Source organism: Cobetia sp. QF-1 (assembly GCF_002213105.1).
Taxonomy (GTDB): Bacteria; Pseudomonadota; Gammaproteobacteria; order Pseudomonadales; family Halomonadaceae; genus Cobetia; species Cobetia crustatorum.
This window is the reverse complement of record NZ_NBVS01000001.1, coordinates 286,913-344,353: the sequence shown is the minus strand read 5'-3', so window position 1 is coordinate 344,353 and position 57,441 is coordinate 286,913. Positions and strand designations below refer to the sequence as shown.

Annotated in this window: 54 protein-coding genes (2 of these 54 only partly in view); 38 read left to right on the top strand and 16 right to left on the bottom strand. The window is 57.5% G+C overall.

All coding sequences use genetic code 11. The annotated features are described in order from the left end of the window. The 3 genes from CFN46_RS01540 to CFN46_RS01530 form a co-directional block, all read left to right on the top strand. Window positions 1-516, top strand: partial view of a GGDEF domain-containing protein gene (locus tag CFN46_RS01540; RefSeq protein ID WP_176426393.1) — the end only. 756 nt of this gene lie to the left of the window's left edge; only the last 516 of its 1,272 coding nucleotides appear in the window; its start codon lies off the left edge, out of view; it ends in the stop codon at window positions 514-516. Window positions 517-760: 244 nt separating this feature from the next. Next, window positions 761-1,237: a hypothetical protein gene (locus CFN46_RS01535; protein WP_141103615.1), complete on the top strand. Its 477-nt coding sequence runs from the start codon at window positions 761-763 to the stop codon at window positions 1,235-1,237. Window positions 1,238-1,514: 277 nt separating this feature from the next. Continuing rightward, window positions 1,515-2,054 carry a glycine zipper 2TM domain-containing protein gene (locus CFN46_RS01530; protein ID WP_024950509.1) on the top strand — a complete coding sequence of 180 codons (540 nt, stop codon included), beginning with the start codon at window positions 1,515-1,517 and terminating at the stop codon, window positions 2,052-2,054. A gap of 225 nt (window positions 2,055-2,279) precedes the next feature. Here the strand turns inward: CFN46_RS01530 and CFN46_RS01525 are convergent, their stop codons facing one another. From CFN46_RS01525 to CFN46_RS01485, 9 genes are all read right to left on the bottom strand, one after another. Next, on the bottom strand, window positions 2,280-3,029 hold the full coding sequence (locus CFN46_RS01525; RefSeq protein ID WP_024950510.1) for an SDR family oxidoreductase: 750 nt from the start codon (window positions 3,027-3,029) through the stop codon (window positions 2,280-2,282). A gap of 127 nt (window positions 3,030-3,156) precedes the next feature. Next, entirely contained in the window at window positions 3,157-3,816 is a 660-nt protein-coding gene (locus tag CFN46_RS01520; protein WP_024950511.1) for a membrane integrity-associated transporter subunit PqiC, read from the bottom strand. Between the two features lie 41 nt (window positions 3,817-3,857). Continuing rightward, window positions 3,858-5,492, bottom strand: coding sequence for an intermembrane transport protein PqiB (gene pqiB / locus CFN46_RS01515; protein ID WP_024950512.1), 1,635 nt, complete (start codon window positions 5,490-5,492; stop codon window positions 3,858-3,860). Then, the gene (locus CFN46_RS01510; RefSeq protein ID WP_084487880.1) at window positions 5,489-6,961 is read right to left on the bottom strand and encodes a paraquat-inducible protein A; all 1,473 of its coding nucleotides are present in this window, start codon (window positions 6,959-6,961) and stop codon (window positions 5,489-5,491) included. The genes pqiB and CFN46_RS01510 overlap by 4 nt, the downstream gene beginning before the upstream one ends. 288 nt (window positions 6,962-7,249) lie before the next feature. Continuing rightward, window positions 7,250-10,381: an efflux RND transporter permease subunit gene (locus CFN46_RS01505; protein ID WP_088742518.1), complete on the bottom strand. Its 3,132-nt coding sequence runs from the start codon at window positions 10,379-10,381 to the stop codon at window positions 7,250-7,252. A gap of 105 nt (window positions 10,382-10,486) precedes the next feature. Then, window positions 10,487-11,773 carry an efflux RND transporter periplasmic adaptor subunit gene (locus CFN46_RS01500; RefSeq protein ID WP_024950514.1) on the bottom strand — a complete coding sequence of 429 codons (1,287 nt, stop codon included), beginning with the start codon at window positions 11,771-11,773 and terminating at the stop codon, window positions 10,487-10,489. Between the two features lie 344 nt (window positions 11,774-12,117). Next, window positions 12,118-13,293, bottom strand: a complete 1,176-nt coding sequence (locus CFN46_RS01495; RefSeq protein WP_088742517.1) for a TRC40/GET3/ArsA family transport-energizing ATPase — start codon at window positions 13,291-13,293, stop codon at window positions 12,118-12,120. After that, window positions 13,284-13,595 (bottom strand): cory-CC-star protein, encoded by a 312-nt coding sequence (locus CFN46_RS01490; protein ID WP_051510619.1) that lies wholly within the window; start codon window positions 13,593-13,595, stop codon window positions 13,284-13,286. Before CFN46_RS01490 ends, CFN46_RS01495 begins: the two co-directional genes overlap by 10 nt. After that, window positions 13,585-15,333: a carbon starvation protein A gene (locus CFN46_RS01485; protein WP_024950517.1), complete on the bottom strand. Its 1,749-nt coding sequence runs from the start codon at window positions 15,331-15,333 to the stop codon at window positions 13,585-13,587. The genes CFN46_RS01490 and CFN46_RS01485 overlap by 11 nt, the downstream gene beginning before the upstream one ends. Before the next feature lie 431 nt (window positions 15,334-15,764). Between CFN46_RS01485 and coxB the strand changes: the two genes are divergently transcribed. The 4 genes from coxB to CFN46_RS01465 all read left to right on the top strand — a co-directional run bounded on the left by coxB (window position 15,765) and on the right by CFN46_RS01465 (window position 20,206). Beyond that, window positions 15,765-16,856, top strand: a complete 1,092-nt coding sequence (gene coxB, locus CFN46_RS01480; RefSeq protein WP_088742686.1) for a cytochrome c oxidase subunit II — start codon at window positions 15,765-15,767, stop codon at window positions 16,854-16,856. A gap of 233 nt (window positions 16,857-17,089) precedes the next feature. Continuing rightward, on the top strand, window positions 17,090-18,634 hold the full coding sequence (gene ctaD / locus CFN46_RS01475) for a cytochrome c oxidase subunit I (RefSeq protein ID WP_176426401.1): 1,545 nt from the start codon (window positions 17,090-17,092) through the stop codon (window positions 18,632-18,634). Between the two features lie 57 nt (window positions 18,635-18,691). After that, window positions 18,692-19,276, top strand: coding sequence for a cytochrome c oxidase assembly protein (locus tag CFN46_RS01470; protein ID WP_088742515.1), 585 nt, complete (start codon window positions 18,692-18,694; stop codon window positions 19,274-19,276). A 69-nt stretch (window positions 19,277-19,345) separates the two neighbouring features. Continuing rightward, window positions 19,346-20,206 (top strand): cytochrome c oxidase subunit 3, encoded by an 861-nt coding sequence (locus CFN46_RS01465; RefSeq protein WP_024950520.1) that lies wholly within the window; start codon window positions 19,346-19,348, stop codon window positions 20,204-20,206. A 30-nt stretch (window positions 20,207-20,236) separates the two neighbouring features. On the opposite strand, the gene CFN46_RS01460 is transcribed toward CFN46_RS01465, so the two are convergent. Next, on the bottom strand, window positions 20,237-20,428 hold the full coding sequence (locus tag CFN46_RS01460) for a DUF2909 domain-containing protein (protein WP_024950521.1): 192 nt from the start codon (window positions 20,426-20,428) through the stop codon (window positions 20,237-20,239). Between CFN46_RS01460 and CFN46_RS01455 the strand changes: the two genes are divergently transcribed. The 3 genes from CFN46_RS01455 to CFN46_RS01445 all read left to right on the top strand — a co-directional run bounded on the left by CFN46_RS01455 (window position 20,427) and on the right by CFN46_RS01445 (window position 23,429). After that, complete coding sequence (locus CFN46_RS01455; RefSeq protein ID WP_088742514.1) at window positions 20,427-21,317, top strand: SURF1 family protein; 891 nt, start codon at window positions 20,427-20,429, stop codon at window positions 21,315-21,317. The two genes, CFN46_RS01460 and CFN46_RS01455, sit on opposite strands and share 2 nt — an antisense overlap. 110 nt (window positions 21,318-21,427) lie before the next feature. Beyond that, window positions 21,428-22,042, top strand: a complete 615-nt coding sequence (locus CFN46_RS01450; RefSeq protein ID WP_088742513.1) for a hypothetical protein — start codon at window positions 21,428-21,430, stop codon at window positions 22,040-22,042. Between the two features lie 76 nt (window positions 22,043-22,118). After that, on the top strand, window positions 22,119-23,429 hold the full coding sequence (locus tag CFN46_RS01445; RefSeq protein WP_339378972.1) for a COX15/CtaA family protein: 1,311 nt from the start codon (window positions 22,119-22,121) through the stop codon (window positions 23,427-23,429). A gap of 98 nt (window positions 23,430-23,527) precedes the next feature. On the opposite strand, the gene CFN46_RS01440 is transcribed toward CFN46_RS01445, so the two are convergent. Both CFN46_RS01440 and CFN46_RS01435 read right to left on the bottom strand, forming a co-directional pair. After that, a complete protein-coding gene (locus CFN46_RS01440; RefSeq protein WP_024950526.1) occupies window positions 23,528-23,923 on the bottom strand; it encodes a glutathione S-transferase N-terminal domain-containing protein in 396 nt (131 codons plus the stop codon). Between the two features lie 46 nt (window positions 23,924-23,969). After that, window positions 23,970-24,989 (bottom strand): LysR family transcriptional regulator, encoded by a 1,020-nt coding sequence (locus CFN46_RS01435; protein ID WP_088742512.1) that lies wholly within the window; start codon window positions 24,987-24,989, stop codon window positions 23,970-23,972. A 154-nt stretch (window positions 24,990-25,143) separates the two neighbouring features. Between CFN46_RS01435 and CFN46_RS01430 the strand changes: the two genes are divergently transcribed. The 6 genes from CFN46_RS01430 (at window position 25,144) to CFN46_RS01405 (ending at window position 30,427) form a co-directional block, all read left to right on the top strand. After that, on the top strand, window positions 25,144-26,358 hold the full coding sequence (locus tag CFN46_RS01430) for a multidrug effflux MFS transporter (RefSeq protein ID WP_248623579.1): 1,215 nt from the start codon (window positions 25,144-25,146) through the stop codon (window positions 26,356-26,358). A 118-nt stretch (window positions 26,359-26,476) separates the two neighbouring features. Further along, window positions 26,477-27,394, top strand: a complete 918-nt coding sequence (gene yegS, locus CFN46_RS01425) for a lipid kinase YegS (RefSeq protein ID WP_024950529.1) — start codon at window positions 26,477-26,479, stop codon at window positions 27,392-27,394. Window positions 27,395-27,543: 149 nt separating this feature from the next. Continuing rightward, window positions 27,544-27,990, top strand: coding sequence for an NfeD family protein (locus tag CFN46_RS01420; RefSeq protein ID WP_088742511.1), 447 nt, complete (start codon window positions 27,544-27,546; stop codon window positions 27,988-27,990). A gap of 71 nt (window positions 27,991-28,061) precedes the next feature. Next, on the top strand, window positions 28,062-29,087 hold the full coding sequence (locus tag CFN46_RS01415; RefSeq protein ID WP_024950531.1) for an SPFH domain-containing protein: 1,026 nt from the start codon (window positions 28,062-28,064) through the stop codon (window positions 29,085-29,087). 121 nt (window positions 29,088-29,208) lie between these two features. Beyond that, window positions 29,209-29,667: a nucleoside deaminase gene (locus CFN46_RS01410; RefSeq protein ID WP_024950532.1), complete on the top strand. Its 459-nt coding sequence runs from the start codon at window positions 29,209-29,211 to the stop codon at window positions 29,665-29,667. Between the two features lie 193 nt (window positions 29,668-29,860). Further along, entirely contained in the window at window positions 29,861-30,427 is a 567-nt protein-coding gene (locus CFN46_RS01405; RefSeq protein WP_088742510.1) for a hypothetical protein, read from the top strand. Between the two features lie 243 nt (window positions 30,428-30,670). On the opposite strand, the gene CFN46_RS01400 is transcribed toward CFN46_RS01405, so the two are convergent. Next, on the bottom strand, window positions 30,671-30,874 hold the full coding sequence (locus CFN46_RS01400) for a cold-shock protein (protein ID WP_024950534.1): 204 nt from the start codon (window positions 30,872-30,874) through the stop codon (window positions 30,671-30,673). Window positions 30,875-31,122: 248 nt separating this feature from the next. Between CFN46_RS01400 and CFN46_RS01395 the strand changes: the two genes are divergently transcribed. The 8 genes from CFN46_RS01395 (at window position 31,123) to CFN46_RS01360 (ending at window position 37,004) form a co-directional block, all read left to right on the top strand. Next, a complete protein-coding gene (locus CFN46_RS01395) occupies window positions 31,123-31,962 on the top strand; it encodes an isopenicillin N synthase family oxygenase (RefSeq protein WP_024950535.1) in 840 nt (279 codons plus the stop codon). Window positions 31,963-32,134: 172 nt separating this feature from the next. Beyond that, entirely contained in the window at window positions 32,135-32,539 is a 405-nt protein-coding gene (locus CFN46_RS01390; protein WP_088742509.1) for an NINE protein, read from the top strand. Window positions 32,540-32,658: 119 nt separating this feature from the next. Then, window positions 32,659-33,084 carry a hypothetical protein gene (locus tag CFN46_RS01385; protein WP_024950537.1) on the top strand — a complete coding sequence of 142 codons (426 nt, stop codon included), beginning with the start codon at window positions 32,659-32,661 and terminating at the stop codon, window positions 33,082-33,084. Then, a complete protein-coding gene (locus CFN46_RS01380; RefSeq protein ID WP_246116405.1) occupies window positions 33,081-33,797 on the top strand; it encodes a ZIP family metal transporter in 717 nt (238 codons plus the stop codon). The genes CFN46_RS01385 and CFN46_RS01380 overlap by 4 nt, the downstream gene beginning before the upstream one ends. A gap of 81 nt (window positions 33,798-33,878) precedes the next feature. Continuing rightward, window positions 33,879-34,463, top strand: a complete 585-nt coding sequence (locus CFN46_RS01375; protein ID WP_088742508.1) for an exopolysaccharide biosynthesis protein — start codon at window positions 33,879-33,881, stop codon at window positions 34,461-34,463. Window positions 34,464-34,669: 206 nt separating this feature from the next. Next, window positions 34,670-35,314 carry a LysE family translocator gene (locus tag CFN46_RS01370; RefSeq protein ID WP_088742507.1) on the top strand — a complete coding sequence of 215 codons (645 nt, stop codon included), beginning with the start codon at window positions 34,670-34,672 and terminating at the stop codon, window positions 35,312-35,314. A 66-nt stretch (window positions 35,315-35,380) separates the two neighbouring features. Next, on the top strand, window positions 35,381-35,917 hold the full coding sequence (locus CFN46_RS01365; RefSeq protein ID WP_024950541.1) for a hypothetical protein: 537 nt from the start codon (window positions 35,381-35,383) through the stop codon (window positions 35,915-35,917). A gap of 121 nt (window positions 35,918-36,038) precedes the next feature. Continuing rightward, the gene (locus CFN46_RS01360) at window positions 36,039-37,004 is read left to right on the top strand and encodes a hypothetical protein (protein ID WP_088742506.1); all 966 of its coding nucleotides are present in this window, start codon (window positions 36,039-36,041) and stop codon (window positions 37,002-37,004) included. Window positions 37,005-37,136: 132 nt separating this feature from the next. Here the strand turns inward: CFN46_RS01360 and CFN46_RS01355 are convergent, their stop codons facing one another. Then, window positions 37,137-39,119 carry a transglycosylase SLT domain-containing protein gene (locus CFN46_RS01355; protein ID WP_084487895.1) on the bottom strand — a complete coding sequence of 661 codons (1,983 nt, stop codon included), beginning with the start codon at window positions 39,117-39,119 and terminating at the stop codon, window positions 37,137-37,139. Between the two features lie 198 nt (window positions 39,120-39,317). On the opposite strand from CFN46_RS01355, the gene CFN46_RS01350 reads away from it, so the two are divergent. The 12 genes from CFN46_RS01350 (at window position 39,318) to sixA (ending at window position 54,051) form a co-directional block, all read left to right on the top strand. Then, window positions 39,318-39,665: a YkvA family protein gene (locus CFN46_RS01350; RefSeq protein WP_246116404.1), complete on the top strand. Its 348-nt coding sequence runs from the start codon at window positions 39,318-39,320 to the stop codon at window positions 39,663-39,665. Between the two features lie 170 nt (window positions 39,666-39,835). Beyond that, window positions 39,836-40,222, top strand: coding sequence for an MAPEG family protein (locus CFN46_RS01345; RefSeq protein WP_024950545.1), 387 nt, complete (start codon window positions 39,836-39,838; stop codon window positions 40,220-40,222). Continuing rightward, window positions 40,213-41,385: a PaaI family thioesterase gene (locus CFN46_RS17690; RefSeq protein WP_254918372.1), complete on the top strand. Its 1,173-nt coding sequence runs from the start codon at window positions 40,213-40,215 to the stop codon at window positions 41,383-41,385. Before CFN46_RS01345 ends, CFN46_RS17690 begins: the two co-directional genes overlap by 10 nt. A gap of 286 nt (window positions 41,386-41,671) precedes the next feature. Further along, on the top strand, window positions 41,672-43,555 hold the full coding sequence (gene htpG / locus CFN46_RS01330) for a molecular chaperone HtpG (RefSeq protein WP_024950546.1): 1,884 nt from the start codon (window positions 41,672-41,674) through the stop codon (window positions 43,553-43,555). A 297-nt stretch (window positions 43,556-43,852) separates the two neighbouring features. Further along, a complete protein-coding gene (locus CFN46_RS01325) occupies window positions 43,853-44,761 on the top strand; it encodes a glucosaminidase domain-containing protein (RefSeq protein WP_088742505.1) in 909 nt (302 codons plus the stop codon). A 120-nt stretch (window positions 44,762-44,881) separates the two neighbouring features. Next, window positions 44,882-46,924, top strand: a complete 2,043-nt coding sequence (locus CFN46_RS01320) for an ATP-dependent helicase (protein ID WP_088742504.1) — start codon at window positions 44,882-44,884, stop codon at window positions 46,922-46,924. Next, window positions 46,917-48,590 carry a YdiU family protein gene (locus CFN46_RS01315; RefSeq protein WP_176426392.1) on the top strand — a complete coding sequence of 558 codons (1,674 nt, stop codon included), beginning with the start codon at window positions 46,917-46,919 and terminating at the stop codon, window positions 48,588-48,590. Before CFN46_RS01320 ends, CFN46_RS01315 begins: the two co-directional genes overlap by 8 nt. A gap of 482 nt (window positions 48,591-49,072) precedes the next feature. Next, on the top strand, window positions 49,073-50,272 hold the full coding sequence (locus tag CFN46_RS01310) for an NAD(P) transhydrogenase subunit alpha (RefSeq protein WP_211242361.1): 1,200 nt from the start codon (window positions 49,073-49,075) through the stop codon (window positions 50,270-50,272). Beyond that, window positions 50,269-50,601 (top strand): NAD(P) transhydrogenase subunit alpha, encoded by a 333-nt coding sequence (locus tag CFN46_RS01305; RefSeq protein ID WP_024950552.1) that lies wholly within the window; start codon window positions 50,269-50,271, stop codon window positions 50,599-50,601. The genes CFN46_RS01310 and CFN46_RS01305 overlap by 4 nt, the downstream gene beginning before the upstream one ends. Beyond that, entirely contained in the window at window positions 50,601-51,989 is a 1,389-nt protein-coding gene (locus CFN46_RS01300; RefSeq protein WP_088742502.1) for an NAD(P)(+) transhydrogenase (Re/Si-specific) subunit beta, read from the top strand. Before CFN46_RS01305 ends, CFN46_RS01300 begins: the two co-directional genes overlap by 1 nt. A 213-nt stretch (window positions 51,990-52,202) precedes the next feature. Next, entirely contained in the window at window positions 52,203-53,330 is a 1,128-nt protein-coding gene (locus CFN46_RS01295) for an NAD(P)H-dependent glycerol-3-phosphate dehydrogenase (protein WP_024950554.1), read from the top strand. A gap of 211 nt (window positions 53,331-53,541) precedes the next feature. Continuing rightward, window positions 53,542-54,051, top strand: coding sequence for a phosphohistidine phosphatase SixA (gene sixA, locus CFN46_RS01290; RefSeq protein ID WP_088742501.1), 510 nt, complete (start codon window positions 53,542-53,544; stop codon window positions 54,049-54,051). Between the two features lie 133 nt (window positions 54,052-54,184). On the opposite strand, the gene CFN46_RS01285 is transcribed toward sixA, so the two are convergent. Beyond that, a complete protein-coding gene (locus CFN46_RS01285; RefSeq protein WP_088742500.1) occupies window positions 54,185-55,135 on the bottom strand; it encodes an AEC family transporter in 951 nt (316 codons plus the stop codon). A gap of 13 nt (window positions 55,136-55,148) precedes the next feature. Further along, complete coding sequence (locus CFN46_RS01280) at window positions 55,149-55,358, bottom strand: hypothetical protein (RefSeq protein WP_088742499.1); 210 nt, start codon at window positions 55,356-55,358, stop codon at window positions 55,149-55,151. A 284-nt stretch (window positions 55,359-55,642) separates the two neighbouring features. Here CFN46_RS01280 and CFN46_RS01275 point away from each other — a divergent pair, with 284 nt between their 5' ends. Together CFN46_RS01275 and CFN46_RS01270 are read left to right on the top strand one after the other, a co-directional pair. Further along, window positions 55,643-56,839 (top strand): ABC transporter ATP-binding protein, encoded by a 1,197-nt coding sequence (locus CFN46_RS01275; protein WP_176426391.1) that lies wholly within the window; start codon window positions 55,643-55,645, stop codon window positions 56,837-56,839. After that, window positions 56,836-57,441, top strand: partial view of a GldG family protein gene (locus CFN46_RS01270; protein WP_088742497.1) — the start only. It continues 2,085 nt past the right edge of the window; 606 of the gene's 2,691 nt are visible here — the first part of the coding sequence; its start codon is at window positions 56,836-56,838; its stop codon lies beyond the right edge, outside the window. The genes CFN46_RS01275 and CFN46_RS01270 overlap by 4 nt, the downstream gene beginning before the upstream one ends.

The window sequence follows — 57,441 nt, the reverse complement described above, 5'->3', positions numbered from 1 at the left end:
CATGCTATCGGTGATGAGGTGCTGGTGGAGTTGACGCAGCGCTTACGTCATCACCTGCGCGGCAGCGATCAGCTCTGTCGACAAGGCGGTGAGGAGTTTGTGGCGCTATGCCCTAGTCATGATAGAGGAGGGCTGCGTCATGCAGCGGAGCGCCTACTGCTTTCCATCAATAGTCGAGCCTTTACGCTGAGTAATGGGCAGTTATTGCGCGTTACCATCAGTATTGGTGTCGCCCAGGGAGGGCCTGCGTCTTCTGCGGCGTCGTTGTTGCCGGACCTCCTGCATCGCGCAGATCAGGCAATGTATAGTGCCAAGCGCCAGGGGCGTAATCGTGTTGTGTCTGCTTGGAATGCAGGGACTTCTGCAGTATCCAGTACTATTGTCCCCAGCGCTTCATCGTCGAACACTTCTGAGTCGGATATGACAGGGCCAGGTGCCTCGGCATTACAGCTTGCGCCACGCAATAGTACTGATGAGCAGCGAAGTGCCAGGGAGATTTATCTGTTGAAGCGGTAGGGCGGCCTTACTGGCCCCCTGCATTTCATGCCCGTTTTGGGTCGCGGCTTGCGTGATGTAACACGTAGCCATTATGTGGAGGTTCATGTCGATGATGGATTCTTGCGGGGATTTTTCACGGCGCTTGCCACGCGTGCTTCTGCTGAGTGCGAGCCTGGTGATCACTAGTGTCATGAGCGCATCTCTCGTGATGGCTGAGGGGAGTGTGAGCAGGCAGGAAGTTGTTACGAGCGCAGCACCCTCCGTGAAACTTTCATCTTCCCCATCAGCACCTAAGCTACCGCCGGCCGCCAAGGCTGACAATAGTATCTATCGTTGTGTGCAGAATGGCGTGCAGACCTGGCAGCAACAGCCCTGCCATCAGGGGGATGCGCCGGTCACGTTGGATGACTCACTGACAGTCGTGCCCGCAAGAGACAGCGATGCATCGGTAGGTGAGGAGGATCCGACAGCACAGCGATTGGAGCGTGAAAAGCAGCGTGCATTGGCTGCACGGGAGGAGAGTCAACGCCAATATCGTATTCGCTCTGCTATCGATGACGGTTATCTGGTGCAGGGTATGAGCGAGTCACAGGCTGTGTCGCTATTGGGTAATCCTAGCGATGTCAGTGAAACGATCGCCGACAATACGTCTTGCCGTTTGTTGAGCTGGTGGGAAGATGTTCGTGTGCAGTTCTGCAATGATGAAGCTGTCTCGATCACGGCGACCCGGCTGGACTAGCATTTCTCCTTCCACGTTCCAATCTCGGTACTGTAATCTAGCCATGCTTAGTAAATGCTAATTTATGACATGATCTATCGCCATGATGCCTGTATTGAGCGATATGTAGCTATATCGAGACAGGAGGGTGGTGAAGATGCTACATTACTCAACTTATCGAACAGTGTTATATTACTCCTGAAACGTAGCAGGAAGTGTTGATAGGCCTACGCCATCTATACTTTACTCATCGGCCAACGAGCCGAGCTGCGACACCAGTTTGGTAAGGAGAACGCACATGAATAAGTCTGTCCTGATTGGCGCTATCGTCGCCGCGCTTGGCATTGGTGGTGGCGTGGCAATCGGTAGCTACAGCGCCAGCAATTCTGGCCCTGATTATGCTGATATCGTTGCTGTCGATGCAGCCACTGAAACGGTGACTACCCCGCGCCAGGTCTGTCACAACGAGACTGTGACCCACCAGGCCCCTAGCAAGGATTCCAACAATATTGTCGGCACAGCAGTTGGTGCTATTGTCGGAGGTGTGGTCGGCAATCAATTTGGTGGTGGCAATGGCAAGAAAGTACTGACAGCGGCAGGTGCTGTGGGTGGTGGTTACGCCGGTAACCAGATTCAGGGTCAGATGAAAAAAGGTGACACCTATACCACCACTGAGCAGCGCTGTGAGACGGTTCAGGAAGCGAGTGACAAGGTAATCGGATATGACGTCAAGGTTGATATGGGCGGAGAAACTCGCACTGTACGTCTTGAGCAGAAGCCTGACGTGAAGCGTTTCGAGATCCGCGAAGGTGAGCTGGTGCTACCGGGCCAGGGTTAAGTCTGAAGTGCTGAGTTGAAGCGCCATCACGATAGATACACTGTCACATGAAAAAGCCTCGACGGGTTACCGTCGGGGCTTTTTGTATTTGGATCATGTAAATTGAGTTCAGGGCATTTTTCTACCCTTATTCTAGCGTTGCTATCGCCAGTCAAGGGAAGCAGTTCAATCATCTTCTGGGTGAAATAATACTCTATATTTGCAATGGCAGGCTGTCTTGACGGCTCATCGACCACCACCTACATCAATGAACCCTGCAGTTGTGTAGCTGGATTTATCACTGACTAACCATAATATCGCTTGAGCCACCTCTTCTGGCTGGCCGCCACGTTTGAGCGGGAGATTTGGACCAAGGCGATCTACACGTCTAGCTTCACCACCCTCTGCGTGCATCTTTGTATAGATCAATCCAGGACGAACCGCATTCACACGAATACCGTCTCCTGCCACTTCAAGAGCAAAGCCTTTTGTAAACGAGTCGATGGCGCCTTTGCTGGCGGCATAATCCACATATTCGTTCGGTGAGCCATATATTGAAGCCAAAGAGGATAGATTCACAATAGTACCGCCGCTACCGCCTTGGCTAATGGCCATGTGCTTGAAGGCTTCTTGACAGCAGTGCATGGTGCCAAAAACATTCGTCTGAAAAATCTTCTTCCAGCGCTCTGGTTCGGTATCAATGAAGCGTGATTGAGTACTCAAGATGCCTGCACTATTCACTAAGGCGCTAATCGCACCACACTTCGTTTGGATTTTCTTGAACAGGTCGACAACTTGTTTTGGCTGGCTGATATCGGCTTGAATACAGTGTGCTATGCCGCCCTTCTTTCGAATATCTTTTTCGACGTCTAGGGCAGCTTTGGCATTGGTCCGATAATTGATAATGACAATAAAGCCTTCTTCAGCGACTAATTTTGCTGTCGCAGCACCAATTCCTTGGCTGGCGCCTGTGATAAGAATGATAGGTTGATTCATGGAATCTCTCAGCCGACATCAAATATAGACAAGATAAAGATAAACGCTGGAAAATCGCCCTTTAGCCCAGTGCACACGGGATTAAAGGGCGATTGTGGACACTCTTGATATAGCAGCGTGATCATCATCAGCGAGCAGGTAATGCCTCTGCGATCTCACGGGCTAGCTGGTCACCCACGACATTCCAGCCTTCTCCCAGACTTTTGACCAGAGCCGGATAGCCATCATCGGCCAGTGGTGTCAGCGTTTGGATATCGCCCTCGTCCAGCACACTACCGTCCGAATCACGCAGACGCCAGCGGCCAGTAATCACGGATTGGCCATCATGACGGCCGATGAAGCGATCAAGACTGACGCTCAAGCGTGCTCCCTCCAATCCACTTAAGCGCGTGTCTGCGATGCGATAACTGCTAAGTGGTATTGCCGGGCTGGCCTTGAGTTGTTCCAGTAGCTGGCGTGTCAGCATGGCTTGAAGGTCATCCGCCCAGTGGTTCTGACTTGCCTGCACGAGGGTGATGTCATCTGTTTGATAGACCAGACTCCCGCCTTCCAGGTAGCTGGCAAGTTTGACTGGCATTACTTCCAGGAGTGGCGCATCACGCGGCACGCTACGGCTGGCAGTATCACTTGTCTGAGGCAGTAGATATGCGCCCCCCGTCGGCGCTGTCGCACAGCCGGCGAGGGTGGTCATGGCGAGTAGGCCAATCAGCAGATTGCTTGCGCGACTCTTGCTGCGAGCGAGTGAGGGTACCAGCGCCGAAGAGGTGGCTGTGCGGCGGCGAGTCATTAACATTGCCCCTATTACTGTCTTCATTGCAGTCCCCATGATTACTGAGCCCTCGGTATCGGATCACGCGTCGTCGGCTTGTCGAAGATCAGGCTGGAAGGGTTCTTCTCCAGCGTATCGAGCAGCGGCTCGGCCTTCTTGAGTACGCGATCAAGTCTGTCCAGGTCACCTTCCAGCTTGCGATACGCTGAGGAGTCAGGTGTTAGCCCGTTAAGCGTACGATTCAGATTGTCGATGCTGGCGCTGATGTCGCCAGGCAATTTCTGTATCGCATCGGATCCCAGCAGGCTATCGACATGGCCCGCGGTCTTGTCGAGGCGTTTCACCAGGCTCTCGGAGGCAGAAAGCGTCTTGTTGAGGTTGTTCAACACGGGCTCTACATCCAGTGCATTGAGCTTGTCGAGCAAGGCGTTCAACTTGGCTTCCATTTGTGCCAGACCCCCAGACACGCTCGGCATGACTTCGATATCGTCGAAGTCATCTGGCTTGTAGGGCGGTGGGTTATCGTAGAAGTCGAGATCCACGAACAGAGCGCCGGTCAGAAGATTGCCGGACTTCAATGTCGCGCGCATGCCACGTTTGAACAGACGCTCCAGACGTTTCTTCCATTGTGCGACACCCTCATCATCCACCTGACCTTCGAGGCGTTCAGGCTCGATGCGGATCAGCACCGGAATCTCGAAGCTCGAGAGGGTGCGTACGCGCTGGTGTGTCAGACGATAGGGCACGCTGACCACGGTGCCGAGACGCACACCGCGGAATTCCACTGGTGCGCCACGCGACAGGCCCCGCACGGTGTCATCGACCATGATCACGTAGTCGATAGCTTGATGGAAGCTACCTTCGCGTGCTTCTTCCTGGTCGGAATAGAGCATGAATGAGGTGTTTTCAACCACTGGGCGACCGCGCGGCAGATCTTCAGGGATGCCAAAGGCGACGCCGCCACTCAGTATGCTTTCCAGCGAGCCGATATCGACTTGCAGGCCCTGTGAATCCAGACGCAAGCTGACGCCACTGGTCGACCAGAAACGCGTGGTAGAGGTCACTAGCTCGTCATAGGGCGAATCGATGTAGAGGGTGTAGTGCATTTCCTTTTCACTGGTACGGAATTCACTCGCTTCCACCCGGCCGACCACGACCCCTTCATAGGTCACCGGATCACCATCCGAGAGCACGCTGCCATCGTTACTGGTCAGGTCGATGCGCAAGCCTTTGGCATCTTGTGTCGTTACCGGGGGTTGTTCGAGTGCAACGAAATGGTTTTCTTCCGTGCGGCTACCTCCGGGTTGCAACTGGATGTAGGCGCCCGAGAGCACGGTATTCAGGCCGCTGATTCCCTCACGGCCGATACGTGGCTTGACCACCCACACGCGAGAATCTTCGTTGAGCATACGCTCGCTGTCCTTGGACATGCGGGCGGTCACGATAGTCTTGTCGAGGTCGTCTGACAGGCGGACAGATTCCACCTTGCCGACCTCGACATTCCGCGTCTTGATCAATGTCTTGCCGGCCTCGATACCTTCAGCCGTCTCCATCTCAATGGTGATTTGCGGGCCACGGCTAGCAATGTTGTGCCAGACCATCCAGGCCCCTATCAATAGCGCCACTATCGGCACTATCCAGATCGGGGAAAGGCGGCGCCGACTTTCACGACGTGCACGAGAGTCATCACTCATAAGTCATCCTGTGACGGAGAAACGGTAGGGGAAGAAGCAGTAGAGCCAGAAGATACTGGACCTGGCATGGCTGGCGACTCGTGGGAGGCTGATGTTTGAGCCGGCGCCTGAAAGAGAGGCTTTGAAGCCAGCTGTGCCTCTTCAGGCGTGTCCCATACCAGACGTGGATCAAAGCTCTGCGCTGACAGCATGGTCAGTACGACTACCACGGCAAAAGACAGCGCTGCTGGTCCGGGATGTACTGACATCAATGCGCCCAGCTGAATCAGTGCGGCTAACAAGGCCACCACGAACACGTCGACCATCGACCAACGACCGATATATTCCGTGATGCGATACAGCGCCACGCGTGCGCGAGCATGCTGTACATCAGGGCGCTGCGCACTGATACATAGCCATGCGATGGCGATCATCTTTGAGGCGGGTACCAGAATGCTGGCAACGAAGATGACAAGCGCAATCGGCCAGTCACCATGCGACCACAACAGCACGATACCGCCTGCGATGGTTTGCGGGTCGCTCTCGCCGAGGCTCACGGTACTCATGATCGGGAAGACATTGGCGGGCACGTAGAGTATCAGTGCAGCCACTAGCCAAGCCCAGGTGCGCTGTAGGCTGGCCGTCTTGCGCTGATGCACCGGATCGCCACAACGACGACAGGCAACATGAGCCTCATGTGCAGTGCAGGCATTGATCAACCCGCAGCTATGGCAGCTGCCAAGGCCCTGCAATGCGGCGCCCATGCCGGGTAACGTCCCTGTTGGCGCAGATGGCTCGCCAGCCAGGGCAAACCACATCCTGTCGACATCAATACTGGCGAGTGTCTTCGTCATTAGCAGGGCAAAGGCACAGAACGCCCAGAACGATGGCCCAAAACTGATATCGGCCATGCCAGCGATCTTGACCAGACTCACCATTACGCCAACCAGAAAAACATCTGCCATCATCCACGGTCGCAAGTGACTCAGAGTACGAGCAATGCCGCGCATGCCGGGCAGTGGCAGTTTCAGGCCAATGGCAGCATGGGTGTAGATCACGCCAATGAGATATAGCGCAGGTAGCAGCACGATGGTCAGAATCAGCAGAACTGCCAGCGAAGGATAAGACTCTGCTGTCAGTGCTGTCGGAGCATCGACCAGACTCAAGCTGGCCGAGATGCCATGCGTAGCAAAGGCGATGAACTCGAAAGGCAGCGTCAGCACCAGCATCATCAGGCAAGCGGTGGCCAGTGCCAAGGTACGTTGCACGGCATGCGCATGGCGCTGAGCAAAGACATGATCGCAACGCGGGCAGCGTGCACGTTCGCCCGGCCTGAGTGCGGGCAGCGCCACCACAAGATCACAGCACTCGCAGGCTCGCAGTCGTCTGCGCGAGACACTAGCAGTCACTGGCGCAAACATGCGGGGCGGGTCTCGGGTTTCAAAGGTACGCCGAGTAAAACGACGTAGTGCGTCAAAGGGACGAGGCATATCACTCCAGAGTGATCGGGGGATGCGATGCACTGCCGAGGGTAATGGGCTGAGACAGCAGGCGGGAAATGGTGCGTTAGCCTGCCCCGGCGGTAGTGTGTCAGCGCGATGTCGTGTGTCTTCGATATCAGGCAAACAGTGTTCGATCATAGCATGATGCCGCAAAAGCCTCGTGGCACTCAATGCTTGAGCGCATGGGCAGGTGGTCATTCATGCCAAGGTTTCTTATCTGCAAACAAACACGCCGCCCCAAGAGGACGGCGTGGAGAACGGTGCATAGAACGCTAGTTAGACCAAGTCATCCTCACTGTTGGCTGCTTCGTGAGCATGCTTCAAGTCCTTGGGTTCACCGAACAGGCGACGGACCACTACATAGCAGACCGGCACCAGGAAGATCGCCAGTACCGTGGCCGAGATCATCCCGCCGATCACGCCGTTACCGATGGCATGACGGCTGGCGGCACCGGCGCCTGAGGAAATGGCCAGCGGTACGGCACCTAGGGTGAAGGCTAGTGAGGTCATCAGGATAGGACGCAAACGCATGCGCACCGCTTCCATGGTGGCATCGATCAGCGAGCGTCCCTGCACCTCAAGGTCCTTGGCGAATTCGACGATCAAGATGGCGTTCTTGGCCGAGAGTCCGATGGTCGTCACCAGACCTACCTGGAAGTAGACATCGTTATCCAGTCCGCGCAGCCAGGTTGCCAATAGTGCACCCAGTACCCCTAGTGGCACGACGAGCATCACGGAGAATGGAATACTCCAGCTCTCGTAAAGGGCGGCGAGACACAGGAAGACGAACACCAAGGAGATGGCGTAAAGATAGGGTGCCATACCGCCGCTCTGGGATTCCTGCAGTGAAATCCCGGTCCATTCCAGTGCGACACCGTTATCGAGTTGATTGACCATCTCTTCCATCGCCTGCATGGCCTGCCCCGTAGAGTAGCCCGGAGCTGCCTGGCCCAGTAGCTCCATCGAGGAAACGCCGTTGTAACGCTCCAGCTGTGGTGAGCCGTAGGTCCACTCGCCGTGGATGAAGGCGCTCAGCGGTACCATTTCGCCACTACTGTTACGCACATACCACTTCTTCAAGTCTTCTGGCTGCATACGCGCACTGGCGACTGCCTGCACATAAACCTTCTTGGTACGACCATTATCGAGGAAGTCATTGACATAGCTTGACCCCCACGCAGTAGACAGTGTCGAGTATACCTCTGATAGCGAGACGCCCATGGCAGTTGCCTTGAGTTCATCAATATTCAACGTGAACTGAGGGCTATCTTCCAGGCCATTGGGGCGCAGGCCAGTCACTGCAGGGTTCTGAGCGGCCATGCCCAACAGCTGATTCCGAGTGTCGGTAAGTGATTTATGGCCTATGCCACCGCGATCGACCAGCATCATGTCGAAGCCACTGGCATTACCTAGCTCCATGATCGGTGGCGGATTGATGGCGAAGACTACCGCTTCCTTGATGCTATTGAAGTAGTTCTGTGCCTTGCCGACCACATCGAAAGAGTCACGCTCGCGCTCATCCCAAGGCTTCAGGTTGATGAAGGCCAGTCCCATGTTTTGACCGCGACCAGCGAAGCTGAAGCCGGCAACGTCGAACATTTCCTGGACGGCATCCCCTTGGTCGACGAGGAAGTGATGCTCGACCTTGGCGAGGGTTTCGAGGGTCTGCTCTTGGGTGGAGCCCACTGGCAGAATGACCTGGTTGAACAGGTAGCCCTGATCTTCGTCCGGCAGGAAACCGGTCGGAATGCGAGTAAATAGCACACCGCAACCCACGATGATCAGTGCATAGACCAGCATGGAGCGGCCGGTGCGCTTGAGCATGCCACTCACGCCTTTCTGATAGTTGGCATTGGAGCGGTCAAAGGTACGGTTGAACAGGCCAAAGAAGCCGGTGGTCTTCTCCTTGGTGGGCTTGAGCAGCGTCGCACACAGCGCTGGCGTCAGGATCAGAGCGACCAGTACAGAGAGTGTCATGGCTGACACTATCGTGACCGAGAATTGTCGGAAAATCGCGCCAGTAGTGCCGGGGAAGAAGGCCATCGGAATGAAGACCGACGATAGCACCAGACCGATACCGACCAGGGCGCCGGTAATCTGCCCCATCGATTTGCGTGTCGCTTCCAGCGGGGTGAGCTTGTCCTCATGCATGACACGCTCGACGTTTTCCACTACCACGATGGCGTCATCTACCAGCAGTCCGATCGCTAGTACCATGGCAAACATGGTCAGGGTGTTGATCGAGTAACCGAGGACTTCCAATACGCCGAACGTGCCCAGCAAGACTACCGGTACCGCGATGGTCGGGATAAGCGTGGCGCGGAAGTTCTGCAGGAACAGCAGCATGACAAGGAAAACCAAGCCCACGGCTTCCAGCAGCGTTATTACCACTTCTTCGATGGAAATCTTGACGAAGGGTGAGGTGTCGTAAGGCACCTTGTAGCTCATACCTTGCGGGAAGTAGGCCGACAGCTCATCAAGACGGTCCTTGGCGGCCTGAACGGTATCCAGCGCATTGGCTCCGGATGCTAGCTTGATGCCCAGGCCGGCAGCCGGCTTGCCGTTATAGCGGCTGACGGTGCTGTAGGTTTCAGCGCCTTTCTCGACGTGGCCTACATCGCGCAGGTAAACTTGGGAGCCGTCTTCTTGGGTCTTGAGCAGGATATTGCCGAATTGCTCAGGCGTCTCGAAGAGCGTCTGGGCAACGATGGTGGCATTGAGTTGCTGCCCTTTTTCGGCCGGTAGATTGCCCAACTGACCAGAGGCGATCTGATTGTTCTGGGTGCTGATAGCACTGGTGACGTCACTGGTAGTCAGTTTGAAGTTGTTGAGCTTCTGTGGATCCAACCACACACGCATGGCACCCGGCGCACCGAATAACTGAGTCTCGCCGATACCCTGTACGCGGGCCACTTCATCCTGAATGTCCGAGGCCACATAGTCAGTCAGCTGCTGTTTTGTCATGCTGCCGTCGTCAGAGACGAAGGCAGCGACCATCAAGAAACTACCAGAAGATTTGGTGACGGATACTCCTTGCTGCTGAACCGTCTGAGGCAGCCGCGGTGTCGCCAATTGCAGCTTGTTCTGTACCTGAACCTGAGCGATATCAGGGTCCGTGCCGGTGTCAAAGCTCAGCTCGATGCTGGCATTGCCCTCAGAGTCTGAAGAAGAGCTCATGTACAGCAGATTGTCGATGCCGTTCATCTGCTGCTCAATGACCTGGGTCACCGTATCTTCTACTGTCTGGGCAGAGGCACCGGAATAAGTTGCTTGAATGGTAATGCTGGTAGGTGCCAGCGAGGGATATTGTTCAATGGGTAGCTTGAGGATGCTGAAGATACCCCCCAGCATCACGATGATGGCGAGCACCCAGGCGAAAATAGGGCGATCGATAAAGTATCTGGCCATGACGTTTAATGCTCCTGGAACGTCGTTCGGGACGTGCTACCAGTGTGAGTAGAGGCTTGTACCTCCACTGGCCTGGTGGCAGTGGTGCGGAAAGGGGCGTCAGGCTTACTGGTTATTGCCAGCCTTGGCTTGATCATTCTCCGAGGAGTCATCTTCAGTCGCTGACGGCTGAGCGGATGTATTTTGCTCGACAGACTCTTCGCTGTTGGCGATCTGAACGGCAGCTCCCGGCTTGATCTTCTGAAGCCCACTGACGATGACCTTGTCGCCGCTATTGAGGCCACTGGTCACCAGCCACTGATTGTCGATGGCTTGACCGATCACCACTTGCTTGGCTTCCACCTTGCTTTCAGCATTGACTACCATCACGTTGGCATTACCCTGATTATCACGGCTCACGGCTTTCTGCGGGACTAGGATGGCATCTTTCGCTACTGCTTCTGTCAGACGTGCGCGTACGAACATGCCAGGCAGTAACAGCTCGTCTTCGTTGGGGAACAGGGCGCGCAGGGTCACCATTCCGGTACCTTCATCGACGCTAACATCGGCAAACTGAAGCTTGCCTTTGGCGGCGTAGACACTGCCATCTTCCATTACCAGCTCTACTGGTGCTTGCTCCGGCGCCGCGGAAGCATCACGATTTTCGGCCAGCTCACGCTTAAGACGCAACACCTCGCTAGCGGACTGGGTCACGTCGATATAGATAGGGTCCAGCTGCTGTACAGTAGCCAAGCTCGTATCCTGACTGGCCGTGACCAGCGCGCCTTTGGTGACGCTTGATTTACCTATACGTCCACTGATTGGCGACGTCACCACACTGTAATCCAGATTGATCTGTGCGCTGGTCAGAGAGGCCTTGGCTGAAGCGACGTCAGCACGACCTTCACCGACAGTGGCGACGGCATCATCGTAGTTCTGCTGGCTGACCATCTTGCGAGCGACCAACTGTTTGAAGCGCTTGGCCTGCAGGTTGGAAGTGTGCAGGCTTGCTTCAGCGCGGGCGAGACTGGCCTTGGCACTTGCAACATCCGCACGATAGGTGCGGGCATCAATGTGATACAGCGCCTGACCTTCCTCGACGTCACTGCCTTCCTTGAAATCACGCGACTCGATGATGCCGCCGACCTGCGGGCGCACTTCAGCGATCTGATAGGCACGCGTACGGCCGGGAAGCTCAGTGGTAAGCGGCACGTCACTAGCGGTGACTGTGACTACTTCGACTTGAGGTGCCTGGCTGGCTCCTGCAGGACTCTGGCCTGCAGCTTCCTTGTCGTCGCTACAACCGGCCAGTAGAGCGCCGAGCAACAACAGGCCTGCTGGGAAGCGGCCGATGCTGGTGGTTCTGGTCTGTCTCGCCGAGCGACGGGGGTGACCTGGGGAAGTCGGGGCCATTGGGGAGTCCTTGCAGTGGTCAGAAAGCTGAGCAGCAAACCGTTGCTTCATGGGGCAGCGGGAGGCTAACGAATATATTTAGCCGGCTATTCTATCGGAATGATGTGATGACTGTATGCATTGTTTGTGCAACCTGGCGGGCCCGCGTGGACATGCTCGAGTGAACGAACAGAGGTGCGGGCCCGCCTATCGTGACAGTCTATCGAATATGGCCGCCGGATTGTCAGCACTGATTGCCGTTTCGGGTCGTCAGCGCCAGATCATCAGCACTGCTCGTCCAGGCTCATCTCACAGACAATGCCGGTGGCCACGATAGCGATGCTGTCGCGTGGCCACTCAAAGGGTCAGGCGGGGGAAGTATGGCAGGTGTCGCTGTCATGAAGATGACAGCGAGGGGAGGCTTGGCAGGTATCACGAGGTTGCCAAGGGGCAAAGCCCGTCAGCGCCGTGATCAAAGGGGTGAGACTTGCACGGTCTTCCGGTAACTGCGGCTGGCGAAGCAAGCGAAGGCAAGGGCGGTCATGGAAGGCCTTGTATAGCTCGGCAGTCCAGTGTTGCTGCTGCTCATGCCAACGCGCGATCCAGTCTTGACGGCCCTCAAGCGCATCATCAGGCAGGCACTGATTGATGATCAAACCACCGACGGTCATGCCATGTGCTTCCAATGCTTCACGCGTACGCGTTGTTTCGAGGCAAGGCAACTTCTCGGGTGTGCTGACCAATATTACTCGTGCGTACTGGCCCTCTGTCAGCCGAGTACGCAATGCTGCGTAACGGGCTCTCCGTTGCTCCAGCGCTTCACTGATAGGGTCATCTGCTGCTGAGGGGCTCTTCGTGGATGAAGTCGTAGCGGCATCCTGACTATCTAGCCACAGGCTGCGTTCGGCGACAGCGCGCTTGCGCTGCCCGAGCATGCCCTCCAGCCATCCTCCAAGCACCTCCGGCAGGCTCAACAGGCGAATGGTGTGCCCGCTGGGGGCGGTATCGAAGATGATATGTCGATATTGTCGACTGTCTGTGGCCAGCGGCGCAGGCGGTGTCAGGATGATCTCCACCAGCGCATCAAAGAGCGCCGCCTCACTGGTGCCGGGTGCATGACGCGCCAATGCCAGCTGACGCATCACGGTCGCGCTGCGCTCGCCGCTGACGAGTGGGGCGATTCGCTGACGCACGGCTGCTAGATAACGCTCACATTCCTGTTCGGGGTCCAGCTCCATCACCTCAAGCTGGGGAGCGATGGTGCGTGGATGGCCGTCCAATGGCCCGAACAGATCACCCAGATTGTGTGCGGGGTCAGTGGAGACCAACAGCGTCGCTTCACCGGCCTCAGCGAGTGCCAATGCCTGAGCGGCGGCGCAGCTGGTCTTGCCGACACCGCCCTTGCCGCCAAAGAACCACACTTCAGGCGGCGGCTCATGAACCTCCTTTCGTGAGGTATCGCCTGACGTTGATGCCATCGCGACAGAGGCTGTCTGCGTCTTGCTGGCTCGCCGGCCCTTCCACCACCCCCTCAGCAGCACTTGATGCCCTCCAGCGGCGAGTGCTCAAGCCCTTGGCGGAGATGCCAGTCATGCATGCGCTCCAGCATCAGTGGCAGCATCTCCAATGACACGGCAGGTGCCGGGTTCGGTATTCCCATCATCTCGGCGAAGCTCAGCATCATGAAGATATCTTCCTCCTCACGTGCCAGCTGGGCGAGGTCACGCTGCTGGTTGACGCGCAGCATGGCCTCCCAGCCTTCACGTAACTGTCCTGCACGCGTTATCAGTGCGCGTAGGGCGGAGTGTGGCAATGCCAGTCTCTGCCCGCCGTCAGCCTTCATGTGCAGTGACCGGCATCGGTGCTTTCAAGCTGCGTGTTGCCTCGAGCAGAATCCACAGTGCGAAAACCATGATCAGACTGCCAAAGGTGAACAACAGCCATTGCGGGTCATTGTTGCCCATGCCAGACCAGTCCAGCACGACCTGCTGCACCATTGCCCACAGCGTCATGATCATCAGGAAGACCATCGGCGCCAATGTGTAGATGACAGGACGCCCCTGGCGCTTGAGCCAGACTGAAATCAGCATCAGCGAAATGCCGGCCAGCAGCTGATTGCTGGTGCCGAACAGCGGCCACAGCAGATAGCCACCGGAGCCAAAGCCTTTCGGACCTTGCGGGAGAATGACCAATGCCGCGCTGGCGACCACCGCAATGCTGGTGGCGACGTGCTTGTGGCTGAGCGCCGGCATACCGTATTCGCTGCCCAGCTCCGCAATGATGTAGCGCATCAGGCGTACGGCAGAGTCCAGTGTGGTGGCCGCAAAGCTGACCACGATGACGGCGACCAGCGTGCTACCGACACTGGCGGGCAGGCCAAGATGCGAGATCAGCTGACCCGCCCCTTGCACAAAGCTTGAGAGACCATTGGCGCCCGCCGCTGCGAAGCTTGAATAGGTGGCACTGAAATCGGCCTGACTGCCGAATAGCGTCGCCACGGCGATGATGGAAATCAGCGCTAGCATGCCTTCACCCAGCGCCCCGGAGTAGCCAATCATGCGGGCATCTGGCTCATACGCTAGTTGCTTGGAGGTAGTGCCGGAAGCGACCAGCCCGTGGAAACCGGAGATTGCACCACAAGCTATGGTGATGAATAGCAACGGATAGAAGGACATCTCGGCATCGGCGTTGTAAGCCGGTGCTGTCAGGTGCGGCCCCCCCACGGCCAGGCCCAGATACAGCAGTACTAGCCCCACCACTAATTGATGGGAATTGATGGTGTCGCGCGGCTGGAGCAACTTCCAGACGGGCAGTACCGAGGCCACATAGACATACACCATCAATGCGATGATCCAGACCAGGAAGGCGCTGGAGATGGGGGAGAGACCAAACAGTAGCGTGCCGTTTTCACCGCCGGCCATGGCTGTAAAGGTGCCTGCCAAATCAATCTGCAAGAATTCGAACTGTCCCGCCAGCAGAGCGGTGGCATACATCACGATCAGCGCCAGAATCGAGGGGATCAACATCTTGCCACCGCGTCGATAAACACGATGACCGATCCATACCGCTAACGGGATCTGGATCACTACCGACAGCACACTGGCAGGGAAGTTGATGAATAGATTGGCGATCACCCACGCGAATACCGCGTTAAGCATCAGTACTAGAATCAGAATGATGAAAAGAAACAGTAACTTGGCCCGCTTGCCAATCAGCTTGTCAGCCAGAGTGCCGATAGACTGTCCGCGATGACGCGCAGATAACGTCAAGGTGCCAAAGTCGTGCACACCCGCCGCAAATAGACTGCCTAGTACTACCCACAGTACGGCCGGTAGCCAGCCCCAATAGACCGCAATCGCAGGCCCGACGATCGGTGCAGCACCCGCTACCGACGTGAAATGATGTCCCCACAGTACCCAGCGATTCGTCGGCAGATAATCTGTGTCATCGCGCAATGCATGCGCCGGTGTCACGAAATCAGGGTCCAGACGGAAGATACGCTCGGCCAGAAAGCGTGAGTAGAAGCGGTAGCCGAAGGCGAAGGCGAGGCAGCCGAACAAGGCAAGCCAGATGGCGTTCATGGAAAGCTCCGAAGGGCATGATGTGGGGAAGGAAAAGAGCCTTGCGAAGATAACATCCGAATGTATGCACATAACTTGGCCATTGGTCGTCCCATCTGGTATGTCCTCGAGCCTCAATACCCCCCTTGATTGGATGTGCGCTAGCAGATAGATCCCTGACGATAGGCGCTGTCATGCGGCGCGTAGCCGTTATTGCTCATCTTTGCCTTGCGACCAAGGAGACACAGTGGGTTGATCTACGCGACCTTGCGTTCCGCAGGGCTCTTCTATACTCGGAGGAAGTCGTGGTGCGAGGGCGTCGTTGATTCACTCTCGATAACAATGACAAGGAGGGGCCGATGTTATGGATCGCGGAAAGACTTTCTCGCCTCACTGGGTCTGTGCGCGGATATCGGCGCCTTCTGTCCCTGTCTCTGTTCCTGCCGCGAGGAATGCTGTTCCTCGCGGGTGGTGTCGCGACTCCTGCGCTGGCGATTGAATACAACATGCCGGTCGGAGTCACGGCGGTCAGCCGTGATATTCACTCGCTGCACATGACCATCTTCTGGATCTGCGTGATCATCGGTGTCGTGGTGTTCGGCATCATGGGTTACTCCATGATTCGTCACCGCAAATCGCGTGGTGCTATTCCGGCCACTTTCCACGAGAACACGCGCATTGAAATCCTGTGGACAATCATTCCGCTCGTCATTCTATTCGTGATGGCCGTGCCGGCGACCGCCACTCTCAAGGACATGTACGACGCCTCCGAATCGGCACTCGATATCAAGGTCACGGGTCATCAATGGCGTTGGCAGTACGAATACCTGGGCGAGAATGTTGCCTTCACTTCAAGCCTCGCGACCCCGCGCGAGCAGATCAACAACACCTCCGAGAAGGGGGAACACTATTTGTTGGAAGTGGATAATCCACTGGTGCTGCCCATCAATCGCAAGGTGCGCTTTCTGACCACCTCAACCGATGTCATCCATTCCTGGTGGGTGCCGGACTTTGGCGTCAAGAAAGATGCCATTCCAGGCTTCATCAATGAAGCATGGACGCGCATCGACACTCCCGGGACCTATCGTGGCCAGTGCGCTGAGCTATGCGGCAAGGACCACGGTTTCATGCCAGTCGTGGTACAGGCGTTGCCGGAAGCCGAGTTCGATGAGTGGCTGGTCGCTCGCAAGGCAGAGGCAGAGGCTTCGCTGAACGATGCTGGTCGCGATTGGGGTCTTGAAGAATTGATGGAGAAGGGCGAGAAGACCTACGCCACCATCTGTGCTGCCTGCCACCAACCGAATGGCCAGGGGATGCCCCCGGCCTTCCCGTCACTGGTGGGTAGCGCCATCGTTACCGGTGATATGCAGGCGCATATCGACATCGTGATAAACGGCAAGGCAGGTACACCGATGGCGGCCTTTGCCGATGTGCTCAGTCCGGTGGAACTGGCAGCGGTGATTACCTACGAACGCAATGCCTGGGGCAATGACACGGGCGAGCTGGTGCAGCCTGCGGTGATCAAAGAGCAGCTGTCGCAATGACGCATCGCTATCTAAGAGGTGGCGCTCGAGGTTGAGGGAATCAGATAGACATCAGGATATTCGCATCCGGCTCCGGTACCGGTTCCGGCAAGGGATGCTCACTCAGGAGAGGCATCATGGCCAGTGACAAGTCACACAAGGCAGTGCTCCAGGCCAGCGAAGGCGGTACGTCAGGCGGCGGATACTCCTCTGCCAGCCAGCATGCAGGTCATGGCGCCGCTCCGCGCGGCATGATGCGCTGGTTACTGACCACCAATCATAAGGATATCGGCACGCTTTATCTGATCTTCTCACTGACGATGCTGTTCATCGGCGGCATCATGGCGTTGGTGATTCGTACGGAATTGTTCCAGCCGGGTCTGCAGATGGTGCAGCCCGAGTTCTTCAATCAGATGACCACCATGCACGGCCTGATCATGGTATTCGGCGCCATCATGCCGGCCTTCACGGGGTTGGCAAACTGGATGATTCCACTCCAGATCGGTGCGCCGGACATGGCGCTGCCTCGCCTCAACAACTTCAGCTTCTGGCTGCTGCCGGTCGCCTTCCTGCTGCTGCTGTCCACGCTATTGATGGAAGGCGGCGGTCCTAACTTTGGTTGGACGTTCTACGCCCCGCTCTCCACTACCTATGCACCACCTTCCACCAGCTTCTTCATCTTCTCGCTGCATATTGCCGGTATCAGTTCGATTCTTGGCGCGATCAACATCATCGCGACCATACTCAATCTGCGTGCGCCGGGCATGCGCATGATGGATATGCCGCTGTTCGTGTGGACCTGGCTGATCACCGCTTTCCTGTTGATTGCCGTCATGCCGGTATTGGCGGGTGCCATCACCATGATGCTGTTCGATATCAATTTCGGCACCAGCTACTTCAATGCCGCCGGTGGCGGTGATCCAGTGTTGTTCCAACATCTGTTCTGGTTCTTCGGCCACCCTGAGGTTTACATCATGATTCTGCCGGCGTTCGGGATCGTGTCCGCCATCGTGCCGACTTTCTCGCGTAAGCGGCTATTCGGCTACGCCTCGATGGTCTACGCCACGGGATCGATTGCGATCATGTCGTTTCTGGTCTGGGCACATCACATGTTTGCCGTTGGCCTGCCGCTGGTGGCGGAGTTGTTCTTCATGTACACGACAATGCTGATCGCCGTGCCGACGGGCGTGAAGGTCTTCAACTGGATCGCCACCATGTTTCGCGGCTCCATCAGCTTCGAACCGCCGATGCTGTTTGCCATCGCCTTTATCGTCCAGTTCACCATTGGTGGCTTCTCGGGACTGATGCTGGCTATCGCGCCAGCTGATTTCCAGTATCACGATACCTACTTCGTGGTCGCACACTTCCACTATGTACTGGTGCCGGGTGCGTTGTTCGCGATTCTGGCAGGCGTCTATTACTGGCTGCCGAAGTGGACCGGTTTTTACCCCCATGAGGGGCTGTCGAAGTGGCATTTCTGGTTGTCGGTGGTGGGCGTGAACCTGACCTTCTTCCCGATGCACTTCTCGGGGCTGGCCGGCATGCCGCGCCGTATTCCGGACTACGCCCTGCAGTTCGCTGATTTCAACATGCTCTCCAGCCTCGGTGCCTTCCTGTTCGGATTCTCACAGCTGTTGTTTCTGGTCGTGATCATCAAGTGTGTACGGGGTGGCGTCAGGGCTCCTGCGTGCGCCTGGGAGGGTGCGGTGGACCTGGAGTGGAGCGTGCCAAGCCCGGCGCCATTACATACCTTCGAGGTACCGCCGCAAACTCGTGATGGACAGATTGTCAGGCCTTGAATGATAGGTGGTAGGCAAGAGCAAACAGGAACTCGTGGGCCAGAGAAGGAGGGGCGCATGATATCGGATGAGTATGCCAGTGCCAGAAGAGTTGATCAGCAGGCAGGGGTCATGCGCACTGTGCGGCGCACGCTACTGGCGCTCGCGGGCATGCTGGGTTTTGCCTTCGCGCTGGTGCCGCTCTACGACGTTTTCTGCAATCTAACGGGGCTGAATGGCAAGGCGGCCAGTCAGGCGAAGGCTGCCGTCGCCATGGAAATTGATGAGAGTCGCTGGATATCAGTGCGCTTCATCGTTCAGCAAGGGCAGGGTTTGCCGTGGACGCTTGAAGCGCTTGATGAGAGTTTTCGCATTCATCCTGGCGGGCAGTACAGCGCGCGCTTCGTCTTCATCAATCACGCGGACAGAGCGGTGCGCGGTCGAGCAGTTCCCAGTGTCAGCCCGTCAGAGGGTTCGCTACATCTGAGGAAGATCACATGCTTCTGCTTTCAGGAACAAACGCTAGCTGCTGGCGAGCGACGTGAGCTGCCACTGGTATTCCAGGTCGACCCTGACCTCCCCGAAGACATTCGTGATCTGACACTGGCATATACCCTCTACCCGGTGGCTTTGGCAGCAAGTGATAACGACGATGATGTGTAACGCTTAGAGGCGCTGGTCGGTCTTCGCGTCATGGCGGTGCGGCAGGATAATGCACGTAGGAGGTGATGCATGAGCAGTGGCAGCTATTACGTACCGGCGCATAGTGCTTGGCCCATCCTTGGGGTGCTGGCGGTCGGCAGCATGATGGTCGGCACTGGTATCTGGATGGTGCATGGCAGTGCAGCATGGCTATCGGGTATTGGACTGTTGGCGGTCATGCTGGTGATGGCCGGTTGGTTTCGTGATGTCATTCATGAATCGATGAGTGGTCTTTATGATGACCAGATGGACCGCTCCTTCCGATGGGGGATGGGCTGGTTCATTTTCTCGGAGCTGATGTTCTTTGCTGCCTTCTTCGGTGCATTGTTTTATGTGCGTACCTTCGCACTGCCGTGGTTGGACGGCGAAGGTGCCAAGGGTGTTACCGCACTGCTATGGCCAGATTTCACGGCCAGTTGGCCGCTGATGAATCCACCGGATGCGTCTATCTCGGGGCCGAAAGAGGTGCTGTCGCCCTGGCAGTTACCACTGGCCAATACATTGCTGCTGGTCAGCTCCAGCATCACCCTGACGGTGGCGCACGAAGGATTGAAAATGGGCTATCGGCGCACAGCGCGTAACTGGCTAGCGGGTACGGTCGGGCTGGGCGTGTGCTTCCTGACGCTGCAGGGCATCGAGTACTACGAAGCGTGGCATCACCTTGGTTTGACGCTTCAGGCCGGCGTCTATGGCGGTACTTTCTTCCTGCTGACGGGGTTTCATGGCCTGCACGTCACGATTGGCACATTGATTCTCGCCGTCATGCTGGTGCGCGTGATCCGCGGCCACTTTTCCACCGAGCACCACTTTGCCTTCGAGGCGGCGGCCTGGTACTGGCACTTTGTCGACGCCGTGTGGATTGGCCTGTTCTTGTTCGTCTATGTGTTTTGATGCGTGTTCTGACGTCGTGTATCGCCAGTGCTAATCAAGCATTCCGGTGGAGAAGCCCATGACTAGCAGGATTACCAGACAGACAGCGAGACCCACTCGCCACTTGAGAGAAGTCAGCAGACGTCGACTGCGGCTGCCATCACGAAGTAGAAAACCAGCACCGGCGACAAGGCTGGCCAGCATACCGATGAAGACCAGTGCAATAAGCGACTTGAGCAACATGACAACTCCTTTGCCTGGGGATGAGTCTCAGGTGGCGGCAGGGCACTTTTCAGAGGGCTATAAAGAACGTAACACGCTACCGCTTAGTCGAGACCACGTAGAGCCTGAGCGCAAGTCGTCTCTGTCGTCTGCTCATACATTGTCTGTTCAAGAATCGTCAGCGACTGGCAATGCGTTATCGTCAGCCGCCATTGGTGAGCGACGCGTCGGGCGTGGCTGGTGGCTATTCTGGAGTGCGCTGATCGTACTGGGCCTGTGTCTATGTACCTGGCAGATCAATCGCGGTCAGGCACGCGCCCAGCATCTTGAAGATGCTGCCAGCGCTCCTGAGCTGGTAATGCCTGATGCACCGCCAGCCAGTGCCAGCCTGATCGAATTGCGGGGGGAATGGTTACCTCAGCACAGCCTGTTACTGGATAACCGCACGCTTGACCAGCGCCACGGTGTCGCTGTGCTAACGCCTTTCAAAGCAGAGGATGGCCGTTGGTGGCTGGTTGAGCGTGGATTCGTTCCCACGCCAGCACCGCGCGTCGATCCGGATGTTGTCACGCCGCTGGAGCCAGGTGCGATCCGGGGACGTTGGCAGTGGCTAGATAGTCGTGGCACTAGTGGCGGACCGTTATTTGGCCCTAATCGAGAAGGGCAGCGCCTGCAGCAGATAGACCTGAGCGCGTGGCAAGCATTGGGTCCACCGGCCTATGCCGGCGTGCTGCATCAGGTCAGTGGCATTGGGCAGTTTGCGCCGTGGTGGCAGCCCGGCAACATGACGCCGGAACGTCACTACGCTTATGCCCTGCAGTGGTTGGGGCTGAGTCTGGGAGCGGCTGTCGTCATGGTGCTGGGTGCACGCCGCCAACGTTCATCATCACTGCACCAGCATCATGTCTGAGAGGCTTGGTCATAAATGCTCGGTCATGCCTTGAATACCCCGTCATGCTTGAGCGTAGTAGTGGTGTTTAACATGGTAGTAGTGGCATTTAACACGAAGGAGGTGTGTGAATGACATATGTGATGCGCCAGCGTCTCAAGCTAGTCGCTCTGCTAGGGCTATTATTTGCACCTCTGCCCCTTGCGTGGGCAATGCTCAACGCACAAGTCGGCATTCCTGATGGACGAGTGGCCAATGGTGCGTTGCTGCCAGCGGTCGCGCCGCTGCCTGAGTGGTCGCTGCGTTATATCGGCGAAGAGCAAGATGCGTCGCTTGTAGAGACCGGTATGCCACCACAGATAGCGCGCGGTGCTGATGAAGAGCGTTTTTGGCTGAGCTGGCCGGAGTCAGAAGATTCTCGGCAGGCTGAGGTCCAGGCGGAGCGTTGGTGGCGATTGCATCGCGCGTTAGGCAAGGAGGCGCCGCGACTCGGTCGATTGGTCGTTGCTGCCCAGAAGTTCCAGCATGCCCAAGTGCCGGGTGAGCAACGGGCGCTAGGAGAGTGGCCAGTGGCTGATCTTCATTCTGCCGCGACACCCGAGAGTGATGCGACGTTGCCAGAGAGCCTGCGTTTGATCGATCCGCAGGGGCGAGTGGTGTTGGCGTATGGAGCAGACGTAACGCCCAAGGCAGTACTGACGGATGTGCGTCGTCTGCTCAAGCGTAATCCAGCGGCGCCGCGCTGATTGAGTCATGCTGATCGCGCCATACTGGTTATGTCCTACTGTTGAAGACATTGTCTTGTGAGTAAGGAGATGTGCCATGCCCTCTCTCTCTTCTCTCTCCTCCGCACGCTCCGGACAGCGTGGTACAGCGTTATTGCCTCCTCCGCCTTTCATCCTGGACGATAAGCGCTCCCGCTTGTCAGTGTCTCCCTCACTCCATTTTGATACGCAATCTGTCCAGCGGCAGTTGTATCGCACGTGGCGTGCAAGTCTGATGTTGACTAGCGTCATGCTGGTGTTGGTTGTCTGTGTCATTGCGCTAGGCGCATGGACGCGGCTGGTGGATGCCGGTCTAGGCTGCCCTGATTGGCCAGGCTGTTATGGGGCATTGGTGGTGCCGGATGCGCAGACGGCCAATCTGCATAGCCCACATCATCCTCTTGAGCGCTATAAAGCCTGGGCTGAGATGATTCACCGCTATGCGGCAAGTTTGCTGGGGTTGGCGGCAATGGCGCTGGTTGTCATCGGATGGCGCGTGAAGCGTCTTGTGTCGATATCATCGCAATTTTCGAACGAAGTGAACTACAACTCCCGAGCACGCTTTCCGGTCACTCTCAGCTTGGCATTGCTAGGTATGCTGATGCTGCAGGGCGCCTTCGGTGCTTTTACGGTGACGCTCAAGCTGTGGCCGCAGGTCGTGACACTTCATTTGCTCGGCGGTTTGGCGGTCATGAGTCTACTGGGCGTATTGTGGTTGGTCTTGCGACGGCGATTACACGACCTGGTGTCTACCGCCTCAGCCGAGCTGGCGCTGCCACGCACTCGTCTGCATCAGCCCTGGTTGGTGGCAGCAGCGGTGGTGGCGCTAATCGTGCAGCTGGCACTGGGCGGTTGGACCTCCAGCAACTATGCAGGCCTCGCCTGCACGGGCTTCCCCAGCTGCAATGACAGCCTATGGCCGACCATGGATTGGGGGGAAGGTTTTCACCTGACACAGGATGTTGGCCCCAGTTATTTACATGGCCAACTGCATGGTGAGGCGCGCACTGCGATTCACATGGCGCATCGCGGTGGTGCCTTGCTGCTGGGGGGCGTACTGATGGGGCTTTATTGGCGTCAGCGTCGCTATGGACGACGAGAGTGGCAAGTGTCAGCGCGTAGAGAAGCTGAGTATCTCAATGGTGCTTTGCGGCACTCTCCAGCGCGACCACACAATCCGTGGCGTTGGGCGCTTGTGTGCTGGGGGTTACAGGCAGGACTAGGTATTGCCAATGTACTGTGGTGGCTGCCACTGGATCTGGCATTGGCGCACACAATGGGCGCCGTGGCACTGACCGGTGCGGTGGTATTGGGGGTGTATGAGTCTCGAAAGTCCTGGATAGAGGCATCGTCCGATGTAGCACGATAACCGTCAGAGAGATAATGACTCAGACAAAAAACAGCACAGCGCCGCTCCCATAAGCGGCGCTGTGCTGTTTTTTGTTAGCTTGAGGCTTAAAAGTCAGCTCAGACTGAGCTGCCAAAGTGCTGCTGGAGATAGGCATTGATGGTGTCGGATTCGTACATCCACTCCTCACGGCCATCGTCGTGCGTGATCAACAGGCACGGCACCTTGACGCGACCGCCGCCCTGTTCGAGCGCCTGACGATGTGTTGCATTGTGCTGGGTGTCACGTTGTTCGATATTCAAGCTCAGCTGATGAATACGCTTGCGAACCTTGATGCAGAATGGGCAGGTCGAGAATTGATACAGTGCCAGGTTGGCCGTTTCTGCATCAACCTTGGCCTGCTCGGCAGGGCTACGTTCAAGAGCGCTGCCCCGCGTCATTTTCTCGCTGATCAGCATAAAAGGAGCCAGCACCAGACGTAGAGTGCGGAAGAACAGGCGGATGATGGAGCGCATCGGTAAATCCTCGCGGGCATACGGACGTAAAAGACGTGCGGCCATTCTAGTGATCAGCGACGGCGGCGTCTGCCCCATGTGTGTTGCGGATGTGTGTTATCAGCGATTGGCGCAGCCAGCGATGCCCCGGATCCTGCTCATGACTGGCGTGCCAGATGAGCCGATAGCTGAGGGCTGGCAGGCGAACGGGTAGTTCGCAGATGGCTAGTCCGTGCAGCACGCTGCTGGCGTTGGCAAAGCTACGGGGGGCGCAGAATACCAGTTCACTGTGGGCCACAATGCTGAGGGCATCACGAAAATCGGGCACCAGCACACTGATGCGACGTGGCGTGCCATGGTGCTCGAGGCGTTCATCGAGCGACCAGCGGGAGCGACCCTCACAGGTCGCCTGCACATGATCGAGTGCGGCAAACTCGTCAAGCGTCAGCGGCGTTGTGCGGTTCAACACGGGATGGCCACGCCGAACCAGCATCACATGGTCATCGCGCCATAGAATCTGAGAGTGGAAACCTTCCGGCAGGGTGGGCGGCTCGCCAGGCGTGTCGGCGGAGTGATCATGACCCGCCAAGCCAATATCCAATTGCCCCTTTTCCATCAAACTCAGGCAGTCGGCTTGCCAGCGACTGATTTCAAAGCTGCCGTGAGGTAGTGCGCTGGTCAGCGCGTGCGTACAAGAGGGCATTAGAGTGGACCAGGCACTTTCCAGCACTGCCATCTGAAAGCGTCGTTGGCTGGTGGCGGGTGCAAAGGTGGGCGGCGCACTCAGAGATTCCAGTCGTGACAGTAGCTCGGCCAGCTCGCCACGCAGTGCTTGTGCACGTGGAGTAGGGCGGAGTCCGTGGCGCTCACGAATGAAGAGGGGATCATCAAACATCGCGCGCAAGCGAGACAGACTCTTGCTGACGGCGGATTGTGAGAGATGCAGTCGGCTTGCCGCGCGTGTCACGCTGCATTCTTCCAACAGTATCTGCAGTACCTGCAATAGATTGAGGTCGATACGTGTGCCCATCGGCATTGTAGGCTTGAGAGGCTGTCGGCCTGTGATGGGAGAGTGCGTTGGGGACATGATTTTCGCCAGTGGAATATCTTGCCTGAAATATTATCATTTTGCTGCATAAGTCGCAGGCGCTAATCTCTTCGCCTTGTGACTGGTGCTTTGCCATCACTCCCAGTCTCTCCCCTGACGCTTACGCTCCGATTCCTGACCCACGAGATTGCTCATGTCTGTGTCCTCTGCCGCGGCTTCGCGGCCCATGCCTGGTGCTCGCCAGCTACTTCTATTGTTGGTCGGCTGTGTAATGTTCTCGCCCTTGGCGATCGATATTTATTTGCCTTCCTTGCCAGCGATGGCACGCGAGTTCGCGCAGCCGAGTGATGTGATGCAGATGACGGTGACGCTATTTTTAGGTGCCGTCGGCGTTGGTCAGATTCTCGTGGGGCCGTTGACCGATCTCTATGGAAGGCGTCCGGCACTGCTGGGCGGCGCAACCGTCTATCTGGTGGGGGCGCTGGTCGGTGCGTTGGCACAGGACATCAGCATGCTCTATTTCGGCCGCATTCTTCAGGGGCTGGGTGCCTGTGCCACCGTCACCGTCGCCTTCGCGGCGGTACGCGACTGCTATACCCCGGAGCAAGGCGCCAAGATGTACAGCTATCTGAATGGTGCCTTGTGCATCATTCCTGCGCTTGCACCGGTGATCGGTGGGCTGCTGGCGGTGCAGTTCGGCTGGCGCTCCAATTTCTTGTTCATGGGTGGCTTCGCGCTGTGTGTCGGGCTGGCTGCATGGCGCTTGTTCGCGGAAACCCGTCCGCAGAGTACTGTCGTGGTGCGGCCGCTCTACAACTGGGCACGTTACCGTCCAGTGTTGACCAGCTGGCGCTTTGTGTATCAGGCGTTGGTTGCGATGGCGGCCATGAGCGCCATTCTGTTGTACGTATCTTCTTCATCTGAGCTGCTGGTCGAGCAACTTGGCCACAGTGAGCTTGAGTTCAGCGCACTGTTTGGCGGTAATGCCGTCATCAATATCATTACCTTCTTCTTTGCCCCCCGCGTTATCAGCCGTCTTGGCCGTCAGCCGACGGTGCGCCTGGGGCTGGCAATCATTCTGCTATCTGGACTGATGCAGGGCGCTGCACTGGCTTGGCTACCGCTTTCGGCGGCCGCCTTCATGGTGCCGGTGGGTGTGCTGTCGGTCGGCTTCTCACTTGCCCTTGGTGCAGCCTCCAGCCTGGCACTTGAAGCCTTTGGCGAGCGCGCCGGTACGGCGGCTGCGTTATTGGGCAGCATCCAGCTGGGTGGCTCGGCCATCGTGACCACCGTGCTTTTGAGTACGCCACTGGCGCCTCAGGAAGGACTATTCCTGATCAGTGTGGTAATGGTTCTGCCGCTCTTGTTGCTGGGTGCTCGTCATCAGCCGGGCGTGCCGCGTACGTGAGTCAGGTCTGATGTCGAGTTGATACAGGTCGAGTAATAAAGCATGACGAGATGGTTCATTGAACTGGCATGACAAGCGTATGCTGTTGGCTCGATCTGCATGTCGCCAAGGAGACATCATGGAATCAGCGGCACGTGTGCGGGTGATACTTAATGGCGAGAAGGCCCAGCAGCCGGAGCTGCGCGAGGCCATCTTCGCTCAGCGTGAGCGCATGGCGGGGCTGGAGGTTCGTCTGACCTTCGAAGGGGAGGACGTGGCTCGACTGGTGAAAGAGGCCGTTGCCGAGCAGGTCACTCGGCTTGTCATCGGCGGGGGAGATGGCACGCTCAACCTGGTCACCAATGCATTGATGCAGCATCCTGTGGCACAGCGCCCCGAGTTTGCGATATTGCCGCTGGGAACGGCCAATGATCTCGCCACGTCGCTCAGCGTTCCTCTGACGATACCCGAGGCATTGGCGCTTGCCTGCGAGGGCTCGGCGCATGAGATAGATATCGTGAGCGTCGATGATGCCTATTTCATCAACGTGGCATCCGCCGGCTTTGGTGCTGAAGTGACCCGTTCTACGCCTGGTGGGCTCAAGAAGCTGTTCGGTGGCGGTGCCTATTCCCTGATGGGAGTGCTTAAGGCGTGGGACTTCCGGCCTTATCGCGGACGTCTCACGTTACAAGGTAGTGAAGAGGAGGCGGCGCTGTTCGTGTTGGCAATAGGCAATGGGCGACAGGCTGGTGGCGGGCAGGAGTTGGCACCGCGCGCACTGCTGAATGATGGCTACTTTGATGTGCTGGTGATTCGTGACTTTCCTATCGCGCGCGTCGGTGAAGTCGTCGAAGAGCTGGAAACTCTGCCGGATAACGGCGACTTCGTTCGCTATGTACGCACAGACTCACTGCACTATCGCGGCGAGCCTTTACCGGTGAATCTGGATGGTGAGAGCTACCTGATCGAGGATAGCGAATTTCGCCTCGTCCCCAACGCACTTCGCCTGGTCGCGCCGGACAATACAGCACTGTTAGGCAATGCAGTGACGCGCTGATCGAGCGTGCAGCCCCGCCTTCCATAGGCCGTACCACTGGTACACGAGCGCAGTCTGAGGTTTACTCGACTGCGCTCGTGCTGTTTATGGCAGCATATTGTTGCCTACTCTCGACATCTTGTTTCTGATTATTTCAGGGAGGCCATTGCATGGAATATCTGGCCGGCTGGCATGTCTGGGTCATCCTCGCATTGATACTGGCGGGACTTGAATTACTTGGTGCCCAATTCATCTTGTTGGCACTGGGTGTCAGTGCACTCGGCGGCGCAGTAGCGGCAGCATTGGGTGCCGATCTCAATCTGCAGCTCCTCAGTGCTGCCGCGACGGCACTGGTGCTTGTGCCAGTGTTCGTACGCAAGATTCACCCTAAGCTCTTGCCCAACAAGCGTTACGGCACGTTGGGTAGTGGGGCAGAAGCGGGACAGCTGGCGCAGGTCATCTCTGGTGTGTCAGGCAAGCCTGCCGTGCGTCTATCGGGCAATGAATTTCCGCTACGCTGGGAAGGAGAGGTAGCGCCGACGATCGGCGAGACGGTCAGAATCATAGGGATTGAAGGGATTACGGTGCGGGTCGAGCGTATCGTGCCTACGGCCTGAGACGACGTCCTTTCACGTGATCGATACCAATGAAGGTCGCGGTAGCGGCCCATTCAAGGGAGTGAAGCACCATGATCATCAGTCCGGGACTTGTCATAATTCTTATCATCGTTGCACTGGTCATCATCCTGTTAGCCAAGGGGTTGATGATAGTGCAGCAGTCGGAGGCCGTCGTGATCGAGCGCCTCGGCAGCTATAACCGTACGCTGGAATCCGGCATCAATCTGGTGGTGCCCTTCATCGACAAGCCACGCTCCATCACCATTCGTCGCTATCGCCAGGTCAAGGGTGACAACCTGCCACTCGTCGTCGAAGAGACGCGTATTGATCGCCGTGAAACCGTCATGGATTTCCCGGGCCAGAGTGTGGTGACCACGGATAACGTCACCGTCACTGTCAATGGCGCACTCTATTTCCAGATCGTTGACCCCAAACGCGCCGTCTATGAAGTCGAGAACTTCACCCAGGCCATCGAGGTGTTGGCCAAGACCAGTCTGCGTTCCGAAATTGGCCGCATGGAGCTGGACAAATTGTTTGAGAGCCGCAAGGAGGTCAACGACGCTTTGCAGGTAACGATGGATGAGGTCGGCGACAAGTGGGGCGTCAAGGTCACGCGAGTCGAGATCCAGGACATCAGCATGCCGTCAGAGGTGGAGGACGCCATGCGTTTGCAGATGGCCGCAGAGCGTAAGCGCCGTGCCACCGTCACCGAAGCCAATGGCCAGCGTGAGGCTGCGATTGCGACAGCGGAAGGGGAAAAGCGCTCATCAATATTACGTGCAGAAGGTGACAAGCAAGCGTCCGTCCTGCGTGCTGAAGGTGAGCGTCAGGCGATCTATCAGCTGCGTGATGCCATTGGTGCAGATGACCCACAGCTGGTGATTGGTTATATGCTGGGCCAGAAGTATCTGCAGATGCTGCCGGACATGGCGCGTGAAGGCGATCGCGTCTTCATCCCTTACGAGGCGTCAGCCCTACTGGGTGCGATGGGCAGCTTCCGTGAGCTTGCCAGTGAAGTTGGCGAGCCCACCAATGCCAGCAATGAAGGTCTGCGACGCGCTCGTCAGATGATGACGGGCGAAGCCGGTCTCGGCTGAGTCGCGTGTTGTACCTCGCATTATTTCTTAGTACGACATATCTGATCTGATGATGCGAATTGCAGGGAGGTAGCACGAAATCTCCTCGCCGTATTTTCTCAATCTTTACCGGAGCAAGACGATGACTGAACCGAACGCTGATCATGCCCGCTTCCTGCAGGCAGCCATTGAAGAGGCCGAGAAGGGCCATGCGGCAGGTGGTGTGCCGATCGGCTCTGTGCTGGTTCATGATGGCAAGATCATTGGGCGTGGCCACAACCAGCGTCAACAGAAAGGCAGTGCGGTACTGCATGGCGAGATGGATGCACTGGAGAATGCTGGCCGTCTGCCCGCTCGTGTCTATCGTGAATCTGTACTCTATACCACGCTATCCCCGTGCCCGATGTGCAGTGGCGCGATCCAGTTATATGGTATTCCGCATGTCGTGGTCGGTGAGAATCACACCTTCATGGGCGCGGAAGAGCATCTGCGCAGTTTAGGGGTCAATGTCGAGGTCATGGATAGCCCGCGCTGTCGTGAGCTGATGGAGACTTTTATTCGTGAGCAGCCAGAAGTATGGAACGAAGATATCGGAGAGTGATCAGAAATGGTGTTCGATAACATTTTCATGCTGTTAATTTGCCGTATTACTTGAAAAGCTGCCAATCGAGCACCATGTTTTTGTCATCCAAGCGTTTGATCACGCTTTCGCTTGCATGAATACTCGACCTTTGTTGCAATGCCTCTTGCAGGAAATAGGGGTTGGCGACTCCCCACCTATCATGGAGAAGACGATGAAACTCAAGCAATGGATGATTCCCGCTCTGGCCGCTGGCCTGTCTCTGGCCATCGCAGGCTGCGATAACGGCGATGCTGACAAGTCCGCTCAGAAAGCAGAAAGCTCCGCAGAGCAAGCTCAGCAGAGTGCTGAGAAGGCAACTGACGCTGCTGGCAAAGAAATGGATCAAGCCGCTGATAAAGCTTCTGAATCCATGGATGACGCATCTGACAAGGTCGATAACATGGCCGACGATGCTTCTGACAAGGCGGACAGCATGTCTGACGACGCTGCCACTTCTGCTGACAAGATGGGCGATGACGCTAGCGCCAAGAGCGAAAGCGCTGTCGAATCCACCAAGAATTCTGCGTCTGATACCTACGAATCTGCCAAGAAAGGCGTGAACGACGCTGCTGACGCAACTGCCGACGCCGCTAAAGATGCCTATACTTCCACCAAGGAAAAGGCTGCTGAAATGACCGATTCTGCTGAGCAGACAGGCGACTCCGCCGCTTCTGCCGCGAATGACAAGGTCGATGAAGCCCAGATGAAAGCCAACGAATCTGTTGATAGCGCCCAGTAAAGTTGTGTCCAGCAGGACACGGGTGTGATGAAGGCATCCATCTGATGTCTTCTTGAAGTATACAAACGCCGAGGCTAACTGCTTTGGCGTTTGTGCATCTGGCGTTGATCAATATTTCAGGTGCTTTGCCTGCATCTGCCTTGCAGACACAAAAAGCCCGCCTTTCGGCGGGCTTTTCTATTGCATGCTACTTGCCATCATCAGACAGCCGTTGAAGGCGGCCTGGATAAGCTGATCAGGAGATCAGGCTACCTTGATGTTTGCGGCCTGAAGGCCTTTCTTGCCCTGAGTGACGTCGAAGGTAACCTTCTGGCCGTCTTGCAGAGACTTGAAGCCTTCTGACTGAATTTCAGAGAAATGCGCGAACAGGTCGTCGCCGCCGTCGTCAGGAGAAATGAAGCCGAAACCTTTAGTGTCGTTAAACCACTTGACTGTGCCAGTTGCCATGATTCTTTCCTTGCTTACGTGATGATATTGGTGGTCTGCCCATCAGACCGGAGTGCGTTGGTGCGGCTAGGGGGAATTCCACCAGAGAGACGTGTTACGTCCTGCGACGACATCCTTTCCTGCTTGACCTACGCATGCAGCCAAAACTGCATATGTTCGCATCTTGACCGATTAGTCAGTTGTCGTATTGGCGACTTCTTCCTGCTCAAGTAGGATGCTCACACAGAGCCAACATAGATGGAAATGCCATGAAGGTCCAGAACGTAGATTACCGCTCGGCAGATGCCGCCGAAAAATTCGTCGAATCCCTGCGTACGACGGGCTTCGGTGTGATCAGGAATCACCCGATTTCCCATGAACTGGTTGAGAAGATCTACGCCGAATGGGCTGAATTCTTCGCCAGTGCAGACAAGCTTGAATGGCGCTTCGATCCGAAAACGCAGGACGGCTTGTTCCCGGCGAATGTCTCCGAGACGGCCAAGGGTCACACGGCACGTGATTTGAAGGAGTATTATCACATCTACCCGTGGGGAAAGATTCCGGACAGCTTGCGCGCCAATGCCATGGAATATTATCGTCAGGCAGAAGCGTTCGCTGCAGAACTCTTGAGCTGGGTAGAAGCTCACTCGCCGGCAGACGTCGCTGCGCTTTACCGTGAACCACTGTCCAACATGATCAAGGACAGCGGGCAGACACTGCTACGCGTGCTGCACTACCCACCGATGACCGGCAGCGAAGAGCCGGGTGCAGTACGTGCTGCCGCGCATGAAGACATCAATCTACTGACCGTACTGCCAGCTGCCAATGAGCCTGGTTTGCAGGTAATGGATGTCAATGGCGAGTGGATGGACGTGCCTTGCGATCCGGGTCAGTTAGTCATCAATGTGGGTGACATGCTGCAGGAAGCCAGTGATGGTTACTTCCCGTCGACGACTCACCGTGTCATCAACCCCACGGGGGAGGGCTCTAGCCAGTCGCGTCTATCGCTACCGCTTTTCCTGCACCCGCGTCCGGAAGTCGTGTTGTCCGAGAAGCACACGGCAGACTCCTACCTCAAAGAACGCCTGCGTGAATTGGGCGTCATATAATGTCTTGAGCCAAGTCTTGTCGTTCTCAACGCCATCCCCGCGGCTGCGTGGGTGGCGTTATCGTGTCTGGTGTCGTTATCAATACCCCGAAGCCTTGATTCACGGGACCCAAGACCGCATTTGATAATATTCGATTATTACCATGTGCCGCTGAGCGGCTAAGGCGTTACTCATGACAGATTCCCCCATGAATCAGGACACGCACTCCAAGACGATGGGCTACCTGCTATGGATCTTCGGTTTCCTCGGCGCGCATCGCTTTTACTACGGTAAACCTGTCACCGGCACGATTTGGTTGTTTACTTTCGGATTGCTGGGTATCGGCTGGCTGATCGACCTATTTCTGATCCCCGCTATGGATCGTGAAGCGGATTTTCGTTTCCAGGAAGGGCCCATCAATTATTCACTCAGCTGGATTCTGTTGACCTTCCTTGGGGTCTTCGGCATTCATCGCATGTACATGGGTAAATGGCTGACAGGGCTGGTCTATCTATGTACTGGTGGGTTATTCCTTATCGGTGTGCTGTATGACTTCTGGACACTGAATGATCAGGTATCACAGCGTAACGTGCAGTAAACGTCTATCAATGAGCGTTAAATACGATATCTCTTGGCCACTCAATAGTACCGAAGGAGTGTTCCGTCAGTTGTACGGCTATTCCCGTCACTCATGACCATCACAACAAGGAAATGAACATGATTTGGCTAAAAGCGTTTGCTGCTGCATTTCTGGCGACTCTGATCTTTCATCAAGGGTTGTTTGGCGTGTTCTATCTCACCGATTTGATCCCCAAGGCACCTTACAACATGACGCCGACCGGGCCATTGGGGATACCTTCGGTTATCTCGCTAGCCTTCTGGGGCGGCCTATGGGGCGTGCCGTTGTGGGCATTGGTACGTCGTCGTGTGGGGGTGAGTCACTGGTTGATTAGCCTGTTGTTCGGTGCCATCGGCCCGACCGCAGTTGCCATGCTTATTGTCTTTCCGCTGAAAGGAATCGCAGTCGCACCGGCGATGGTAGTGGGTGGACTTTTACTCAACGGCGCCTGGGGTGTGGGGACTAGTTTATTGATGCGTGTGTTCGGTGAGACGCCTGCCAAAGCATCCAGCGCGTCATCGTGAGTCTGGATATTCCCTGGGGAATGCTAGCATTGGCCTGGGGCGCGGGGCTGTGCATTCCGTTAGGAGGTGTTATCGCTCAGTTGGAGCGCAGCCACGAGAGCCACGTCAAACACAGCTGGCTTGCCGGTATCACTGCACTGGGGGGCGGCATTCTATTGGCGGCGGTATCGTTGGTATTGGTGCCGCATGCCATGCAAGCGCTGTCAGTATGGCCGCTGCTGGGGTTATTCCTGTTGGGCGCGATCGGCTTCATGCAAGTCGATCGCTGGTTGGCCCGTGGTAGTGGTGCCAAGGGCCAACTGCTGGCGATGTTGATGGATTTCATTCCTGAGGCCATTGCGCTCGGGGCCTTGGCATCAGCATCACCTGCCGCTGCCATGCTGATGGCGCTATTTATCGCTGCCCAGAATCTACCGGAAGGCTTCAATGCCTATCGGGAGCTGGAAGGTGCAGGGCTCAGTGCACGTCAGGGGCTCGGTGCCTTTCTGTTGCTCTCTTTGCTGGGGCCGTTGGCCGCTTTATCCGGCCATCTCTGGTTGGCGGACGCCCCGGGCGTATTGGGTGGACTGATGGCATTTGCTGCCGGTGGCATCCTGTATCTGATTTTCCAGGACATTGCGCCTCAGGTGCGAGTTGTCCATCACTGGTCCCCGCCGCTGGGGGCCACAGTAGGCTTTATGGTTGGCATGCTGGGCGACCGCCTAGTGGGCTGATAGCACGTCAGGTCTGGCGGACTCAGTACCAATCGAGTATCGCGCCCCTCCGTTAAACCATTCTCCCGAGACGGATATCTCATGAGTGAGCATGCCAAAGACAGTGGTCTTACCGGACTGCTGGAAGAGTTGGATCGAGAGATAGTGGGAGATATCTCGTTGGGCAGCATTCTGGAACACTTCAATTCACGCGGCTTTGGGCCCTTGGTGGTACTGCCAGCCTTGCTGGTGTTGTTGCCCACAGGTGTCATTCCTGGCGTACCGACGACCTGTGCGTTGTTTATCGTATTGATTGCCGGTCAGCTGCTGTTGGGGCGACGTACACCGTGGTTACCCAAGCGCTTGGCGGATTTCAGCTTCGATCACACACGCCTGACACATGGGGTACAGCGCGTTCGCCCCTGGACCCTACGAATAGATCGCCTGCTCAAGCCGCGGTTGAGATTCATGACACAGGGCTTTGCCTATCGTGCCATTGCCATATTGGCCATCGCGCTGGCACTGACCATGGTACCGCTTGAATTAGTGCCATTCGCGGCGGCGCTACCGGCTGTCACGCTATTGCTACTTGGGTTGGGGCTGATTGGGGAGGATGGCCTGGTTATCTTGCTAGCGTTGTTGGTGATGCTGGCAGATGCAGCCGCTGGGGTTTGGCTAGTCGGTTGAACCTGGCGTTGGAGCATCAATGATCATGAAGCGTACTCTGTGGGTGTGAGTGCCCCTCAGGCAAACAGATTAACGAGTGTTACGTGCTGGCGGCCTTGCAGTCGGTGATGTTGCAGATGACTTTTCAGGCTGTCTTCGCTCGCCTAGACTGGTCGTCTGTCCGTACCGTGGGGGTGCGAGGTGGATCTGTCTGAAGGACATTGTTCATGTTTGATTTCATCCAGTTTGATACCGCCTTCTGGTCATTTGTCGTGGCTATTACTCTGCTGACCGTGACCCCCGGCGTCGATATGCTGTTGGTGATACGCAATACCTCGCGTGGCGGGCTGCGCGATGGTGTGCTGACCAGCCTGGCCATCTGTGCGGGGCTTTTTGTGCATGCACTAGTGTCTTCGGCAGGCATCTCGTTGATCTTGCTTCAATCGGCGTGGGCCTTCTCCGCGCTCAAGCTCATCGGTGCTGCCTATTTGATCTGGCTGGGCATGAAGAGTTTGCTGAGTGCGCGACGCGCACGTGGGCTTGAGGTCGAGGCCGGTGTCGTCCGCCAGTACGTGTCACTCTGGCAGCCGCTGCGGGAGGGGTTCCTTTCCAATGTGCTCAATCCCAAGACCGTGGTGTTTTACATGGCCTTTCTGCCGCAATTCATCGCGCCGACAGATCCCGCAGTCCTCAAGTCCTTATGGCTGGCTGGCATTCACTTCGTGATTGCCAATATCTGGCAGATTGGCATAACGCTGATGGTCGGCGGTGCTGGGCGCTGGTTGGCGAAACCGCGCGTGTCGCGCTGGATGGAAGGCATCACCGGTTCGGTGATGGTACTGCTCGGAGCGCGTCTCGCGCTCAGCCGCTAGGCCGTGTGGGCGATAGCGATCATTGCGACGGAGAGCAGGGATGACAACATGTATCCCTCATGACACATGGATCCTGTGACACTGACCCTGGCGGCCTTTCTCAAGGTTGTCACCCACCTTGAGCCGCGCGACATCGTGGATGTCTATGATTCGCGTGTGCAGCAGCTACGGGTGCTCTATTACGGTTACAACATCGATTTTCGCCACCAGTTATGGCGTATTGATGGTGCTTCCGTATGTGAGAGTATCGGTAGAAGTGGTAGTCCTGGTGAGCAGCGCAAATGCTCGCGTATGGCTAGTCGGTTGTTTGTCGAAACATGCCATGCATTACAGCAGCGCGGTCGTGCAGCGCATATTGAGACGCGTACCATGTACTGCAAGGCAGCCGCCACCTACAAGCCGCTACGCGACCCTTACGCAGGCATGACGGCCGCGCAGCGTGAGGCGCGCAAGTCGCTCGAGGCTGCCCAACAACGTGCCGAGCATGCCTGTAATCGTTATGTACTCGATGCATTGTCGTCGAGTTCGCTTGAAGTGCTGCGCTTGCGACAGCGTTACTGCAATGAGAGCAATCGCTTGTCATCACGGCTGAATAAGCCATAAGGCGCAGGGTGATTGCCAATAGCGATTGGCAAGGCGCGAGCGACAACCGCGAATATTCGTCATGTTGTCATAACACAGAGACCGGCCCCTCAAGGCTGGCACAGGCAGGGAATGCAATCGGATGAGTCTTTCACATGCCTTACGTCGCCAATTGGGCGGGTTTATCGCCTTGATACTGGCGGTAGCAGGGATCGCTGCCTGGCTATTTGCTGTTGATGAAGGACGCTGGGTCGGGCGTGCAACCACACGGCCAGAAACACTGAATCTGGAGACGGTCGAGCAGGGCAATCTGCCGGTCAATCAGTTTGTCTCGCTGCGCAATCACTGGGCTGTCTATCGTGAGCATGTCGCGACCTTCCGACTGGACGCCGTGAGTGGCGAAGGGCAGCGCATCGAGACGCTGTATTATCCGGTCATTTCTGACATGAATCCCTATCTGTTGGAGTTGGCGGGGCTGTCACGCGCCTTTGGGGGGATCGATAATATTCCCGCTGACGAGTGGCCGCGTATCGAGAGGATGGGGGTGTTGATACGCACGGACTCGGTGCAGAGTCTTGAAAATGTGCCGCCGCTGATCGAATTCCCGGATGGCCTGTTCGGGACGGTGCTGCATGCTGAGACTGACCTGCCGAGGGATGAGCGTGAGCTGTTATCGGAGCGTTGGCCTGAGATTGATTTGTCGCGCGTCGTTATCGTCAATGCGGGGCACCGTCCAGGTAATGTCTGGTCGATGCTTGCTTACGGCGGGCTAGGCTTGATTAGCTGGGGGCTGGCTATCTTGCTGGCGTGGCGGTTACTACGCTCACCGCGCTCTTCGCAGAGTGCCGGCGCACAAGGCGGGCCGAGGGCGCTGCAGACTCAGCACAGTGATGGACTATCAGCCAGAAGTCCGTTGGAGACTGGCGTATCATCCCCCAAGGGGCAGAAGACTCCACGGGAGAGTGATGAGCGCCCGCTTAGCTACGCTGAAGCATTGGGACGTTATGCGCCTCAGAATAATGTGCCTTCTTCTCCGCGGCTTGCTGACAGTCAGCCAGCCAAGGGTGCTACGCCGCTCTCGGGGATTCGCGCACAACGTGACGACTGATTCCTGATGTGGGTCATGCTAGGTCCGGATAGGAGTGCTTGATATCAGTGCTTTGTCAGCCAAACACAAAAACGCCAGCCCTGAGAGGCTGGCGTTTTTGTGTTGCAAGCAATGGCTTTTGACGTCAGTGAATCAGCGGCGGTCGACCATTGCGGTGGTATAGCGTTGGCTGACTTCACGCTCACTGACGACCTTGACGCCTTCGCTTGAGCCTTTTGCCAGGCTTTCGAAGATAACGCGGTAGGCCAGTACTGCCTTGACGTATTCGCGTGTTTCCTTGAACGGGATACGTTCGACGAAGCGATCGTACTCGTCCGGCGTATTGGCCAGCCAGCGATCAACACGGCCCGGGCCTGCATTGTAGGCAGCGGCAGCGGCAAGACGATTGCCGGAATAGCGGTCCATCATCTCACGAATGTAGGTGCTGCCGAGGCGGATGTTGGTATCTGGATCATTCAGTGCAGAATTGCTCGGCACTGACAGGCCCAGATCACGACTTACCTTGGCTGCGGTGCCCGGCATCAGCTGCATCAGACCACGTGCGCCGACAGGGGAGGTTGCCGTCGGATTGAAGGCGCTTTCGCGACGCGCCAGCGCCATCAGCATCCACGGATCGACACCTGCATTGGCACCATAGCGCTGGAAGTCCTGCTGCCAGGCGGGCGGGAAGCGCCAGGACAGCCCGTCCCATAGCTTGCCGCGAATGGTCGCAAATACACTCAGGTCGTACCACTGCTGCTTGAGCGCGTAGGCGGCTAGTCGGCGTGCCCCTGCGTCATCGGCCTGGGCTGCAGCATTGAACCACTCTGAACGAGCCAGCCCGATCTCGTCGATGTTCATCAGCGCCTTCACGCGTTTCACCGCCGGAAGCTCACCGATATTGGCCATCTCTGCATCGGAGAAGACCTGGTCATCACGGTTCAGCGCATACGCCTTGCCAATACGATCAGCGGCAAGGAATCCGAAGAAATTGCGCTCACCTGCTGCACGGGCCCAGGCAGCTTGCGCCTCTTGCTGATTACCAAGGCTGGCGTCAGCGCGGCCCAGCCAGTACTGATAGCGTGCCTCGGAATTGAAGCGATCCGGCATCTTAAGCACCCACTTGCGAACGTCCGTCCAGTTACCTTCACGGACGGCATTGCGCATGCGTAGGTCAAACAGCTCTTCGTCGTCCAATATTGCTAGACGTTGATCTACCCAGCCCTGGTTATTGGGGACGTTACGCACCAGCGAATAGAAGGCCAGGTCACGTTCGACATCATGGCGCTGTTCATCGCTCATCGGCATGTGTGGGTTTATCTTGCGCCATGCTTCCAGCGCAGCTTCGGTATCGGCGCGAATGAAGCCATGCATCGCGGCGACGCTCAGGCTGGCAAAGGCATGGCCGCCGTGGCCGAGATTGGTCGGAATGCGCGTGATGGCAGAGAAGTTGCCTTCAAGTTGTGCGCGAGCAGAGATCGCCTGCTGCCAGCTGCTTGGCAATTGGCGCTCTAGATAGCTGACCATGCTGCCCTGGCCAGCTGCCCACGCCAGCATGGCGCGCTCCCAGATAGCCTGATCATCAATCACACCACGCGAGCGCAGCGCCGAAAACAGGGGATCACAGGCTGAATCCTGAGAGCCCGAGACGTGCCACAGTTTCAGCCCGCCTTTGGAAGCGGTTGCCAGATCATTGGAGAGCTGGGCCGTGTAGTAGTAACACTGACGGCTGGCACCTGCAGGTTCACCATCACTGACCTCCCGTAGCGCATCATAGCGTCCGGAACTGCCGTAGGCTGAAATGGCCTGGCCGCGCATCCACTCTGCCAGCGGTGAATCGGCGTGACGCTCGATGAAGGACAGCACTTCAGAGGCTGTCGCATTGGGCAAGCGTGCCTTGAGCTGGTGATACTCGATATAGCCTTCCAGTACGTGACCATTGACGGCGGTCTGCTGGATCTCATTGAAGCGCTTGGCCCGCGCATCATTGAAGGCATCGCGGAAGCTCTGGTCGCTGGGAGTGGCTGCCTGCAGTGGCAGACTCAACCCCAGCAGAAGGCCAAGGCCGGTCAAGCGACGCAGTGTCGCGAGGCGGCCTAGTGCGCGTATGCCGCGGCCGGTATGGGAAGAAAGCATGCCTGGTGTCACCTGTAGACTCCTGCGACTGTCGGTAAGGGGGCGAAATGCTATTGCGACCTTGTGGTAGCGGCTCAGTGCCCCGATTCTCGGTATCTGGGGTTGCCGATCCAGAACCCGTTGATATGCATCGTGGCAGCCGATGGCGCTGAATAACAGTACCATCTGATACTGGCCGCAAAATGCCGTGAAAAGTAAATGCTGTGGAAAGTACGAGGAGTCTTCCGTATGGGCAAGGCGTTATGGTTGACGCGACTGTTTGGACGTCGTCGTATTCTGGGCAAGGCGAGCGCGGCACTGCGTACGTTAGGGCCGCTGATTCGTGATGTCGTCTCCGGTCGTTATCGTCCAGTGCCGTGGAAGGCGCTGGGACTGGCGGCGGGGGCGTTTATTTATCTGATATCACCGCTGGATTTGATTCCCGATGTCTTGGTCGGCCTTGGGTTGCTGGATGACTTGGTGATCGTGACCTGGTTGCTCGGCAAGCTGGATGATGCGCTGGAAGATTATCGCTGTTGGCGGGGTGAAACACCGCCACAGGTCTGACCATCCAGTCGCTATACCGTACTGCCTGGCGCTATCCATTGGCCGCATGGCCGTCAGCAATGACTTTGCTTTATGTTCGGCTTGGTATATATCAAACGTAAGTTTGAAATGTCATGTGTCAGGTGCTTGCACCGACTTGCCTGCTCTTCATGAACTCCAAGGAGCTTACGATGCTTATCTATGCCTGTCTGGTGTTTGCCGCTCTGATGCTGGTGTTCACCAAGGTGCCAGTCGCTTGGGCACAGCACCGTGCCGGAGGTTATGACAATCATGATCCGCGGGCTCAGCAGCGCATGCTTGAGGGCTTCGGTGCACGAGCGTTGGCGGCACACCACAATAGCATCGAGGCGTTCCCGATCTTTGCCGTTGGTGTGCTGGTCAGCATTATCGTCGCCCCTGGCGCCCCGCTTGCTACTACGCTTGCGGTGATCTTCGTGCTGGCGCGTTTGGGTTACTGGGCCTGCTATCTGGCCAATATTGCGCTGCTGCGTTCCTTGCTGTGGGGTGTCGGCCTCATCGTGTCTATCTTGCTGATGGCAATGCCGTTATGGATGTGAGTACTACGCCACTGGCAGAGGCCGCAGATACGCACCAGAGCTTACTGACGCTGGCGGTCAATCTGCGCGACGTGCCATGTGCGGGTGGTGAGCTGGAGGATGTGGCCTGGCAGCATGCGCTGTCACGTTTCGTCGATTTCATTCCGCATACTCAACGGCTGGGAGTCACGGTAGAGACAGTAAAGGCTCCCGCGGTACGCATGCAGCTACCGTGGCAACCCGCGTTGATCGGCGATCCTCACCGCCGGCTGGTACATGGTGGTGTGTTGACGATGTTTGCCGACACCCTGTGTGGTAGTGCAGTGCTCACTGGATTACCGATGCCAGAAGTCTGCCCGACACTGGACCTGCGCCTTGATCACTATCGCCCCGGTATAGAAGGGCTGCCGCTATATGGTGAGGCGCGAGTGCTGCGGGTGACCGAATCGATGGTGTTTACCGAGGCGCAGATCTGGCAGCAGCCAGGCCGACTCCTGTGCCGCGCCATTGGTAACTTCGTGCGACTGGGTGAACGTAATACTCCCTCTGGCTTTGCCGAGGCGCTACTGGCGGCTGCCAAGATGACTGCTGCCTCCTCCTCAGCGGTTTCGACTGGCGCAGCAGCGCATATCCCATTGGGCGAGACAACATCGACTGCCTCTGATGTTGAGCAGAACGCCCGCGGGTTGCTGAGTGCGCGTCGCTTTGTCGAAGAACAGCGAACGCATGCTCAGCTGGCGGCGTTACTGGCAAGCTTGCCATATGCAAAGGCGATCGGGCTTGGGTTGTGTGCTCTTGAAGAGGCGCCCACCGCCGATGCTGAGTTACCGCCAGAGCATGCGGTGCGCTACGAGATGGCAGCAATGCCGGACAATGTCGGCAATCCATTGTTGCCCGCCGTGCATGGTGGCGTACTGGCAGCAGCGATGGAGACAGCCGCCACGCTAGAAGTACTCAGGCGTTACAGCCATGCCGGGCAAGAGGCGCGGCTGCCCAAGCTGATCGATTTCTCCATTGACTACCTGGCGACGGCGCGTGGTGACAGTGCGACATGCATCGAGTGTGAGGTGATTCGGGCAGGGCGTCGCATGGTCAACGTGCGCGTCAGCGCTTGGCAGCGATCGCTGGGAAGGCTGGTAGCCAGTGCTCGCATGCACTTTGTACTGGAGTCGTTGGAGGGCTGATGTGTTGTGAGAGGCAGCATTTATGATCCGGCCGCTGATCAAGCAGCCTGTATCGACTCGACACCCCTTGGCTGCGACAGCGCCACGGGGTGTTTTTCATTTGTCCTTAGCCACCGCTAGTGCCTTGAAATCGCTCACCCTTGCCCCATATCAGGTTCACGAGTGCTCTGGTATGACCTGTCGCCGATAAAGGTGGGCGACCATGAGCCGATTTTTCCTGCTACAGCTGCCACGTTGGTGGCTGCGGGTATCCACATCAGGCATCTACCACGAGGGGTCCCTTGCAATGACGACCGCAACGCATACTGAAACGCACGGCTTCCAGACCGAAGTGAAGCAGCTGCTTCACCTCATGATTCATTCCCTGTACTCCAATCGCGAAATCTTCCTGCGCGAGCTGGTCTCCAATGCTGCCGATGCCTGTGACAAGCTGCGCTATCAGGCGCTGGACAACGATGCCCTTTACGGCAACGACAGCGAGCTGCGCATCGAGATCGAGCACGATACCGACGCGAAGACCATTACGTTGCGTGATAACGGCATTGGCATGAGCCGCGACGATGTGGTTGCCAATCTGGGCACCATCGCACGCTCCGGCACTGCCGAGTTCATGAAGAGCATGTCCGGTGATCAACAGAAGGACTCGCGCCTGATCGGTCAGTTTGGGGTCGGTTTCTATTCTGGTTTCATCGTCGCGGATGAGATCATCGTGCGTACCCGTCGTGCTGATCTTGAAACTGACCAGGGCGTCGAATGGACCTCGCGTGGTGAAGGTGAATTCAGCGTGGCTGATATCGAGCGTGCTGAGCGTGGTACTGAGATCGTGCTGCACCTCAAGGATGATGCTGTCGAGTTCGCTGACGACCACCGTCTGCGCAGCTTGATCACCAAGTACTCTGACCACATCGAGCTACCGGTGCGCATGCCGCGTGTCGAGAAAGACGATGAAGGTAATGAGCAGGTCCATTGGGAAACGGCCAACTCCGCGACGGCGCTGTGGGTGCGCTCCAAGTCCGAGGTCAGCGATGAAGAGTACAAGAACTTCTACAAGCATGTGTCTCACGACTTCTCTGATCCGCTGAGCTGGAGCCACAACAAGGTCGAGGGCAAGCTTGAGTACACCAGCCTGCTGTTCGTACCGGGTCGTGCGCCATTTGATCTTTACCAGCGCGAAGCTGCACGTGGCCTCAAGCTTTACGTGCAGCGCGTCTTCATCATGGATGACGCTGAACAGTTCCTGCCGTTGTACCTGCGCTTCATCAAGGGCGTGTTGGACACCAATGATCTGTCATTGAACGTATCGCGTGAACTGCTGCAGCAAGACCCGCAGGTCGACAAGCTCAAGTCAGCGCTGACCAAGCGCGGTCTGGACATGCTCAAGAAGCTGGCCAAGGACCCGGAGCAGTACCAGACCTTCTGGAACCAGTTCGGCTCCGTGATCAAGGAAGGCCCGGCAGAAGATTTCGCCAATCGCGAGAAGATTGCCGAGCTGCTGCGCTTCTCCAGTACTCATACTGATAGCACCACGCAGGACCAGTCACTGGCCCAGTACGTCGAGCGCATGAAGGAAGGCCAGAGCAAGATCTACTATCTGGTCGCCGATAGCTTCAATGCTGCCAAGTCCAGCCCGCACCTCGAGATCTTCCGCAAGAAAGGCCTCGAAGTCCTGCTGCTGACCGATCGCATCGACGAGTGGCTGATGAGCCACCTGACCGAATTCGATGGCAAATCCTTCGCGGATGTCGCCAAGGGTGATCTCGATCTCGGCGATGTCGAGAACGAAGAAGAGAAGAAAGCACAGGAAGAGACCGCCAAGTCCAAGGAAGAATTGGTCAAGCGCGTCAAGGAAGCACTGGCCGAAAGCGTTCAGGAAGTGCGCATCACGCATCGTCTGACTGACTCCCCGGCCTGCGTTGTGCTACCAGAGCACGAGATGGGTTATCAGATGCGCAAGATGATGGAAGCCGCGGGCCAGCCGCTGCCGGAAGTGAAGCCGATTCTTGAGCTGAATCCGGAGCACGCGCTATTTGGTCGTCTGGAAGGTGGAGAGGGTGATTACTTCGCTGACTTGGCCCACGTACTGCTGGACCAGGCCATCATCGCCGAAGGTGGCGCATTGGAAGATCCGGCTGCCTATGTGCGTCGCCTGAATGGCATGCTCAGTGCGTGACATTGCAATGAGATAATCATTGCTGAAAGTGCCATCATCTTGATGGTAAAACGCCCTCGCAGCTTCGGCTGTGGGGGCGTTTTGTTATCAAGTGCTGTGATCCCCTGTTCTCCAGTCGACGCTTGGCGACAGCGTCTGACATATCTTTCCGCGTTTCATGAGCAAAACAGCCTTTTCCATAGCGTATTTTTGAGGTTTCATACAGCACTCGGAGCTACGCTGACAAGCGCCTCTTTCCGAACTCTGTCTCTTTTTGGGCATTGCTTCATGCCCTCATTCTGACTGCGAGCGCAGCGTATGATGCACCTCCATTTCTTGCCACATCCGCCGGTGCAGTGGGCCGCGGGGCAGCGTTTGATGTTGAGTCTATGGGGACGTGCGCTGTTGCGGGCAAGCGTGCGTGGCTGGCAAGGGCTGCTGACGATGCTGGGCATTGTGCTTATGATCGCGTTAAGCATGGGCTCTGCAGCACAGGCGGCGCGGCTGGATGATGAGTTGGTCGCCAAGGACAGTACGCAGCAGATGCCAGACCTGCGCGTATTTCCCGCGGGCACCAAGCGCAAGGTGGCATTTTTCGAGCTGATGATTCCTTTGATCGTTGCCGAAAATCAACGCTTGGCGGAGCAACGTGATTGGCTGCTGGCGATGCGCAAGCGTGCTGGTGATGGCGGGCGGGACTATAGCGAGCGCGAGCAGGAGCGCCTCAATGGGCTGTGTGATCAGGCCAACCTGCCGTGTGACGTGACGCGTGAGGACATCGGCGTCAGCTGGAATCGCTTGCTGTTGCGTATTGATACTCTGCCGCTGGACATGGTGCTGGTGCAGGCAATCGAGGAATCTGGCTGGGGAACCTCGGGGCATGCTCGCAATGCCAACAATCTGTTTGGCATGCGCTGTTTCAGCCATGGCTGTGGTATCGGAGCAGCAGGCCGCGAATACCGTCGCTTCGAGAATCTTGAAACGGGAATGGCCGCCTACTTCAGCAACCTCAACTCTCAGCGCAGCTATGCCAAGCTGCGTGAGCTGCGTGGCCGTCTGCGCAACGCAGGACAACCGGTGCGGTCAGAAGATCTGATTCCGACACTGTCGGCGTATTCGACGCGCGGCAATGCCTATTTCGTGACGCTTTATGACCTATTGCGTTGGAATCGCGGCCTGATGCGCACCGTGCGCGAGCGACTCGCTGCCAACGGCGCCTTGTCGTAATGCGCTCATCTCGCTTATTCCTGTTCTATCCCTGTCTCATTTGGCTCACGCTGCCCGCCAAGCGGTATTTTGCAGTTGACGGGCCTTGCCCCCCGGTCTGACAGGGGGGATCATGCCGCCATGCATCTGAGCAACGATCAGCGGCGAATTCTCGCCCATCCCTTTCCCTCGCGCATGCGCGATCGCACGCCGGCCACCAGTGCCGAGCAGAGCGATTGTGTCGTGGTGCGTGCCTGTGCCGGTAGCGGCAAAACCGTGTTGATGGTGGAGCTGGCGCGTACCTATGCCGATGAAACTCTCATCTATACCTCTCTTAACCCTGCTGTCGCAGGACGCACCGCGAGCCAGCTACCCGACAATGTCCGCTGTCAGTCGCTGCACCAGCTGGCGCGTCAGGCGTTGAGCGAAGAGTACGGCGATAAGCTCAAGCGACAGCAGGACATCACGCGGCGTCTGTCGCCGCAAAGCCTTGGCTGGCTCGGTAGCTTTTCCAGTCAGTCGAGAAGCTTGATGGCGCAGGGGTTGAATACCTTCTTCGCGGCAAGTGAAGCTGTGCCGATGCCCGAGCATCTGCCCGAGCACGTCGCCGAACAGCTATCGCCAGCGGAGTTGCGTCAGATAGTGGAAAGCATGCGCCTTGTCTGGGATTGCCTGCTGGATCCGGCGGATCATCAGCAAGGTTTGTCCTTCAATGCCCTGCTCAAGCTGTGGTCGCAGCATGGCCAACCGTTGGATGCTGATCTGGTGATGCTGGATGAAGCACAGGACGCCACGCCAGCGCTGCTGGCGATGTTGCGGCGCCAACGCTGCGATCTGCTGCTGATCGGTGACCCGCACCAGAGCCTTGCGCGCCAGGCCGAAGGGCTGAGTTCGTTGGATTCTCCGCTACTGGCAGACGCGACGGTTTACTCACTGCCTGGTGCCTGGCGCTTTGGTCCATCGCTGGCGGCATTGGGCACACGTTTGGCCGCTTGCTCACCGACAGCGCGCGAGCAGGGCATGAGTGGACTGGGGCCAGCGACACGGCTAGCACTGCCCGCCGTGCGCGACAGCTTGCTGCGCAACGGCACTCGCCACAGCGTGATCAGTGCCGGGCCGGTGGCTGCGTTGGGTGAGGCACTGTCACTGCATCAGCGCGGTATCGCGGTGGCGTGGCTGGATGGCATCGAGGGCTATCCGCTGGCGGGCCTGCTGGACCACTGGCGACTGTGGCGATGCCATCAATGTGTGGAACAGGGCGACATGGCGAGCCAGCGCGAGCTGTGGCGATTGCTACCGCCGTCCTTGACGCGCCTGGGTCAGACCCCCACTCAGGTATTGGGCGCACTGGCGCGCCTTGATGATCACCAGGCGCGGGGCCTGCACGAACTGGCATCCTGGTATGCGCAAGCGCCGCTGGATAGCTGGATAGGCGAGCTACGCAAACAGGATGGTGACTTGCAGGCAGCCATCGTCAGTGGGCAGCCGGTTTCCATGCCTCTCGTCATGCTCGGCACTGTATTTCGCGCCAAGGGGTTGGAATTTGATTGTGTGGTGCTGGCCCATGATCTGGCATTGCCGGGTAGCCGTCAGCAATTGCCGAATCAGGTGCTGGTCACTAATTTGAGCTACACCGCTGCCACGCGCGCGCGTCAATTATTGGTGCTCAACGAGACGTTGAGCCTCTGGTGGCAGGCCCAGCCCGAGAGTGAGCACTTCCCCCTGCTAGGCGAGTTGCCGGCAGTGGTTGCCACGGCTGACACCCCGGACTCGCCGCAAAGAGCCCATGCCCCCCACCCTTGGTGGGGCAAGGCACGACTGGCTGAGTTGGCGCTGACTCCGCGCAAGCGGCTGCTGTTACGCCGTGCTCAACATGCGCATGACACCTCCGCGCAAGCGCATCAGCAATTGCCGCAAGGCGTGAGTGCCGAGCGCGCCTCCGCAGATAGTGGCAACCAGACATTGCAGCGCCAGGCGCGCTCCGACAGTACTGCCCGCAAGCTTTATGAAATGGCCAGCCAGCTGCCGCCAGGCCGGCCGCCGGGTGGGCTGAGAGGTCTGCTGACGCCTGATGATGAGACTACTGAAGGCGATGCTGCCAGACAGCCTTCTAACGCATCTCCCCACTATTCCCCCAGCGGATCGATGCCGAGCATTGATCCGACGGAGCCTTTTGATGAGTGATTTACCGAGCGCCGCCATTCCGCAGAGATTCTCGGCACTGCGTTTCAACAACCGCCATGCGCGTCTGCCGGAGCATTTCTTTGCCCGGGTGGCACCTCAGTCACGCCTGGCAACGCGTCTAGCCGATGTGAACCCTGACTGCGCCCGTCTGCTCGGCCTGACGGAGCTGGTAGAAGAAGACTCGCCAGAGAGCCTTTCAGCACGTGAGCAGCTGCGTCAGGTGATGGCGGGTGAGCAGTTGCTGGCCGGGATGGATGCATTGGCCCAGAAGTACACCGGGCATCAGTTTGGTCAGTACAACCCGCAGCTAGGTGATGGCCGTGGTCTGTTGCTGGGTGAACTGGTAGTGACTCGCGCGGGCACTGATACACCGCAAGAGGTCACCTTTGATCTACATCTCAAGGGCGCGGGACGCACCCCGTATTCACGCTTTGGCGATGGCCAAGCAGTGGTGCGCTCGAGCGTGCGTGAATATCTCGCGAGTGAATACATGGCGGCGCTGGGTATTCCTACCAGTCGCGCGCTGGCATTGGCGGTCAATGGTGAGCGCGTTCAGCGCGAAACGGTTGAGCCTGGTGCCACCCTGATGCGGGTTGCCGAAAGCCATTTGCGCTTTGGACACTTCGAGTGGCTGGCACACTCGGGCCGCTACGACGATCTCAAGGTGCTGATTGATCATGCACTGCGTGAGCACTTTCCTGAATGTCTGGCTGAGGCTGTGCACTCAGACGCCCCCTTGAATGATGAAGTGCGGGTGACTGCTGCACTAGGCATGTTCAAGATAGTGATCGCTCGCACCGCGCGATTGATTGCAGCCTGGCAGAGCTATGGTTTTGTGCATGCAGTGATGAATACCGACAACATGTCGCTGCTGGGTATGACCTTTGATTACGGCCCCTACGCCTTCCTTGATGGTTATGAAGCCAACCTGATTCCCAACCATACCGATCAGGCCGGGCGCTACGGCTTTGCGCAGCAGCCGGGAATCGGTCTGTGGAATCTAGAGCGCCTGGGCGTGGCATTCTCGCCGTTGATCGACGTCGACGCACTCTCTGAGGCGCTAGGCCAGTATGAAGGCGAGCTACAGCGTGAGTACGCGCGACTGATGCGCATGCGCCTCGGTCTGCCGGATACGCGCGAAGAAGATATGACGCTGGTGCAGCAGTGGCGTGATCTGCTGACCGAAGGGCGCGTTGACCATACCCATGCCTACCGCCTGCTCAGTCATTGGCAGGTCACTCAATCCGCGCCAGAGGCACTGGTGCTTCTGTTGGCGGGCGTGCGCGGGCCACATGGTAATGCTGCGGAGGCACGTGACAAGGCTGAGGCTTGGCTTGCACGCTATCAGGAGCGCGTCATGGCAGCCGAGCTGTCAGCGCAGGATGAGCGGCAGAGACGACTGGCCATGCTTGGCTGCAATCCGCTCTATGTGCCCCGCACGCATCTGTTGCTGGACGTGATCGCGCGGGTCGAGCAGGGCGACGACAGTACGCTCAAGGCTTTCCGTGAACGTCTGGCGATGCCTTTCTTCCGCCCTGAGGAGGGCAGTGTCGAGGCTGCACTGGCGTTTGGACTGGCTCACGGCGTAGAAGCGGAACTTGTTGATGAGTGGACATGCCCGCCCGCATTGGATGCAGCCCCTATTTGCATGAGCTGCTCCTCTTAACCTCCGTTTTTCTAAGACTTTATCTCTCGTCACAAGAGCGCCGCTATCAAAGGGCGCTCTTTTTCATGGCGTTGCATGAATCAGCCATAAGCCAGAGATTATGTGATGCATAACAGAAAGCTGAGCTACGCTTGGCAAAGCGCAATACATAAAGTCATTGGAAATCATGCTGTTGGCGCGTCGGCTATCAATTAGCAGGCATAAGGTCACTGTTATACATGACATAACAATAGCTTTATGATTGATTTTATTGGTTTTTTTATGCCATAGCGCTTGACCCCGATACGTCGACAAGAAAAGACTGATAGTGGACACCTTTTCACGCTGCATGTCTGATGAGTTCTGTGCAGCAGACAATAAAGCGGCTGATACCTCTGCGCGTGAGCGTTGCGGAGCGATTCGGCGCTCAACAGGAACAAAGCCATGGACCACCCAAGGCAGATTGCTTTCGGTATGGATACTGACGTGAGACGAGGTGCGCGATGCTGAATATTCTTGTCGTGCGCGAAATGCGTGCACTCGACGGTGCAGTGGATGTTCTGGCGCGCGGCGAGTGCCGCGTCGCGCTGGACCCGATCACTGCTGGCAAGCTGGCGCGCCATCTGGATCGCGAGTTGAAAGACGACAGCGCCACTCTCGTGCACGTCGAAAGTGGCGCAGGACGTCATGCTCACTTCGAAGATGACGCCTATTCCGCACAGCCTGGTGTGGCGGTGGTTGCCGAGGATGACATCGCTGCCGCACGCGCTGCAGCCGACCTCGTGTTGTGCGTGCGCGCGCCGTCAGAGGCACAGATCGCCGAGTTTCGTGAGGGTGCGGTCATCGTGGCGCTGATGACGCCGTATCAGAACCCACAGCTGATCACTACGTTAGCGACTCAGGGATTGACCAGCCTGTGCATGGAGTTCGTGCCGCGCATCTCACGTGCACAGAGTATGGATGCACTCTCCTCCCAGGCTGCCGTCGCCGGTTATCACGCCGCGTTGCTGGCCGCCAACGAGTCCTCCGTGTTTTTCCCGATGTTGACCACCGCTGCCGGTACCGTGCGTCCGGCGCGTGTCATCGTCGTCGGCGCGGGGGTGGCCGGATTGCAGGCCATCGCGACAGCCAAGCGCCTCGGTGCACAGGTGTGGGCGTATGACATCCGTGCCGCCGCACGTGAGCAGGTCGAGTCACTCGGTGCGCGCATGATTGATACCGGCGTTGATGCCTCTGGTGAAGGTGGCTATGCCCGCGAGCTGACCGATGATGAGCGTGCTCAGCAGGCAGAAGCCTTGGCGCGTCACATGAGCGATGCGCACGTGGTGATCTCCACCGCTGCCATTCCAGGTCGTCCCTCACCGCGTATCATCAGCCGCGAGATGGTCGAAGGCATGCAGCCTGGTGCCGTATTGGTCGATCTGGCCGCGGAAGGTGGCGGTAACTGTGAGATGACTCGCCCCGGCGAGCGCGTTGAGCATGGCGGCGTGACAGTACTGGGCCCGCTGGACATGGCCTCCAGCCTGTCCGTCAACGCCAGTGAAATGTATGCCAAGAACCTTTTCAATCTGCTGACTCCCTTCATGAAAGATGGCGAGCTTGTGCTTGATTTCGAAGATGCAGTGCTTGGCCCGATGCGTCTGACCGAAGGTGGTCGTATCACTCACGATGACGTGCGCGCTCGCGCGGAGGACGCCTCATGATCGAAGGACTTTCTGCCGTCTATATCCTGATGCTGGCGGCCTTCGTCGGCTACGAGGTCATCTCGCGCGTGCCTGTCATCCTGCACACGCCACTGATGTCCGGTTCCAACTTCATTCACGGCATCGTGCTGGTCGGGGCAATGATCGCACTGGGTCAGGCCGAGACCGGCATGCAGCAGTTCATCGGCTTCATCGCCGTACTGCTGGGGGCAGGCAATGCGGTAGGTGGCTACGTCGTCACCGAACGTATGCTGGAAATGTTCAAGGCCAGTGACCGCAACAAGGGCACTGGCGCTGCCAATGGCATCAACGACAAGGAGGCTCGCTGATGAACTGGCTGGTCGAAACAGGATATTTCGCGGCGGCGGTGGTCTTCATCCTTGGCCTCAAGCGCATGTCGCACCCCACCACGGCGCGCAGTGGTATTCATTGGGCGGGTATCGCGATGGTCGTGGCCACGCTACTGACCTTCCTGCATCCGCAGATTGACGGGCGTTATGGCCTGATGCTGCTGGCGATCGTCATCGGCGGTGGTATCGCCTGGTACTCCGGCAAGAAGGTCGCGATGACCGACATGCCGCAGATGATCGCCATCTACAACGGTATGGGTGGCGGCGCGGCGGCGGCCATCGCTGCGGTCGAGCTGATGCGCATGAGCGACAATCCGGCGCTGATTGAAGAGCATGGTTCGCTGGCATTGTGGCTGGGCGTACTGGGCGCGATGATCGGTGCCATCGCTTTCTCGGGCTCCATCGTGGCCTGGGCCAAGCTGGATGGGCGTATCAAGAAGGCGATGCACTTCCCGAGCCAGCAGCTGATCAACATGATCGTGTTGGCTCTGACGGTCTATCTGGGCGTGGTAATTGCCGCTGTTGAGCCGTCCAGCTCACTGGTGCTGGTGTTCTTCGGGTTGGCACTATTGTTCGGTGTACTGTTGGCATTGCCCATCGGTGGCGCGGACATGCCGGTGATCATCTCGCTATTCAATGCGCTGACGGGCCTTGCGGTCGCGATGGAAGGCTTCGTGCTCGGCAATGCCGCGATGATCATCGCCGGTACTGTGGTTGGTGCCGCTGGTACCCTGTTGACGCAGCTGATGGCGAAGGCGATGAATCGCCCGATCCGCAATGTGCTGTTCAAGCAGTTCGGTGGTGCGAGCAGTGGCGAGCAGAGCGAGATCGAAGGCAGCATGAAGGCGTCTGATCCGATGGATGCTGCCGTTCAGCTGGCCTTTGCCGAGCGCGTCATTATCGTGCCGGGCTATGGTCTGGCAGTGGCGCAGGCACAGCACAAGGTGTGGGAAATGGTCGAGCTGCTGGGTGAGCGTGGCGTGGAAGTGCGCTTCGCGATTCATCCGGTCGCCGGTCGCATGCCGGGTCACATGAACGTGTTGCTGGCCGAAGCCGGCGTGCCGTACGACATGATCGCCGATCTGGACGAGATCAATAATGATTTCGAGACCACTGACGTGACGCTGGTCATCGGGGCCAACGACGTGGTCAATCCGGTCGCCAAGAGTGACCCTGCAAGCCCGCTGTACGGCATGCCGATCCTGAATGTCGATCAGTCACGTAACGTGCTGGTGATCAAACGTGGACAGGGTGCTGGCTTCTCGGGCGTCGAGAACCACCTGTTCTATCTCGATCACACGCACATGGTCTATGGTGATGGCCAGAAAGTGGTCGGAGACATGATTACGGCGCTCAAGACGCTATAACGTATCGCTTTCTGCGCACGGTATGGCTCGCATATACCGTGATAGCGCCGGCAATCCTTGAGTTTCATTGACTCTGGGGTTGCCGGCGTTGTCGTTTCCGGGTCTTGTGCGCACTGGTGATGCTGATGTTCTCACGCCAACTGTGGGTACAATGGTGGCCAGTCACTTATCTGACCCGCCTCATTCATTTTTACGGTTACACAGGGAGTCTTCATGTCTGCTTCTTCATCTACTCCTCGTCGAGCCATCCGCGATCGTGAGATTCGTGAAGTGCCACCTCAGGCCGCCGGCCTTGGCGTGTGCGTGCTAGGCGGCGGTAGCTTCGGTACTGCCATTGCCTCGATTGCTGCCGATAATGGTGCTGCCGTGACCCAGTGGATGCGTGACGCCACTCAGGCGCACGAGGTCAATACCGAGCACCGAAACTCAGGCTATCTGCCAGATTTCGCGATCAACCCTGGCGTGAGGGCCACGACGGACATGGCCGATGCGTTGGCTGAGGCTGAACTGGTGTGTGTGGCCATCCCCTCCAAGGCCTTCCGTGCGGTCGTACGTCAAGCGCGAGAACACCTGCGTGAGGGGCAGATCCTGATTGCGACCACCAAGGGCATCGAAAGCGAAGGCTTCACGTTGATGAGTGAGGTGCTGGAGGAAGAAACCGGCTTTACGCACATTGGTGTGCTGTCTGGCCCCAATCTGGCTGCCGAGATCGCTCAGCGCCAACTGACCGCGACGGTGGTTGCCTCGGACGATGCCTACACGCGCGCGCGCGTGCAGACCGCTTTCGGCTGCGACTATTTCCGTGTATACGCCAGTAATGACCGCTACGGCGTTGAGCTGGGCGGCGCACTCAAGAATATCTATGCCATTGCCGCCGGCATGGCTGCAGCGCTGGGCATGGGTGAGAACACGCGCGCGATGCTGATGACGCGTGCGCTGGCCGAGATGAGTCGCTTTGCGGTCGCCAAGGGTGCCAATCCGATGACCTTTCTCGGTCTGGCCGGCGTGGGCGACCTGATCGTCACTTGTTCGTCACCGCTGTCACGTAATTATCGGGTTGGCTTTGCGCTAGGTGAGGGGCGCACGCTGGAGCAGGCAGTCGAGGTATTGGGGCAGGTCGCCGAGGGTGTCAATACGGTGCGTCTGGTGCAGGAAGAGTCCAAGCGCCTCGGTATCTATATGCCACTGGTCAGTGGTATGGCGCAGGTGCTGTTCGAGGGCATTGATCCGCATCACATGGCGCGCGCACTGATGGGAAGCGAGCAATCCAGTGATGTAGAGTTCGTGCTGTCTCGCGAATCAGTGCAGCAGGCGCGCCATTTGGAACCTGATGCATCCTGAACACTCTGACTTGATAGACCTGAAGAGATCGGCCCGAGCAGGTCCGTGACACAAGAATTCATGGTATGAGTCGGTATCCGTGTATCGATATCGAGAGTCACCATCCAGTAGCACTCCATCTGCTGGGTGAGGTGATATTCATCGACTCGGCACTGATTTGATATAGGCAGCATGCAGATAGTGTCGGGTATTTACTGTTAAGGGGAAGGTTATGAGTGTACTTATCATGCGTCATGGCGAGGCTCGAACCGGCTCGCCAGATGCCAGTCGTGAATTGAGTGAATATGGGCGTGAAGAAGCGCGGCGTATGGGGCAATGGCTTGCCCGTCAACTGCCTGCCGAGCGGCGCGCACGATTGACGCTGGTGGTTAGCCCATTTACTCGTGCCCAGCAGACGGCGCAAGAAATTGCCTCGGCGCTTCAGCTGGCTGGTGAGCAGCTGACGACGCTTGAGATCGTGACGCCGGATGATCCGCTTACGCCGGTGCTCGACTGGCTGCAGACTCATGTACCGCCCAGGTCTGAAATGCGCGAGCCTCGTGATTGGTTGATCATCAGTCATAATCCACTGGTCTCCAGCCTTGCCAGCGCGTTAGTGGATGGGGCTGGCAGCACACAGCTTGCATTTGCCACCGCCAGTCTGGCGTGGCTGGATGCAGATATCTGGGCAGCAGGGCTTGCTGACCTCCACCAGTTCGTGAGCCCCGCCGAACTGAGCTGACCAGAGCGCTGGCAGACAATTCCTCGCGTATATCAACACGAAAGCCCCCGTCAGCTTGATGCTGGCGGGGGCTTTCGTGATTGGCCTGCTCTATCGGCAGGCGCTCAGCCGGTTTATCCGAGCAATGCGTTTATCAGAGCAGCCCGCTCAGCTTCAAGATGAAGATGCCTGCCGTGACCGTGACGGCAGCCATCAGCGTACTGATGGCGATGATATTGGCCGCGAGGCGATCATTGCCGCCCATCGCGCGCACCATCACGAAACTGGCCGCTGCGGTTGGCGAGGCGAAGTAGAAGAACAATACACCAAGCTCGGTACCCCGAAAGCCCATCAATACTGCCGCACCGGTGGCGATCAGTGGAACGCTGATCATCTTCATCAGGCTCGCCTGGAGAGATAGTGTGCGCCCCTCGCGTAACGAACGCATCGACAATGTACCGCCGATACAGATCAAGGCCAGTGGTAGTGTCATGCGCGCAAAATAGTCACCGGACGTCTCCAGCCACACCGGCAGCTGCCAGCCAAAGCCGGCGAAGGGCAGTGCGGCCAATACTGACAGAATCAATGGGTTGGTAATGATGCCGTGTGCGATGGCCCTCCAGCTGGTACGACCGTCTTCCAGGTAGCTGGATAGCACCACCACTGACAGGATGTTGTAGGACAAGATGACCACGCCCATCAGAATGCCGCCCATCGACAGACCCAGATCGCCATAGAGATTGGCAGCCAGTGCCAGCCCGACGATGCCGCAGTTGCCTCGAAATGCCCCTTGAACGATTACGCCTCGTTCGGCCCGTGGTATACGCCAGATCGCCCAACCCCATAGCAGCAGGAAGGTTATCAGCGTCGCGCAGGCAAAGAACACCAGCATGCCAGGACGCAAGGCATGATCAAGATCAGCGCGCACGATGGAGAGAAAGACCAGCGCAGGCATGGTGCCCTTGAATACCAACGTGGAGGCGGTGCCGATGAAGGTGTCATCGATCCAGCCAATACGCTTGAGTACCAGCCCCAGGAATACCATCGCGAACACCGGTACGGTGACGTTGAGGGTCGCAATGAACAACGCCAGCATCTCGTTCATGTCATACCCTCGTTTACGCCAGCCAGAAGCCAGTGAGAAGTGCTGCCGCGAGTAGCATCCAGAACAGACGATTGCGCAGACGAGTATCGCGCGGCGGCTTGGCTACTGGCGTGCTGGGTGTCGCGGCCTCATCGGCATGAGTGCTGTCATGTAACGGCTGGCTATGGTCGCTGGGACTGTCGTTGGGGCTGACACTGTCACTGACATTATGCGGCTCGTGCATCGAGGGCTCCTGTATGGCGGGAGGGTAGGTAGCCGTGCCTCTCCATCTATCGGCTCACAGCATGCACATTTCACTGACCAGTGTCGGGCATATGGTAATGACGTACAGGAAAGACATCGGCTTGAAATTCATGCCAGCATATCAGGATTTTGCAGTGCAGCGGACCGTAACTCCGGTGAGTGGCTTGGCGTGCGTAGGCTGTCCGCTTACCCTGTGCGCAGCCGGACAAGGTAAGCGAGCGTTCGGTAGATGATTGGCTATATCAAAAACAAGGAGCGGGTATCTTGCAGGACCCACACGCGACACGCGTCTTACCTCTATCCAGTCCGCCACTGTTGACCTGCCGAGATCTTGGGCGCCAATTTGGCGAACACTCGGCAGTGTCGGGGCTTTCGTTTCAGGCCACGCGCGGCGAAGTGATTGGTTTGCTTGGCCCGAATGGTGCTGGCAAGACCACTAGTCTGCGTATGCTGGCGGGCACGCTCGCGGCTAGTCAAGGTGAGCTGGCACTGGATGGTGAAGCCTTTGATGCCCGCGCGAGTCAGCGTCAACTCAATCGGCTCAAGCAACGTATCGGCTATCTGCCTGAAGGCGCGCCGCTGTGGCCACAATTGACTGTGCGCGAGACGCTGGACTGTGTGGCAGGTCTGCATGGGTTATCACGCAAAATACGTAATTCTCGTCTTTCTGAGTTGATGGAGCGCCTGGATATAGCGCCCTTTGCCAATCATTTATGTTCCGTGTTATCCAAAGGCTATCGGCGCCGTCTGGCGCTAGCAATGGCGCTGATCCATGATCCCGATATATTGCTGCTGGATGAGCCGACCGATGGACTGGATCCTCTGCAGAAGGACAGCGTGCGTGCTTTTATTCGTGAGCTGGGTCGTGAGCGCTTGATCATTGTCTCCACTCACCTTCTGGAAGAGGTGCCGCGTATCTGTGATCGCGTGCTGGTGATGGCCAGTGGTCGACTGGGATTTGATGACACCCCCGCGGCACTGGCGGCTATGTCACTTGATGAAGGAATACTGGGGGGCAGTCGAAGCGGTTATGGCGCGGGCTTCGGCGCCACTTCCAGTTTGCCGGTATGGCGCCTCACATTGGGTCGCGCGCTGAATGACCGTGAGCTTGCCAGTGCGTCGCGCCTGTCTGGTGTTGCCGCGATTACTCCCCTGACACAGATGTCTGCATCGTCAGCCGGCGCTTTGGCGAACGCCCAGGCTGATGTTCAGGATTGCACTCTGCGGCTGACGGGCCGCGCCGGCCAGGACCCACGGCCGGCTCTCGCACGTTGGTGTGGCCAGATGGGCATCATGTTTGAGGAATGTGTACGTGAGCGCGGTGATATCGAGACAGCTTTCCGCCTGTTGGTAATGCGCATGGCGAGTGAACAAGGGCAAAGGCAGGGGCAGAATCATGGGCAGCTGCGTGAGAGGACTGGTCATCAGGTTCGTGATCACGGGCAGGGGGACTCGCCATGAGCGCCATACTTGGCTTGGTCCGTCGTGATTTGCATCAGGCCCTGACTCAGGGGGCCAGCTGGGCGCTGTTGGTAGTACTGGCGGTACTGGCCCCGCTGGGAGCGTTTGAACTGGGTGATCTACTGGCGCGCGACCGTGCTGACCTGGGTTCGCTGTGGCAGGTACTGCCGTGGCTGCTAGTACTGTGGACTCCGCTATTGGCACTGCGTGGCTGGCCAGAAGAGCGTGCCAACGGTTTGCTGGAATGGCTTTCTGGGCTAGGGCTTGGGCCATGGCGGTTAGCCATTGCGCGCCTGATCAGTGCCAGTGTGCTTGGCTGGCTAGGCCTGCTGATGACAGTGCCACTACTGGCGCTGATTGGGTGGCTTGGGACACCGGATATCGGCTTGCTGGTCAGTGGCTATCTTGGTATGGCGTTACTGGTGCTGGCACTGGCCAGTCTCGGGCAAGCGTTGGCAGTGCGAGCACCGTCGGCGCTGTCGGCTTGGCTGGGCGCGCTGGTGCTGGGATTGGTACTCATGCTGCCCGGCACGCCAGCAGTGACTCGCCAGCTGGCACAGCACCTGGCTCCGCACTGGGTGCAGCTGCTGGATTTGATCAGT

Coding starts and splice junctions, on each gene's coding strand:
- CFN46_RS01285 (WP_088742500.1), bottom strand. CDS start 55,135: ATGAACGAGATGCTGGCGTTGTTCATTGCGACCCTCAACGTCACCGTA.
- CFN46_RS01315 (WP_176426392.1), top strand. CDS start 46,917: ATGAGTGATTTACCGAGCGCCGCCATTCCGCAGAGATTCTCGGCACTG.
- CFN46_RS01505 (WP_088742518.1), bottom strand. CDS start 10,381: ATGGCCAGATACTTTATCGATCGCCCTATTTTCGCCTGGGTGCTCGCC.
- CFN46_RS01320 (WP_088742504.1), top strand. CDS start 44,882: ATGCATCTGAGCAACGATCAGCGGCGAATTCTCGCCCATCCCTTTCCC.
- CFN46_RS01490 (WP_051510619.1), bottom strand. CDS start 13,595: ATGAAGGCTGACGGCGGGCAGAGACTGGCATTGCCACACTCCGCCCTA.
- CFN46_RS01295 (WP_024950554.1), top strand. CDS start 52,203: ATGTCTGCTTCTTCATCTACTCCTCGTCGAGCCATCCGCGATCGTGAG.
- CFN46_RS01400 (WP_024950534.1), bottom strand. CDS start 30,874: ATGGCAACTGGCACAGTCAAGTGGTTTAACGACACTAAAGGTTTCGGC.
- CFN46_RS01430 (WP_248623579.1), top strand. CDS start 25,144: ATGTCTGTGTCCTCTGCCGCGGCTTCGCGGCCCATGCCTGGTGCTCGC.
- CFN46_RS01435 (WP_088742512.1), bottom strand. CDS start 24,989: ATGTCCCCAACGCACTCTCCCATCACAGGCCGACAGCCTCTCAAGCCT.
- CFN46_RS01360 (WP_088742506.1), top strand. CDS start 36,039: ATGAGTCTTTCACATGCCTTACGTCGCCAATTGGGCGGGTTTATCGCC.
- coxB (WP_088742686.1), top strand. CDS start 15,765: ATGCTGTTCCTCGCGGGTGGTGTCGCGACTCCTGCGCTGGCGATTGAA.
- CFN46_RS01455 (WP_088742514.1), top strand. CDS start 20,427: ATGACAACTCCTTTGCCTGGGGATGAGTCTCAGGTGGCGGCAGGGCAC.
- CFN46_RS01355 (WP_084487895.1), bottom strand. CDS start 39,119: ATGCTTTCTTCCCATACCGGCCGCGGCATACGCGCACTAGGCCGCCTC.
- CFN46_RS01440 (WP_024950526.1), bottom strand. CDS start 23,923: ATGCGCTCCATCATCCGCCTGTTCTTCCGCACTCTACGTCTGGTGCTG.
- sixA (WP_088742501.1), top strand. CDS start 53,542: ATGAGTGTACTTATCATGCGTCATGGCGAGGCTCGAACCGGCTCGCCA.
- CFN46_RS01405 (WP_088742510.1), top strand. CDS start 29,861: ATGAAACTCAAGCAATGGATGATTCCCGCTCTGGCCGCTGGCCTGTCT.
- CFN46_RS01345 (WP_024950545.1), top strand. CDS start 39,836: ATGCTTATCTATGCCTGTCTGGTGTTTGCCGCTCTGATGCTGGTGTTC.
- yegS (WP_024950529.1), top strand. CDS start 26,477: ATGGAATCAGCGGCACGTGTGCGGGTGATACTTAATGGCGAGAAGGCC.
- CFN46_RS01500 (WP_024950514.1), bottom strand. CDS start 11,773: ATGGCCCCGACTTCCCCAGGTCACCCCCGTCGCTCGGCGAGACAGACC.
- CFN46_RS01525 (WP_024950510.1), bottom strand. CDS start 3,029: ATGAATCAACCTATCATTCTTATCACAGGCGCCAGCCAAGGAATTGGT.
- CFN46_RS01390 (WP_088742509.1), top strand. CDS start 32,135: ATGACAGATTCCCCCATGAATCAGGACACGCACTCCAAGACGATGGGC.
- ctaD (WP_176426401.1), top strand. CDS start 17,090: ATGCGCTGGTTACTGACCACCAATCATAAGGATATCGGCACGCTTTAT.
- CFN46_RS01370 (WP_088742507.1), top strand. CDS start 34,670: ATGTTTGATTTCATCCAGTTTGATACCGCCTTCTGGTCATTTGTCGTG.
- CFN46_RS17690 (WP_254918372.1), top strand. CDS start 40,213: ATGGATGTGAGTACTACGCCACTGGCAGAGGCCGCAGATACGCACCAG.
- CFN46_RS01445 (WP_339378972.1), top strand. CDS start 22,119: ATGCCCTCTCTCTCTTCTCTCTCCTCCGCACGCTCCGGACAGCGTGGT.
- CFN46_RS01420 (WP_088742511.1), top strand. CDS start 27,544: ATGGAATATCTGGCCGGCTGGCATGTCTGGGTCATCCTCGCATTGATA.
- CFN46_RS01310 (WP_211242361.1), top strand. CDS start 49,073: ATGCTGAATATTCTTGTCGTGCGCGAAATGCGTGCACTCGACGGTGCA.
- CFN46_RS01450 (WP_088742513.1), top strand. CDS start 21,428: ATGACATATGTGATGCGCCAGCGTCTCAAGCTAGTCGCTCTGCTAGGG.
- CFN46_RS01305 (WP_024950552.1), top strand. CDS start 50,269: ATGATCGAAGGACTTTCTGCCGTCTATATCCTGATGCTGGCGGCCTTC.
- CFN46_RS01410 (WP_024950532.1), top strand. CDS start 29,209: ATGACTGAACCGAACGCTGATCATGCCCGCTTCCTGCAGGCAGCCATT.
- htpG (WP_024950546.1), top strand. CDS start 41,672: ATGACGACCGCAACGCATACTGAAACGCACGGCTTCCAGACCGAAGTG.
- CFN46_RS01365 (WP_024950541.1), top strand. CDS start 35,381: ATGGATCCTGTGACACTGACCCTGGCGGCCTTTCTCAAGGTTGTCACC.
- CFN46_RS01300 (WP_088742502.1), top strand. CDS start 50,601: ATGAACTGGCTGGTCGAAACAGGATATTTCGCGGCGGCGGTGGTCTTC.
- CFN46_RS01530 (WP_024950509.1), top strand. CDS start 1,515: ATGAATAAGTCTGTCCTGATTGGCGCTATCGTCGCCGCGCTTGGCATT.
- CFN46_RS01325 (WP_088742505.1), top strand. CDS start 43,853: ATGATGCACCTCCATTTCTTGCCACATCCGCCGGTGCAGTGGGCCGCG.
- CFN46_RS01350 (WP_246116404.1), top strand. CDS start 39,318: ATGCTGTGGAAAGTACGAGGAGTCTTCCGTATGGGCAAGGCGTTATGG.
- CFN46_RS01520 (WP_024950511.1), bottom strand. CDS start 3,816: ATGACTCGCCGCCGCACAGCCACCTCTTCGGCGCTGGTACCCTCACTC.
- CFN46_RS01460 (WP_024950521.1), bottom strand. CDS start 20,428: ATGTTGCTCAAGTCGCTTATTGCACTGGTCTTCATCGGTATGCTGGCC.
- CFN46_RS01415 (WP_024950531.1), top strand. CDS start 28,062: ATGATCATCAGTCCGGGACTTGTCATAATTCTTATCATCGTTGCACTG.
- CFN46_RS01385 (WP_024950537.1), top strand. CDS start 32,659: ATGATTTGGCTAAAAGCGTTTGCTGCTGCATTTCTGGCGACTCTGATC.
- CFN46_RS01510 (WP_084487880.1), bottom strand. CDS start 6,961: ATGCCTCGTCCCTTTGACGCACTACGTCGTTTTACTCGGCGTACCTTT.
- CFN46_RS01375 (WP_088742508.1), top strand. CDS start 33,879: ATGAGTGAGCATGCCAAAGACAGTGGTCTTACCGGACTGCTGGAAGAG.
- pqiB (WP_024950512.1), bottom strand. CDS start 5,492: ATGAGTGATGACTCTCGTGCACGTCGTGAAAGTCGGCGCCGCCTTTCC.
- CFN46_RS01280 (WP_088742499.1), bottom strand. CDS start 55,358: ATGCACGAGCCGCATAATGTCAGTGACAGTGTCAGCCCCAACGACAGT.
- CFN46_RS01485 (WP_024950517.1), bottom strand. CDS start 15,333: ATGAACGCCATCTGGCTTGCCTTGTTCGGCTGCCTCGCCTTCGCCTTC.
- CFN46_RS01470 (WP_088742515.1), top strand. CDS start 18,692: ATGATATCGGATGAGTATGCCAGTGCCAGAAGAGTTGATCAGCAGGCA.
- CFN46_RS01465 (WP_024950520.1), top strand. CDS start 19,346: ATGAGCAGTGGCAGCTATTACGTACCGGCGCATAGTGCTTGGCCCATC.
- CFN46_RS01395 (WP_024950535.1), top strand. CDS start 31,123: ATGAAGGTCCAGAACGTAGATTACCGCTCGGCAGATGCCGCCGAAAAA.